The 57,671-nt window shown below is 36.4% G+C and carries 51 protein-coding genes and 1 pseudogene (1 of these 52 running past the window's edge); 2 read left to right on the forward strand and 50 right to left on the reverse strand.

The window, feature by feature from the left end:
• Positions 1-135: 135 nt before the first annotated feature.
• The 35 genes from ACO6FI_RS06600 to ACO6FI_RS06770 all read right to left on the reverse strand — a co-directional run bounded on the left by ACO6FI_RS06600 (position 136) and on the right by ACO6FI_RS06770 (position 40,491).
• The gene (locus ACO6FI_RS06600; protein ID WP_485456659.1) at positions 136-1,689 is read right to left on the reverse strand and encodes an ABC-F family ATP-binding cassette domain-containing protein; all 1,554 of its coding nucleotides are present in this window, start codon (positions 1,687-1,689) and stop codon (positions 136-138) included.
• Complete coding sequence (locus tag ACO6FI_RS06605) at positions 1,686-1,880, reverse strand: DUF951 domain-containing protein (protein WP_009447375.1); 195 nt, start codon at positions 1,878-1,880, stop codon at positions 1,686-1,688. Before ACO6FI_RS06605 ends, ACO6FI_RS06600 begins: the two co-directional genes overlap by 4 nt.
• Positions 1,877-2,716 carry a pyridoxamine kinase gene (locus ACO6FI_RS06610; RefSeq protein ID WP_485456660.1) on the reverse strand — a complete coding sequence of 280 codons (840 nt, stop codon included), beginning with the start codon at positions 2,714-2,716 and terminating at the stop codon, positions 1,877-1,879. Before ACO6FI_RS06610 ends, ACO6FI_RS06605 begins: the two co-directional genes overlap by 4 nt.
• 45 nt (positions 2,717-2,761) lie before the next feature.
• Entirely contained in the window at positions 2,762-3,352 is a 591-nt protein-coding gene (locus tag ACO6FI_RS06615; protein WP_485456661.1) for a sugar O-acetyltransferase, read from the reverse strand.
• 12 nt (positions 3,353-3,364) lie between these two features.
• A complete protein-coding gene (locus tag ACO6FI_RS06620; protein WP_485456662.1) occupies positions 3,365-3,727 on the reverse strand; it encodes a hypothetical protein in 363 nt (120 codons plus the stop codon).
• A 4-nt stretch (positions 3,728-3,731) separates the two neighbouring features.
• A complete protein-coding gene (gene rpiB, locus ACO6FI_RS06625) occupies positions 3,732-4,181 on the reverse strand; it encodes a ribose 5-phosphate isomerase B (protein WP_485456663.1) in 450 nt (149 codons plus the stop codon).
• A 9-nt stretch (positions 4,182-4,190) separates the two neighbouring features.
• The gene (rsmI, locus tag ACO6FI_RS06630) at positions 4,191-5,039 is read right to left on the reverse strand and encodes a 16S rRNA (cytidine(1402)-2'-O)-methyltransferase (protein WP_485456664.1); all 849 of its coding nucleotides are present in this window, start codon (positions 5,037-5,039) and stop codon (positions 4,191-4,193) included.
• Positions 5,029-5,772, reverse strand: a complete 744-nt coding sequence (locus tag ACO6FI_RS06635) for a tRNA1(Val) (adenine(37)-N6)-methyltransferase (protein ID WP_485456665.1) — start codon at positions 5,770-5,772, stop codon at positions 5,029-5,031. Before ACO6FI_RS06635 ends, rsmI begins: the two co-directional genes overlap by 11 nt.
• A 3-nt stretch (positions 5,773-5,775) precedes the next feature.
• Positions 5,776-6,585: a PSP1 domain-containing protein gene (locus tag ACO6FI_RS06640; RefSeq protein ID WP_485456666.1), complete on the reverse strand. Its 810-nt coding sequence runs from the start codon at positions 6,583-6,585 to the stop codon at positions 5,776-5,778.
• A gap of 9 nt (positions 6,586-6,594) precedes the next feature.
• Complete coding sequence (locus tag ACO6FI_RS06645; RefSeq protein WP_485456667.1) at positions 6,595-7,569, reverse strand: DNA polymerase III subunit; 975 nt, start codon at positions 7,567-7,569, stop codon at positions 6,595-6,597.
• Position 7,570: 1 nt separating this feature from the next.
• Entirely contained in the window at positions 7,571-8,152 is a 582-nt protein-coding gene (locus tag ACO6FI_RS06650) for a guanylate kinase (protein WP_485456668.1), read from the reverse strand.
• Positions 8,153-8,158: 6 nt separating this feature from the next.
• Complete coding sequence (locus ACO6FI_RS06655) at positions 8,159-9,517, reverse strand: aminotransferase class I/II-fold pyridoxal phosphate-dependent enzyme (RefSeq protein ID WP_485456669.1); 1,359 nt, start codon at positions 9,515-9,517, stop codon at positions 8,159-8,161.
• Positions 9,510-12,506, reverse strand: coding sequence for a glycoside hydrolase family 3 N-terminal domain-containing protein (locus tag ACO6FI_RS06660; protein ID WP_485456670.1), 2,997 nt, complete (start codon positions 12,504-12,506; stop codon positions 9,510-9,512). Before ACO6FI_RS06660 ends, ACO6FI_RS06655 begins: the two co-directional genes overlap by 8 nt.
• 18 nt (positions 12,507-12,524) lie before the next feature.
• Positions 12,525-13,034, reverse strand: a complete 510-nt coding sequence (locus ACO6FI_RS06665; RefSeq protein ID WP_485456723.1) for a GtrA domain-containing protein — start codon at positions 13,032-13,034, stop codon at positions 12,525-12,527.
• A gap of 8 nt (positions 13,035-13,042) precedes the next feature.
• Positions 13,043-15,646, reverse strand: coding sequence for a beta-glucosidase (locus ACO6FI_RS06670; RefSeq protein ID WP_485456671.1), 2,604 nt, complete (start codon positions 15,644-15,646; stop codon positions 13,043-13,045).
• A 176-nt stretch (positions 15,647-15,822) separates the two neighbouring features.
• Positions 15,823-16,359 (reverse strand): ribosome hibernation-promoting factor, HPF/YfiA family, encoded by a 537-nt coding sequence (gene hpf, locus ACO6FI_RS06675; protein WP_485456672.1) that lies wholly within the window; start codon positions 16,357-16,359, stop codon positions 15,823-15,825.
• Positions 16,360-16,784: 425 nt separating this feature from the next.
• Positions 16,785-17,990 carry a Wadjet anti-phage system protein JetD domain-containing protein gene (locus ACO6FI_RS06680; RefSeq protein ID WP_485456673.1) on the reverse strand — a complete coding sequence of 402 codons (1,206 nt, stop codon included), beginning with the start codon at positions 17,988-17,990 and terminating at the stop codon, positions 16,785-16,787.
• On the reverse strand, positions 17,977-21,189 hold the full coding sequence (locus ACO6FI_RS06685; RefSeq protein ID WP_485456674.1) for an ATP-binding protein: 3,213 nt from the start codon (positions 21,187-21,189) through the stop codon (positions 17,977-17,979). The genes ACO6FI_RS06680 and ACO6FI_RS06685 overlap by 14 nt, the downstream gene beginning before the upstream one ends.
• 115 nt (positions 21,190-21,304) lie before the next feature.
• The gene (locus ACO6FI_RS06690) at positions 21,305-21,880 is read right to left on the reverse strand and encodes a DUF4194 domain-containing protein (protein WP_485456675.1); all 576 of its coding nucleotides are present in this window, start codon (positions 21,878-21,880) and stop codon (positions 21,305-21,307) included.
• Entirely contained in the window at positions 21,880-23,286 is a 1,407-nt protein-coding gene (locus tag ACO6FI_RS06695) for a Wadjet anti-phage system protein JetA family protein (RefSeq protein ID WP_485456676.1), read from the reverse strand. The genes ACO6FI_RS06690 and ACO6FI_RS06695 overlap by 1 nt, the downstream gene beginning before the upstream one ends.
• Positions 23,287-23,295: 9 nt before the next feature.
• Positions 23,296-24,117, reverse strand: coding sequence for a pyridoxamine kinase (locus ACO6FI_RS06700; RefSeq protein ID WP_485456677.1), 822 nt, complete (start codon positions 24,115-24,117; stop codon positions 23,296-23,298).
• Between the two features lie 62 nt (positions 24,118-24,179).
• The gene (locus tag ACO6FI_RS06705) at positions 24,180-25,352 is read right to left on the reverse strand and encodes a ComEC/Rec2 family competence protein (RefSeq protein WP_485456678.1); all 1,173 of its coding nucleotides are present in this window, start codon (positions 25,350-25,352) and stop codon (positions 24,180-24,182) included.
• 78 nt (positions 25,353-25,430) lie between these two features.
• A complete protein-coding gene (locus tag ACO6FI_RS06710) occupies positions 25,431-26,774 on the reverse strand; it encodes a CAP domain-containing protein (protein WP_485456679.1) in 1,344 nt (447 codons plus the stop codon).
• A 144-nt stretch (positions 26,775-26,918) separates the two neighbouring features.
• Positions 26,919-28,106, reverse strand: coding sequence for an oxygen-binding di-iron domain-containing protein (locus ACO6FI_RS06715; protein ID WP_008753735.1), 1,188 nt, complete (start codon positions 28,104-28,106; stop codon positions 26,919-26,921).
• A 168-nt stretch (positions 28,107-28,274) separates the two neighbouring features.
• Complete coding sequence (locus tag ACO6FI_RS06720; protein ID WP_008753743.1) at positions 28,275-29,705, reverse strand: glycoside hydrolase family 32 protein; 1,431 nt, start codon at positions 29,703-29,705, stop codon at positions 28,275-28,277.
• A 1-nt stretch (position 29,706) separates the two neighbouring features.
• Positions 29,707-30,702, reverse strand: a complete 996-nt coding sequence (locus ACO6FI_RS06725; protein ID WP_008753721.1) for a LacI family DNA-binding transcriptional regulator — start codon at positions 30,700-30,702, stop codon at positions 29,707-29,709.
• A 31-nt stretch (positions 30,703-30,733) separates the two neighbouring features.
• On the reverse strand, positions 30,734-31,579 hold the full coding sequence (locus tag ACO6FI_RS06730; protein WP_008753725.1) for a carbohydrate ABC transporter permease: 846 nt from the start codon (positions 31,577-31,579) through the stop codon (positions 30,734-30,736).
• A gap of 8 nt (positions 31,580-31,587) precedes the next feature.
• On the reverse strand, positions 31,588-32,487 hold the full coding sequence (locus ACO6FI_RS06735; protein WP_485456680.1) for a carbohydrate ABC transporter permease: 900 nt from the start codon (positions 32,485-32,487) through the stop codon (positions 31,588-31,590).
• Between the two features lie 65 nt (positions 32,488-32,552).
• Positions 32,553-33,881, reverse strand: a complete 1,329-nt coding sequence (locus tag ACO6FI_RS06740) for an ABC transporter substrate-binding protein (RefSeq protein WP_485456681.1) — start codon at positions 33,879-33,881, stop codon at positions 32,553-32,555.
• A gap of 465 nt (positions 33,882-34,346) precedes the next feature.
• Positions 34,347-34,973: a lactate utilization protein gene (locus ACO6FI_RS06745; RefSeq protein WP_485456682.1), complete on the reverse strand. Its 627-nt coding sequence runs from the start codon at positions 34,971-34,973 to the stop codon at positions 34,347-34,349.
• A gap of 165 nt (positions 34,974-35,138) precedes the next feature.
• Positions 35,139-36,794 carry a SulP family inorganic anion transporter gene (locus tag ACO6FI_RS06750; RefSeq protein WP_485456683.1) on the reverse strand — a complete coding sequence of 552 codons (1,656 nt, stop codon included), beginning with the start codon at positions 36,792-36,794 and terminating at the stop codon, positions 35,139-35,141.
• Between the two features lie 109 nt (positions 36,795-36,903).
• Positions 36,904-37,653, reverse strand: a complete 750-nt coding sequence (locus tag ACO6FI_RS06755) for a TraX family protein (RefSeq protein ID WP_485456684.1) — start codon at positions 37,651-37,653, stop codon at positions 36,904-36,906.
• A gap of 255 nt (positions 37,654-37,908) precedes the next feature.
• Complete coding sequence (locus ACO6FI_RS06760; protein WP_485456685.1) at positions 37,909-38,115, reverse strand: EFR1 family ferrodoxin; 207 nt, start codon at positions 38,113-38,115, stop codon at positions 37,909-37,911.
• Between the two features lie 48 nt (positions 38,116-38,163).
• The gene (locus ACO6FI_RS06765) at positions 38,164-39,471 is read right to left on the reverse strand and encodes an ATP-binding protein (RefSeq protein ID WP_485456686.1); all 1,308 of its coding nucleotides are present in this window, start codon (positions 39,469-39,471) and stop codon (positions 38,164-38,166) included.
• Between the two features lie 186 nt (positions 39,472-39,657).
• Positions 39,658-40,491 carry a Rossmann-like domain-containing protein gene (locus ACO6FI_RS06770; protein ID WP_485456687.1) on the reverse strand — a complete coding sequence of 278 codons (834 nt, stop codon included), beginning with the start codon at positions 40,489-40,491 and terminating at the stop codon, positions 39,658-39,660.
• A gap of 197 nt (positions 40,492-40,688) precedes the next feature.
• Here ACO6FI_RS06770 and ACO6FI_RS06775 point away from each other — a divergent pair, with 197 nt between their 5' ends.
• Positions 40,689-41,711 (forward strand): hypothetical protein, encoded by a 1,023-nt coding sequence (locus ACO6FI_RS06775; RefSeq protein WP_485456688.1) that lies wholly within the window; start codon positions 40,689-40,691, stop codon positions 41,709-41,711.
• Positions 41,712-41,751: 40 nt separating this feature from the next.
• Here the strand turns inward: ACO6FI_RS06775 and ACO6FI_RS06780 are convergent.
• A pseudogene (locus ACO6FI_RS06780) lies at positions 41,752-42,186 on the reverse strand (hypothetical protein).
• A gap of 246 nt (positions 42,187-42,432) precedes the next feature.
• On the opposite strand from ACO6FI_RS06780, the gene ACO6FI_RS06785 reads away from it, so the two are divergent.
• Positions 42,433-44,106 (forward strand): hypothetical protein, encoded by a 1,674-nt coding sequence (locus tag ACO6FI_RS06785; RefSeq protein WP_485456689.1) that lies wholly within the window; start codon positions 42,433-42,435, stop codon positions 44,104-44,106.
• A gap of 88 nt (positions 44,107-44,194) precedes the next feature.
• On the opposite strand, the gene ACO6FI_RS06790 is transcribed toward ACO6FI_RS06785, so the two are convergent.
• The 14 genes from ACO6FI_RS06790 to ACO6FI_RS06855 all read right to left on the reverse strand — a co-directional run.
• Positions 44,195-44,626 carry a hypothetical protein gene (locus ACO6FI_RS06790; protein ID WP_485456690.1) on the reverse strand — a complete coding sequence of 144 codons (432 nt, stop codon included), beginning with the start codon at positions 44,624-44,626 and terminating at the stop codon, positions 44,195-44,197.
• Positions 44,627-44,652: 26 nt separating this feature from the next.
• The gene (locus tag ACO6FI_RS06795; protein WP_485456691.1) at positions 44,653-46,041 is read right to left on the reverse strand and encodes an aldehyde dehydrogenase; all 1,389 of its coding nucleotides are present in this window, start codon (positions 46,039-46,041) and stop codon (positions 44,653-44,655) included.
• 24 nt (positions 46,042-46,065) lie between these two features.
• On the reverse strand, positions 46,066-46,407 hold the full coding sequence (locus ACO6FI_RS06800; protein ID WP_485456692.1) for a hypothetical protein: 342 nt from the start codon (positions 46,405-46,407) through the stop codon (positions 46,066-46,068).
• Between the two features lie 50 nt (positions 46,408-46,457).
• Positions 46,458-46,991, reverse strand: coding sequence for a hypothetical protein (locus ACO6FI_RS06805; protein WP_485456693.1), 534 nt, complete (start codon positions 46,989-46,991; stop codon positions 46,458-46,460).
• A complete protein-coding gene (locus ACO6FI_RS06810) occupies positions 46,991-49,285 on the reverse strand; it encodes a DEAD/DEAH box helicase family protein (RefSeq protein ID WP_485456694.1) in 2,295 nt (764 codons plus the stop codon). Before ACO6FI_RS06810 ends, ACO6FI_RS06805 begins: the two co-directional genes overlap by 1 nt.
• 140 nt (positions 49,286-49,425) lie before the next feature.
• On the reverse strand, positions 49,426-49,809 hold the full coding sequence (locus ACO6FI_RS06815; RefSeq protein WP_485456695.1) for a hypothetical protein: 384 nt from the start codon (positions 49,807-49,809) through the stop codon (positions 49,426-49,428).
• Between the two features lie 119 nt (positions 49,810-49,928).
• Positions 49,929-50,108 (reverse strand): DUF6440 family protein, encoded by a 180-nt coding sequence (locus tag ACO6FI_RS06820; RefSeq protein WP_485456696.1) that lies wholly within the window; start codon positions 50,106-50,108, stop codon positions 49,929-49,931.
• Between the two features lie 104 nt (positions 50,109-50,212).
• A complete protein-coding gene (locus ACO6FI_RS06825; RefSeq protein ID WP_485456697.1) occupies positions 50,213-51,592 on the reverse strand; it encodes an ABC transporter ATP-binding protein in 1,380 nt (459 codons plus the stop codon).
• Positions 51,580-52,272: an energy-coupling factor transporter transmembrane component T gene (locus ACO6FI_RS06830; RefSeq protein WP_485456698.1), complete on the reverse strand. Its 693-nt coding sequence runs from the start codon at positions 52,270-52,272 to the stop codon at positions 51,580-51,582. Before ACO6FI_RS06830 ends, ACO6FI_RS06825 begins: the two co-directional genes overlap by 13 nt.
• Positions 52,272-52,853, reverse strand: a complete 582-nt coding sequence (locus tag ACO6FI_RS06835) for an MptD family putative ECF transporter S component (RefSeq protein WP_485456699.1) — start codon at positions 52,851-52,853, stop codon at positions 52,272-52,274. Before ACO6FI_RS06835 ends, ACO6FI_RS06830 begins: the two co-directional genes overlap by 1 nt.
• Before the next feature lie 9 nt (positions 52,854-52,862).
• On the reverse strand, positions 52,863-54,584 hold the full coding sequence (locus ACO6FI_RS06840; protein ID WP_485456700.1) for an ABC transporter ATP-binding protein: 1,722 nt from the start codon (positions 54,582-54,584) through the stop codon (positions 52,863-52,865).
• On the reverse strand, positions 54,568-56,322 hold the full coding sequence (locus ACO6FI_RS06845; protein ID WP_485456701.1) for an ABC transporter ATP-binding protein: 1,755 nt from the start codon (positions 56,320-56,322) through the stop codon (positions 54,568-54,570). Before ACO6FI_RS06845 ends, ACO6FI_RS06840 begins: the two co-directional genes overlap by 17 nt.
• On the reverse strand, positions 56,309-56,917 hold the full coding sequence (locus ACO6FI_RS06850; protein WP_034214792.1) for a TetR/AcrR family transcriptional regulator: 609 nt from the start codon (positions 56,915-56,917) through the stop codon (positions 56,309-56,311). Before ACO6FI_RS06850 ends, ACO6FI_RS06845 begins: the two co-directional genes overlap by 14 nt.
• A 301-nt stretch (positions 56,918-57,218) precedes the next feature.
• A protein-coding gene (locus ACO6FI_RS06855; RefSeq protein WP_485456702.1) for a hypothetical protein crosses the window boundary here: on the reverse strand, positions 57,219-57,671 show its 3' portion. 54 nt of this gene lie beyond the right edge of the window; the window shows 453 of its 507 coding nt (coding positions 55-507); the start codon falls outside the window, past its right edge; it ends in the stop codon at positions 57,219-57,221.

Raw genomic sequence — 57,671 nt, forward strand, 5'->3', positions numbered from 1 at the left:
TTTTGTGGGGCTTATAAAATAATTATTTTAGGACATAATCATTTATGCTTGACACCTTTCTCTTCCATTTTCTAAAACTTTTTTGTAATTTTTTAGATAAAAAGGAATAGCGAAACGATATCCCTTAAAACCTCATTATACCCTCAACGACCATTCCCTACAATCTATACTTCTCGTTATAAAATCCTCATAGAAATCAGGTTCATGGCAAATCAAAAGTATACTTCCCTTATACGCTTTCAACGCTCTTTTCAGCTCTTCTTTTGCATCCACATCCAAATGGTTAGTAGGCTCATCCAAAAACAGTACATTAGTGGCTCTGTTTATAATCTTGCAAAGTCTTACCTTAGCCTGCTCTCCGCCTGAAAGCACTCTAAAAAGGCTCTCTATATGCTTTGTCGTCAGACCGCATTTTGCCAGAGCCGATCTGACTTCATACTGGCTAAAGCCCGGAAACTCACTCCAAAGCTCCTCTATGCAGGTATTCTTTGACTTATTGTCACTCTCCTGCTCAAAATATCCTATCTCAAGATAATCTCCAAGAACAGTCTTGCCGGAAATTGCAGTTGTAAGCCCTAATATACTCTTTAAAAGAGTGGACTTGCCGATACCGTTTGCACCGAACATAGCTATCTTTTCTCCTCTTTCCATCCTTACATTTATAGGTTTTGAAAGCGGTGTATCATAGCCTATTACAAGATCTGTTGTTTCAAATATAGTCTTACCCGGAGTTCTTGCTTCTTTAAAGTTAAACTCCGGCTTCGGTTTTTCTGCCACAAACTCTATTATATCCATCTTATCAAGCTTTTTTTGTCTGCTCATAGCCATATTTCTGGTGGCAACTCTTGCTTTATTTCTGGCAACAAAATCAGCCAACTCTTCTCTTTCCTTTTGCTGACGATTGTAGGCAGCCTCAAGCTGTTTTTTCTTTACCTCATATACCTCAAGGAACTTGTCGTAGTCTCCCACATATCTGTTCAACTCCTGATTTTCCATATGGTATATGATATTTACCACCGAATTGAGGAAAGGTATATCATGTGAGATAAGTACAAATGCGTTCTCATAGTCCTGTAAATATCTTTTCAACCACTCTATATGTTCGGCATCTAAATAGTTTGTAGGCTCGTCCAGAAGTAAAATATCAGGTTTTTGAAGTAAAAGCTTAGCCAAAAGGATCTTTGTCCTCTGTCCTCCGCTAAGTTCCGTCACATCCCTGTCAAGTCCTATATCGCTAAGTCCCAGTGCATTTGCAACCTCTTCCACCTTTGCGTCTATAGTATAGAAATCATGTGCCATCAAAAGTTCCTGAATAGTGCCAAGTTCCTCCATAAGCTCATCCATCACACTTTCATCAGCCATTGTAAGCATATCGCAGATTTCATTCATCCTTTTTTCCATATCAAAAAGATGATCAAATGCCTGCTTTAGGGCATCTCTGATACTGATACCCTCTTGCAACACGGAATGCTGGTCAAGGTATCCTATCTGAACATTCTTTGCCCACTCTATTTTGCCCTCATCCGGCATAAGCTTACCGGTCACCACGCTCATAAATGTAGACTTACCCTCTCCGTTGGCACCTACAAGTCCTATATGCTCACCTTTCAGCATTCTGAAGGAAACATTGTCAAAAATAGCTCTATCACCAAAACCATGGCTCAAATTTTCCACATTCAAAATACTCATTGTATATCTTTTCCTTTTTCTTGTGATTTAATGCTTTTTTCTATACTCTTTCTTGCAATCATCATCTGATGATTACAACCAACGCATTTCAGTCGCAAATCCTGTCCGATTCTAAGTACTTCCCACTCATATGAGCCACAGGGATGTGGCTTTTTCAATGTAAGTATATCCCCTACATCAATTTTTATCATTTATCCAACTCTCTCACAAGCACAGGTATAGCTTTCTCAAACTTTACGCCATACCAGTGGCTGTCGTCATCTATTGTCTTTAATATAGCCTCTGAAACAAATTTTGCAGCTATCTCTACAGCCTCTCTCATAGTCTTACCCTTCATAAGACTTCCTGTAAATGCCGCAGCATAGCAATCACCTGTACCATGTGCATCTTTCTTTATTCTGTCAATATAGAATATCTCCATATTGTCATTCTCGCCCTCATATACGGCAATTCCAAGCTTACCCTCCATGTTCTTGATACCCTTTAATATTACATTCTTTGCACCAAGCTCTCTAAGTTTATGAATAATACTCATTATATATTCACCGCTTTGATTTTCAAGGATTATATCACTGTCAGTTAGAAGGGCTGCCTCTGTCATATTCGGCAATATTATATCAGCTGCTGCAATCAGAGTTTTCATTTCTTTGACAAATGCATCATCAAAGCCTGTATATAGCTTACCATTGTCTGCCATAGCAGGATCAACTATTTTTTTACCCTCAGGCTTAAGTAGATTATTAAACAGTTCTTTTACTATATCGATCTGCCTCTTACTTCCAAGATAACCTGTATATATTGCATCAAAGCTGATATTCTCTTTTAACCAATGTTCCATAATATTCGGCAAATCCTCAGTCAAATCTCTGAAAGTAAATACACTAAATCCGCCGGTATGTGTTGATAAAATTGCAGACGGCATTATAGCTGTCTCCACACCACAAGCTGAAAGAATAGGTAGTGCCACTGTTATAGAGCACTGTCCAAAACATGAGATGTCCTGTACTGTTAATACTTTTTTATCCATAAATCTCCTTTGAATAAAATCATTATATAAGCATTATAAAATTATTTATACACTATATCCCGTCTTATCCGCTTCCGTTATCTTGCGAATCACTTTACATGGCACTCCTGCCGCAATTACATTTGCAGGAATATCCTTTGTTATCACACTTCCCGAACCTATAATTGTATTATCTCCTATTGTTACGCCTTGATTTATATTTACACCTGCCCCAATCCAAACATTATTACCTATCCTTAAAGGCTTTGCATAGCAGGCTCCATGAGTACGCTCCCACATATCTGTTGCATGGTTGGAAGTATATATTCCGACTCTTGGACCGAACAGCACATTGTCACCAATCTCAATTCCCCCGCCGTCCAGCATAATGCAATCAAAATTTGCATAAAAATTATTGCCTATTGAAATATTATATCCGAATTCACATCTGAAATTAGGTTCAAAGTGAACACCTTTACCGATACACTTTAAAAGTCTTCTAAGTATAGCTTCCCTTACTTCCGACGGTTTTCCAAAACTTGCATTATACTCATCAGTCAAAAATACTGTATTTTCACGTGCTTTAACCAACTCATCAGTCAAATCATTATACATATTACCGTCTAATATAAACTGCTTCTGCTCATCAAGATTCATACTACATTTACCTCACTTTTTAAATTCTTCCATTTCCTCAAGTGCAATATCAATTATTGCCTGCTTTTCTTCAGTTTTTAACCTATAAACCGTCTCTTTATCTTTCCAGTTTTTTATTACTTCTTCCACATTCGGACGCTCTTCATCTTCATCATAAATATCCGGATCTGAAAGATTTGCAATACTCTCACGCAAAATCAAAAGTTCAAAATGATAACTCTTTGTCTTTTTATTCTTAGGAAAGACTTCATTCAACCTGTTTTCTTCCCAACTCTTTTGCTCTTCACCGAACGGATACAGCTTTTTATAATATCTGTCCATTTTTTTCTTTTTCTGCTTTGCAGTTTCAAAATTGAACCAATCCGCTATTCCCATATCTTTACCTTGAGTACTTTTCTTCTATTTCAGTGATGATATCAAGTCTGTTTTGATGTCTGCCGCCCTCATACTCTGTAGCAAGGAATGTGTCCACAATCATCTTTGCCATCTCCGAGCCTACCACTCTGGCGCCGAATGCGATAATCTGAGCATTGTTATGAAGTGCCGCCATTTTTGCCGAATAAGGCTCCGAACATACCGCCGCTCTGATTCCCGGCACCTTGTTCGCCGCCAAAGAAATACCGATACCTGTGCCGCAGATAAGTACTCCCTTGTCAAGCTTTCCTGCCGCTATTGCCTCAGCCACATCTCTTCCCGGTACAGGGTAATCACATTTTTCACCTTCTTTTGCACCGAACTCAAACACCTCATGACCGGCTTTTTTCAGATGCTCTATTATAACCTCTCTAAGCTCCACAGCCGCATGGTCATTTCCTACTCCGATTCTCATATTATCTCCTTACTCTCCCAGAAGTTCTTTATAAACTTCCCTTTTTTGTATTCCTCTATCCTTTGCTACAGCCTTCATAGCATCTTTTTTATCAAGCCCTTCCGATATATATTTATCGAAATGCTCCTTTATACTGATTTCTTCAAAGGATTTTTGTCTTTCACTTCTTTTTTCAAGAAGACTTTTTCCCTCTATTACCAGTACATACTCACCTCTGACTGCAACCCTACCCAACTCATAGTCTGCTATTATATTGCTTAAGTTTCCTCTAAGCACCTCTTCATGAAGCTTTGTAAGTTCTCTTACTATAGAAATTTTCCTGTCCCCAAGGTACTCAAAAATTTCCTTTAATGTCTTTATCAGCCTGTGAGGCGCCTCATAGAGTATTATTGTTCTGCTCTCATCCGAAAACTCGGTTAGTATCTGCTTTTTTTCATTTTTATCGCTTGGTAAAAAACCTTCAAACGAAAATCTTCTTGAACTGATACCGCTTATTGCAAGCGCGGATACCACGGCACTTGCTCCGGGTATAACGGTAACACAAAGCCCCTCTTTGTATGCAATATCCACAAGTTCATATCCCGGATCCGATATCGCAGGCATACCGGCGTCCGACACAAATGCAATATTCTTACCTGTCTTTACCTTCTCACACAGTTCATAAGCCTTATCTATCTTGTTGTACTCATGATACGATGTCAAAGGCGCCTTTATGTCAAAATGATTCAAAAGCCTTATTGTATTTCTTGTATCTTCACAGGCAATAATATCCACATTTTTCAGAGTGTCTATTGCCCTTATACTCATATCCGAAAGATTGCCGATAGGTGTAGCCACCAAATATATCTTACCTGCCATATATTTTTAACACCTCATCCGTATAAACATTTTTATCCTTATATACCACCAAAGGATGTTCCACATCCATCCAGACTCCCGATCCCTTTGCCCCCTCTATCAACACAAGATTTGCCTTACTTTCAATATAAGGATGAATAAATCTTATCCTTTTAGGTTCAATCCTGTTTTGCCTCATTGATGCAAATATTTCAGAAAGTCTGCTGGGTCTGTGTATCATAAAAAACTTTCCGCTCTCTTTTAACAGCTTACTTGCAATATTTATTACAGTCTCAAGATCTGTAAGTAACTCATGTCTTGCAATTGCCATCGGCAAATCCGGATTTTTTATAGCTGTCGTATCCTTCATATACGGAGGATTTACACAGACACTGTCCACACTGCAATTATTTATATATTTTAATGCATTTGAAATATCGTCATTTATAATATCTATCTTTTCATCAAGCTTATTATAGCTTACACTCCGACTTGCCATATCTGCAATATTGCTTTGTATTTCAATTCCTGTTATCTTTTTTGCCTCGGTCTTTACGCTCAAAAGTATAGGAACTATACCGCTTCCTGTACAAAGGTCCACAACATGACCGTTTTTCTTTACTTTTACAAAATTTGATAAAAGTACGGCATCTATCCCGAAACAAAACTTATCCGGGTCCTGTATAAGGTAAAGCCCGTTGCACTGCAAATCATCAAGCCTCTCTCCACATTCTTCTCTTAATAATTCACCCATGTCTTAAGCTTGTATCCTTATCTCACTTAGTGAATATTCTTCTATTTCCTTTGCATCCTCAGACTTGGTTACAAGCACCTTCACAGTCTGTCTAAGTACACTTGTGGAAACTACCACTCCGGATTCTCCAAGAGGAGTATATACACTTACCCCTTCTCTCGGCATCTTTCCGTTCAAATATTCATAAGTCTCCGCCTCATTTTTTAAGCAACACATCAGCCTGCCGCATACTCCGCTTATCTTTGCAGGATTCAGTGAAAGACTCTGCTCCTTTGCCATCTTTATAGATACAGGCACAAAATCTGAAAGGTAGCTGTGACAACAAAGTGCTCTGCCGCATGACCCCATTCCGCCTACCATCTTTGTCTCATCTCTTACACCTACTTGTCTGAGTTCTATCCTCACTCTGAAAATAGAAGCCAGTATCTTTACAAGCTCTCTAAAGTCCACTCTGCACTCGGCCGTAAAATAAAACAGTACCTTTGCATTGTCAAATGTATACTCGGCCGAAATAAGCTTCATAGGCAAATCAAGCTCTATTATCTTTGCCTTACATATATCAAAAGCTTCCTTTTCCTTTTTCAGATTCTCCTCAAATCTGACAACATCCTCTATATCCGCCTTTTTAATAATCTTCTTTATGGGATTAGTATAGTTTTCACTGAGTTCTCTTGGCCCCAATATTACTCTGCCGCATTCCACACCTCTGTCGGTCTCAGCTATAACCCTGTCGTTTACATCTATATCAATATCATCAGGATCATAGTAGCAGATTTTCCCCACTTCCCTAAACCTAACGCCGATTATCTTCATCATTCTCTCCTATTTTCTAAGTCCGATAAAAAGCAATTCCATAACCGTGTCCCCACTTACATTGGAATTCAGTCTAATCTCCGTCTCATCTATCAAGTCTATTATACTATTTATCTTTTGCAGTGTATATTCCCTTGAAAGCCTAAAAATAATGCTTTCTTCTCTTATAAATATAAGATTTTCCTTCTTCTTGGTAAGCTTTATGATACAAATATCTCTATACCAAAGCCTGAGAAAATTTATAAAATCTTTGAAACCGCCGGTTCTTTTCTTCAGTTCTTCAATAAAGATAAGTATATCATTTATACCCGCCTCACAAACCTTCTTTAAAAACTCTACATTTTTTTCATATATTGAGGCGAAGTCCTCCGACTCCGCCATAGCCTTTGCAACTCCCGGCGCACCGTTTGAGTAAGATGCCACTACGGCGGCCATTTCCTCACTTGAGCCGTTTTCACAAAGCCACCTTTTTATCCTGTCATTGCTTACAGGGCTTAACAAAAGTTTTAAGCACCTGCTCCTTATAGTCTCAAGCAGCAGACTCATATTTCTTACCAAATGCAAGATAACAACATACTCCGGTGGCTCCTCTATAGTCTTTAAAAGTGCATTCTGTGCTCCGACAGTCATCTTATCCGCTTCATCTATAACATATATTTTATATTTTCCGTGGTAAGGTCTTATGGCCACATCGGATACAACACTCTCTCTGATTCTGTCTATTCCTATACTCTCCTTGCCCTCCGCATCCATATAAAAAAAATCAGGATACACATTTGCCAGAAACTGCCTGCAGGCCGGACATTTCCCGCACCCGACATGGCCATTTTCACATATAAGCCTCATGGCAAACTCTCTTGCAATTTTTTCTTTACCTATCCCTTTATCTCCTGCCAGGATATAAGCATGTGAAACCGTATTTTTTATTATTGATTCTTTCAGATGATTTCTCACCTTCTCATTTCCAAGAATAAATTCACTCATCTTATATGATTCCCATATCTTTTTTTATTTCCAAGATACATTTATTCAAATCTTCATTCAAATATCTCTTGGTAATACCTGCAGCCTCAAGCCTTGCATCCGAGAAATCTTCGCTGTCCGCCAAAAATCTCCTGCAAAGCTCCGCATAATTAGGTTTTTCCTCCATCATCTCTCTGTTCACAGCCCTCTGAAGTCTTATACCGTCACCAAGCTCTATATAGATAGGCACAACATTTTCGGCACCGAAATACTCTCTTATCTTTTTATAAGATTCAAGCGTACCTATTATAAGATAGTTCTTACTCTCAAGATGCACGGAACCGTCGTCAATAGTGGCATAAGTCCACCTCCCCTGAACGGTATTATATGTTCTCATCTCTATAAGCTTGCCCTGTCTTCTGTACTCTTCTATAACAGGCTCGTCTACAAAGTGATAGCTTACGCCTTCTACATCTTCACTCCTCTTAGGTCTGGTAGTATATGTTATAATCTTTTTTGTCCTGGGACATTCGTCGTGAAGCCTGTTAAAGATTGTATCTTTACCCGAAGCACTCTTTCCCATAACATAATAAATTTTTCCCATTGTATTTTATAAGTCCAATCCGTAGACTTTTTTTCCCTTTTTAATATATTCATCCAAGACATCAAAATGTCTTTTCTCCATTATCTCTCCCTTTTTTAATACCGGAACTCCGGGAGGATATATGTAGATATTTTCCTTGGCAACCGTTCCCAGATACTTTTTATCAAGACCTGCCAAAGGCTTTTTTTCCATATATAAGAAGTTATTGTCAATATCTTTTAAAGCATTATAAAGTTTATCAAAATCATCCTTACCGTCACAAAGTGTGCTGTAAGCCAAAACATAATCAAGCTTGCTCATCTCTGTCTCAATATTGTAAGAGTCTCTCAGTATCTGCGCCAATGTAACTCCGTCAAACATATCGCAACAGATTACAAGCTTGGTAAAATCATATCCAAGTTTCTTCTTATCTTCCCACAAACGTATATGTTTTAATTTTTTCACAACACGTCTGAATTCAAATAAATTATTCAGATAATCTTTGATTTCTTCATCGCTGTTTGCCATATACCTTATACAGGCGTCAATACTTGCCATAAGTATATATGAAGGTGAACTGGTCTCAAATATGTGCAGCGACTCTTCCATATATTTTTCACTCACGATTTCGGAGTTTATATGACAGAGTGCGGTCTGTGTAAGTGACGGCAATGTTTTATGAAGACTTTGCACCACAATATCTGCACCCAAATCAAGTGCAGACACACAAAATTTATTTTTACTTTTGCCGTAATCAATATTATTTATATAATTAAGGTGACCGCCATGTGCCTCATCCACTATAAGAGGTATGTCATTCTCATGCAGAAGTTTTGCAATCTTTTCTATATCTGATACCACTCCCTCATAAGTCGGTGAAGTTATCACTGCAGCCACTATATTTTTTTCTCTATTAACTCTTAAGATACTTTTTAATGCCTTGATATCACAGCTTTCTGCGATATCAAGTTCATTATAATAAACATCTAAATATATAGGTGTCAAATCAAGCAGTTCAATAGCGTTGTATACACTAAAATGTGCATTCGGTGCCACTGCTATATATGACTTTTCATTTTTATAATTTCCTGTGCAAGCACAAGCCCTTATACTTGAAAGTATACCACAGCTTGAGCCGTTTATTAAGTAGTATGTTTTATCACTTTTGTATACATGCTTTGCAAACTCCATAGAGTCTCTTATGATGCCTGTAGCATCATGCAAATTGTCGGTGCCTTCCACTTCCGTCAAATCCATCTTATAAATGTCCGTCATCATCTCTTCTATTGCTTTAGGCACTTTTCTTTTATGCCCCGGCATATGCATAGGCAATATACCGGAGCTGACATATTCTTTTAATTTATATGCTAAACAATCTTTATTCATTTTCTGTATTTTTATCTTCCACTATTTTATCTGATTTTGCCTCTGAGGCATCACCGTCTGCAACTTCCGCTACAGGACTTACTCTGTCTTCTCTTCTTTCAAGCTCCTTTCTGAACTTGAAGTTTTTCCATGTTTTCATAAGAATTAGTACAACAGCTGCCGCACAAATAATATCTACTATAATAGTGGCAATCTGCCATCCCATTAACCCCAAGTTTAAGTTCTCAGGTGCATATGCTCTGCTGTTTACCGTAGTATAAAGTATATTATGTGACGCTTTTCTGAGTGCGAGTGTTGCTGTGGCGCTCTTATCCTTTACGTAGTTGAAACCTGCATCAATAGCTGTAAGGCAGAAGTCCGTACCGTTTCTTGTAGCTCTGTTTGCATCCAAATATCCGTATCCGCCGGCACCGAAGTAGTCTGTCAAAACCATTCCTCTAAATCCCCACTCATCTCTGAGAATCTTATTTAACACATTATCCGATGCATACGCCGGAGTGGTTCCGTAGTGGTTGAAAGCCGCCATCACAGCCTTGGCATTCGCTTCCTTTACACAGATTTCAAAAGGACGAAGATATACTTCTCTTACCGTCTGCTCATCCGCCCATGTCATAAGCTGGTATGTTCTGTTGGTCTCCTGATCATTTAACGCAAAGTGCTTGATATAAGCATATACTCCGTTGTCAGCAGCGCCCTTTACAGCCTCTGCCGCAATCTTTCCCGAAAGTATCGGATCCTCTGAGTAGTACTCGAAGTTTCTTCCTGCAAAAGCGCTTCTGTGGGTGTTCATAGCAGGTGCATACCAACCTGATACCTGCATCTCATTTGCCATCTTTCCTATACTGTCACCGAATGAATGTGCAAGCTCGGTATTGAAGGTATTTGCAAGCATTATAGTCGCAGGCAAACCTATTGAACCCTTCTTTGTGAAGTTGTTGTTTATAGATGAAGGTCCGTCACAGTCTACTGTCTGTACCTTTCCTATTCTGCCGATGGCTACTGTCTGATATCCTCCAAGCGCTACAAGCTTTGACATATCGTTAAAGGTCATCTCGTCAAGCAGAGCATCCCACTTAGGGTCGTCATATTCAAGTCCTCGAAGGTCCTTTAGCTTAAGCTTATTGTTTGCACCTGTTGTAGGCATCTTATCGGACTCCACGTCAAACTTTGAAGCATCGTAATTGCTGTTATTTAAGAATGCAGCCTTTTTATCCTCAGGTAATGTAAAATCTGTAGGAGCCTTTGTGGCTTCTTCAAGGTTTGCAAACTTGTCCTTTCTTGAAAGTACGGTGAAGTTTCCTCTCATATCGTCAAGCTTGTTTGTTGCAACTTCATTGTCGCTGCTTCTCTTATTTTCACTATTGTATACAATATCCTTTTCAATCGGGAATGTTCTTGTGTCAAGGATATTATGTGAATCCTCCTGAAGGCTTATCTCATATGTTCCGGCCTCAAGCACATACGCTTTTTTATCCTTCTCATCATATGATGCCATATCCTCCAAATTGAAGGTAACTTTTACAGTCTCACTTTCTCCAGGCCCTAACAGCTTTGTCTTTCCGAATCCGACAAGATTTGTACTCGACTTTTCGATTCCTCCGTTTTTATAAGGCGGATTATAATAAATCTCCACCACATCTTTTCCGGCAACATTTCCCGTATTGGTTACAAGTACATCAATACTTATCTTACCGTCATTTGCAACAATCTCACCCATCTCCTTTGTGAAATTGGTATATGAGAGTCCGTAGCCGAAAGGATACTGCACATAACCTGCATAGTTGATAGCGTTTTCCTTGGCTGCAGTCTCATAGAATTTGTATCCTACATAGATGCCCTCGGCATAGTTTACAAAGCTCGGTTTATGCTTTGTACCTCTGTCATCTGTAGAAAACTCGTCCATATTTGTATACTGAAAATCTCCGAAGTTATTGTAGCTTGGGCTCTTCTTCAAATCATATACAAATATATCGCTTGTCTTACCTGAAGGATTTATCTCACCGTCCAAGATCTTTCCAAGTGCGTTAAATCCTGTCTGTCCCGGTCCCGGGCACCAAACCACACTTGAAATATTCTCATAATCATTTACAAATCCAAGCTCCATAGGATTTGCGGAATTGATAATAACCACAATATCCTTGAATGTCTTATTTACCGCATCAAGCATTGCAGCTTCTCTATTTGAAAGCTGTAAGTAGCTCTTGTTTGCATCAAGGTCATCTTTTTGGTCACTGTATCTAAGTCCCTTTGAACCGAATGTACCTCCGTCAGTAAAGTTGTCCTCGGTATTCGGGTCAAGGCTCTTCGGAAGGTCTGCACCCTCACCGCCCGATCTTGCGATAACCACTACAGCCTTATCCGAATACTTTCTGGCATTTTCAAAAACATTCGCTTCTTTGTACTGATCGATTGAAGGCTCAGGTATTGTCCAGTCCTGACCCCACATTCCTACTGTAGGTCTCTTTGCTCTGAAATCGGTATAGAACTTAACCAAGTCCTCATTTACCTCAAATCCGGCATTCTTGATACCGTCAATCAGTGAAACTGTAGGGAATGAGTCGTTGAGTCCGCCTGAACCTGTACCGCCGTAAAGCGGGTTTGTAGACGACCATCCGAACAGATTGAGCTTTGTACCTTTCTTTAGCGGCAGTGCCGAATCATTCTTTAAAAGTACAATTCCTTCTCCTGCGATGTCCTCTCCCAAAGTCTTTGCTTCATCAAGTGACTTATCAGTTATAACGCCTCTTCCCGTTGCCAATGTAATCATGGTCTTTAGCGGACCGTTCAACATCATATTGACACTGATAACCGTACCTACCATAAAAAGAATCCAGGCAGCCGACCTTGATAACTTTTTAAAGGCAAGTTCTCTGTTCCTTGTAATAAACATAACTACAAGCGCACACACCAAAAGTGTCACTATAGCTATGAGCTGTGGAGCAATCGACTTTATCACACTTACCACATCCGCCATATTGATAGCTAACATAATATTCCTCCGATATATTTATTTTTTCTCCGGCATCACTATAAATTTCATTGCAGGGTAGCTGATAACCACCTGTACTATGATATTAAGCGCATTTGCCAGCGTAGGTACAAGACTTGCACTCACCCCTATATCCCTAAAAAACTTTTGTGAATATGCAGGCAGTGCCGCGGAAACTATAACCAAAACTACGGCGAGAATTATATACTTGGGTATTGCATCCTTAAAAGCCGCATTTGACTTAAACACAAACTGCTTTTGCACAAAGAAGTTTACAGTCTGTGCAAGTGCGGTAGCTGCAAGGAAGCTTAAAAAACCTGCCGTTCCAAGATTTTGCTCAATATTGTCCGCATAGTTAAATATAAAAAACTTAAAAGGTATAAGATGCCATCCAAGACCTGTAAAAGCGGATGTGGCTATCCACATCACGATAAAATTTACTATCGTTGCCACATTTGAGAGTATATTAAACTTGATAAACTCCCATATGTTCGGATGGCTGTCTATCCATTCCTTTAAAAACATCATAAATCTTCTCAATCTTCTCTTTGTAAGAATTCTTTTTTGTATTTTTTATTTGCCTTTTTGTTTTTAAAATATCCGGATATTATTCCGAATATTCCCTTAAAGAAATGTCCGTTTACCAAAAGCACAATGGAATCCACCATCTCCATACTTACCTGTCCGTTACTCATCTTTCCTATAGCCCTGAAAGGCATATTGAACTGAAATAAAGTATTAAGGTCGGGCACGCCTGCTTCCAATGATTTTTTCAATCTCTTATCCAGTATTCTGTAGGCAAATCTTGCAATAAAACTCTTTGCATAATACATTTGACAAAGTGCGTCATTGATACCCAGTTCACCGCTCCAATGACCGTCCGGTATATCTCTTCCAAGCAAAACCTTATACTCGGAATCGTCGACTCTTTTTATATCACCGCTGTAGTATGAAGGAAGCTCTTTTTTATTGTACGGGAAAACCTTTGCATTTCCGTTTACCTTAAGTGTGGTCTGCAATCTGATATCCTCACAGCTGCTGCCGATATATATATCATACTCACCGCTTTCCACCTCAAAAGCATTCGTCATTATATTATAAAACCTGAAAGACTTGTCATCAAAACTTATAGTGACTTTTTTCTTCTCACCGGGAGACAGTGCTACCTTTTTAAATCCCTTTAACTCATACTTAGCTCTGAAGATATTTGAGTTTTTCAAACCTATATAAAGCTGTGCGACTTCCTCACCTGTCACCTTTCCGATATTTTCAATATAGAAGCTTACCTTTTCATCGTCCACCTCTATATCGCTGTACTTAAACTCCGTATAGGAAAGTCCGTATCCGAAAGGATAAAGTACATCCACATTCCTTGTGGTAAAATATCTGTAGCCTACAAAGATACTCTCTCTGTACTCTGAAGTTCTCTCCTTTGAAGGATAATATCTTACATTCGGCTCATCTTCATATCTCTTTACTATGGTCTCGGCAAGTTTTCCGCTTGGACTCAATTTTCCTGTAAGCAGTTCAAATACCGCGCCCATACCTGCCTGTCCGAAAAGATAGCCGTGTAATATAGCCTTTAGATGCTTTTCCCAAGGCATCTCAATACATGAGCCTGCACTTATAATACCTACTATATTTTGGTTCTCATTTGAGAGCTGCTCCATCAAATCTATCTGATTTTTCGGAATTTTAAGATGTGTCCTGTCAAGACCCTCAGACTCGCTTGCCTCATTCAGTCCGAAGAAGTAAAGCACAATATCAGCCTTCCTTGCAAGTGTCATCGCCTCATCGGTCATAACGGCATCATCTTCCTTATCAAGCCTTGAATATCCTCTCGCCGTTCCTATCACTTCCAAATCCGACTCTTCAAGGATTCTTTGTAATGTGTCCACCTTGGTAGGATTTACTTTTGTAATGCCTGCTCCTGCATAAGTAGGATTCATATCCAGTTTATCAAGCCTATCTTCAACCTTCTCTAATCTTGATTCTATCTTGTTTTCAAGTTTTTGCACATTTTTTGAATCAATATTCAACTTCTCAAAGAGTTTCTTTGCATCCTTAACCACAGTTGCGTTTACCATTGAAGAACCTGCGCCCTGATATCTCGGATTGAAGGCAAAATCTCCTATTATGGCAATCTTTTTCTTAGAGTTCAGCGGCAAAATATTGTCCTCATTTTTTAAAAGTACAATACTTTTTTTGGCAGCCTCTTTTGCAAGCGCATGATTGTCCTCAAACATCTTTGCCTTATCTTTCGGCTTTTTCTTATCTTTTGTTGATAAAGCAATCTCTATAAGCTCATCCACTCTGGCATCGATATCGCTTTCCTTTATCTTTCCGACTTTTATAGCATCCAAAAGTTCTCTTGCACTGTCAAGTCCGGGAGCGGGCATCTCCAAACTTGAACCGTTTTTTACACCAAGTGCATGGTCGTTTGAAGCACCCCAGTCTGTGACAACCATACCGTCAAACCCAAGATCCTTTCTTAAAATATCTATCAAAAGATGCTCATTTTCATTGGCGTATACTCCGTTGACCATATTGTAGCTTGTCATTACAGACTTCGGATGTCCTTCTTTGACAGCTATCTCAAACGCTGTGATATATATTTCTCTTAGCGTCCTCTCATCAAGCACCGCATCCATTGCCATTCTTCTAAGTTCCTGCGAGTTTACGGCAAAATGCTTTACACAGGAAGCTATTCCGTTACTTTGAATACCTCTAATCATTGCGGCTGCCAGTTTTCCGCTTAAATACGGGTCTTCGGAATAGTACTCAAAATTTCTTCCACAGAGCGGATTTCTCTTTATATTGATTCCCGGACCCAAAAGTACATTCACATCTTCAGCGGCAGCCTCCGCTCCAAGTCCTTCTCCGACCTTTTCAAGCAGCTTCTCATCCCAGCTGTTTGCAAGTGTGGCGGCAGTCGGAAAGCATGTGGCGGGTACGCTTGCATTAAGCCCTAAATGGTCTCCCTTTCCCGCCTGCTTTCTTACACCCGTAGGACCGTCCGCATGGTGAAGTACATCAACTCCTATGGATGTAAATGACCTTGTATCCCAGGCATTCTTACCTGAGAGGTAGGCACATTTTTCTTCCAATGTCATTTTTTCTATAATATCTCTATGTTTCATTTTCCTCCTTTAAAACAAACTGCCGCTCTTTTAACATCATCGAAAGCACCCTCAAAATCATGGCTTGCTAAACACCTTATGCTTTCACAATCCTGACCTTATTATAATATATATTCAAATTTTTTGATATTATTTTCAAATAAAAAAGGAGTCCGAAGACTCCTAATAATGTGCTTTTATACTTCCGGCTCTATAATACCGTACTTGCCGTCTTTTCTCTTATATACTACACAAATCTCATCGCTTAGCGCATTTCTGAATACATAGAAATCATGTCCCAAAAGCTCCATCTGTAAGCACGCCTCCTCAGGATCCATAGGCTTGATACTGAATCTCTTGGTCTTTACAATCTTTATCTCATCTTCTTCATCCGAATCCGAATAATCTTCTTTTATAAAGAAATCTGAGAAAGATACACTTGACTGCTTCTTATCTACAAGCTTGTTTTTGAACTTCTTTATCTGTCTCTCTATGATATCCTCAACCTTATCTATGCTTACGTACATATCTCCGCTTACTTCTTCGGCTCTGATAAGCCCCTGCTTGGTCGGGATGGTAACTTCTATCTTATGTGCCTCCTTTTGCACACTGAGTGTAATCTTCGCCTCAGTCTCTTCTGTAAAATATTTTCCTAATTTATGAAGCTTCTCCTCTACCGCCTTCTTCAAACCATCAGTTATTTCGATATTTCTTCCAGTAATTGTATAACGCATATGTATAAGCTCCTTTTCTTTTTATTTAGCTATAGTATAGCACTTTTTTACTATAAATTCAATTTAATTTTATAATTGTACTGTCAATTTCATTATTTTTTAGAATTTTTGTGATTTTAGTTAAATTGTTAGCCAATTGTATTTTTGATGAAAAAACTGCACTTTTATATATTTTATCTCATAAACTCTATTATTTATCCACCAAGTCAAAGGTAGTCGATATGGGGATAAAATGTGGATAATGTGGATAAGTCGGTTCATAACCCACAAACAGCCTATTTATAAGCTTTATAGGCACCCAATAACTCACCTTTTTTGTGGATAAAAATGTGGATAATGTGGATAAGTATTTTTAAACACAATTTTTATGCACTTTGCCGTTTTGTACTTATTATAAAAATTCAGACTTGACAGGCAAAACCAACCTAATTTAAAATCTCAACCGCCCTTATGGATTCCTGTTCCACTTTACAATTATGTGAGAGCATAAATTCCAATACTTGCCTATACTCTCCAAGCTTTCCTTTCTTTTTCTCTATCATATTGATATCTGAAGCCGTAAGCTCTTTATATATTTTCGCATCAAAAAACCTCTTTACAGTATCCACCCCCATATTCAAAGGTCTAAAAGGTATTCCTGTTTTTTCTCTGAGATTTTCAAGTATCAAAAATCCGTATACATCTATATCTCCCTCATGCAGATATTCACAGTGCTTATTCTCATCATATATCTTTTTTAATATTACCTGCTTTGATCTGTTGTGATAACCTCCAAGATAAATGTATACGCTGTCTTTCTCATCTTCATCGTGATAGGTGGTCAGGTTTTCCACAGTGATTACAGAATTTGCAATTACCTTTATCTCCTTTATCTTTTCAAGTGCCGAATTTGAGAGTGCAATACCTCCGTTAATTTCCCTTACGTGAATAACCGAATCTTCAAACTTGATTACTATATCACCTTTTATATACACATATGTGGGATTCTCATAGAGGTTGTAGTACTCAAGTATCTTATCTTTTTCCACTACCTCATCCGTATAATCAAAAAGTATACTCTCTACAGTTGATTTAAACTCCCTTTGAAATCTCTTGGAGTCCTTAAACATTGCGGTTGAAAAATTTCTTATATAGCTCTCACGACCAAGCCCAAGTATTGCTTCAAGTATTTTCAGTATGTTAAAAAGTCTTTCTTTGTCATATTTTATATCATATGGCAGCTTTTTATAGTTTGATATAAGCTTACTCCAATCGGATACAATACTGCACAGTACAGGCATATTCTTATCTTTAAATAAATCCAGCACCTCTTTTATTTTCTCACACTGTTTTGGTATATCAATTCTTTTTACTCTCTTATAGCATTCTGAGATATTTTCGACATTTAATTTTACCTTTTCATATTTTCCGCTCTCATCCGCCTTTGATTCAATAAGATTTTCATTTATCAACTTTTCTATTGCTGTATTGATATCCTTATACACATTGTGATTGTACCTGTCCACATATTCAGGGTAGAGCTTTTTTATATCCGCTTGTATCACACGCAAAGAAGAAGGCTCTTTTTTAAAGCCTTCTCTTCTTTCATAAATATCTATCAATCTGTTCAAAATATCCTTAATGTAGTCCATCCTCAATCCTCTCAAACACTCCTATCGCATTCCTGTTTCCGGACTTTACAATAGAATATGTAATATCACAGTACGGCAATATGGCTGTAGCCTTTTCAGCCGTTGCTATCAGAACAAGCTGCAAATTAAGCTTTTTAAACATATTCATCATCGGCTCTATTCTGTCGCTTGTCATATTGTTGAATGCTTCATCAAGCAGTATAAGCCTTATAGAACCTTCCTTGCTCTGCTCATAAATCTGCAAAAGAGATGCACAGATAGCCACATAAAAAGGAGCCTGATTCTCACCTCCGCTTCCTTCCGCGTTGACCTTTGAAAGTCCCACCTCATTTCCCGTCACGGAATTTTTTACAATGATGTCATAGTCCAGATATGTTCTGTAATCCACATACATTCCCATACTTTTGGCACCTGACTTTTGACCTGAAAGATTCTGCCTTGCATGTTCCTCAACGTCAATCATAATTCTTTGCATAAAGTCATCAATCTGACTTTCAAATACTCCAGACTTGTTACTCTCTGCAATAAGCATAAGCATTTCATTGTCTCTGTCAATCTGCATATTATCCTTGTCCATGATAATATCATAGAACATTCCAAGCTCCCTGTCCTTACTCTTGTCAATTCCGAATCTGTAGCTTTCTTCACCGTACTCGAGATTTTCCATAACACGATTTATCTGCTTAAACTGCTGCCTTGCCCTTGAGATGTCATCCTTCATTCTGAACAATACTTCTTTGCGGAACCTGTCTTTACACCTTATCTGTGCATTTACAAGTTCGCTCTTATGTCTTTCAAGCTCTATATTCTGCAATGTGAGAAACTCCTGCATATACCTGTTCGCTCCTCCAAGCCCTGTAGCATAATCACAGGTATATGTCGCCATGTATCTTTGTTGCAGCGGTATAAGTTCCTGATTTAAGTAGTTGTTAAACGCAATATTGTCCTGAATTACACGATTTGAAAAATTGTAGGCAATGACTGAAGCCTTCTTTGACTTTCTTTCATTTTGATACTTCTTCTCAACGTCATTTATAAACTCCGGATACTCCTCCACACTTTTCTCGTATATATCCTGCAAATTTGAAAGGTTCGCTTCAAGCTCCTCAAGCAAATTTTTTGCCCTGTTTATATCGGAGTTAAGGTTTTGCTTTTTTGCCTTGTTATCCGTTATCTCATCTCTTACGGCATTTAAGTTCTTCTTACACTCCTTCACTCTGTCATACATAGCAAGCAGAATAGGATTTTTCTTAAACTCCTCTATCTTCTTTGCTATGTCTTCTATCTTATCCGAAAGTACTTTTGACTTTGACTTTGATTCACAGTAGTTTTCAAGCTTTCCGAAGTTGTCACCCGCTCTGAACTTTGTATATCCGTTATAAATAGAGTCAAAATTTTTCTTTTCTTCTCCAAGTTTTGTAAGTTCTTTTTTGACGCCTGCAAACTCTTCTTTTGCGCTTTTTAATTGCTTTGCTATGGCATCAACACCTATGAAATGTTCTTTTTTTGCCATCCTCTGTAAGCAGAAGTTTTGGAATCTGAGTCTGTCTCTTGTTACGCTCTTTGAAAAATTCTCCAAATCGTCTGACGACTCACAGCAAATGACATTTTTCATAACATATCTTGCATATGCCTTTGCATAGATATTTTCAGAATCAATCTTATCTCCAAGATAAACCTCATTCAAAGACTTGTACTCAGGCTCCTTTATCTTTCTTGTATCTATAAGACCTATTCCCTTAACTTTATCTCCCAGAGATACAAAGACCTTTTTTGCTGCAAGATAATTTTCAGGTTCAACAATAATATTAAACCTCTGAGTATTCAAATAGCTCTCAAGAGCATCCTGCCAGCTGTTATCCGTCATATATAAAAGTTCACAAAGCAGCTTGGCATCCGCTCTTTTACTTTGCTCGCTCAAGAAAGCATTTATCTTATCTCTTACAAATACCGCTTCATCAGGATAACACATAACACCTGATTCCAAACTCTTTATCTTTTTTGAAAGTATATCACTTTCCTCATTAAGCTCTGCAATATCATTTCTTATCTTTGCATCACGATTTTTGATTTCTTCTTCAATGTCCGCAAAAAGCTTTGCACTGTTTTTAATTTCCCTTATCCTGTCATCCGTTTCAGTATTTTCATCTTTTATACATTCGGCTACCTTGACATAAAATCCTGTCTTATTCAGCCTGTCTGCAAGCAAAAACAGCTTTTTAAGTACATCATCAAATATACCTGCTTCCAATATAAGTTTCTCATTCTCAAGCTTATTGTTCTTATTTTCACTTTCAAGTGAGAGCATTTCCTTATTTTCCACATTTTCTTCCGCCGCTCTTTGTGCTTCATATAAAAGAGAGGATGCCTGATTCTCACTCTCTGAAAGTTCAAGTAATCTCTTATCAAGCATCTCAATACTTTTATTCCATTCCTCTATAAGATACTTTTTCTCATTTGTCTCTTCGATATTTTCCTGGAGATTTGCATAAGCGACCAGACTCTCATTTATTTTGACTTTGCCAAGGAGTTCTTTTGCCGACTTTATTCTTTCATTTATCTCTTTTAAAAGTTCCTCTCTGTCACTTGCCTCCTGCAGTACCTCCTGCAATCTCTCAAGTTCAAGCATATCCTTTTGCAAAAACTCTATATTCACTTCAGGCTCAGGCAAAATATATGTATAGATAAACTCTCTGATATCCTTTATATCATCAAGTCCCGTGCCCATGTGGAAAACCTCATTAAACTTCTTTCCGATAGGTGAGTTTGCCTCACCTATACCCAGCACTCTGCAAATCCTTCTCTTTGCATCCGACTGATTGGATGCCCTGTCCATACCCTTATTCTCAAGTTTGAAGGCATCTCTTGAAGTAGGTCTCTTGGCATCATTTTTCTTTGTAAAAAAAGGAATGTCCTCAAGAACAAATCCCGGTTTTGTAATGTACCAGTCCTGATATACCCCCTTTAAATCCTGCCTTGGAGTCTCGGATTCTATACGGGCAATTATTACAAAGTTCTTTTTTATAGCCTCATCCAAAAACTCTATCCCTATATATGAAACCGTATGTCCCGGACGAAGATATGAATCCTCCGCCCTTTGCTTTTGATGTACCGAACCTAAAAGAGTTCTTCCGCTCTTTTTATTTCCCGCCGTATTGAAATCCTTATTTGTAGTAAGACAATACCTTACGGCATCCATTATTGTAGTCTTTCCTACAGCGTTCACCCCCAAAAGGTAGGTGATATTTTTGAAATCTATTATATCTCATCCTGAAAATTATGCCAATTTATCAGATGAAGCCTCGTCATTCTAATCATTCTTCATCTCCGTCTTCGCTGTTTTCATACTGTGTCAAAAGCTTGGCTGTCTCCTCATAGGCCTTATTTATATTTACATCCGGCATGGCAAGCATCACCGAAGGGTAAATCTGTATCTTTGCATCCATATCCAAAAGTCTGTCCTCAACCTTTAAAAGATTGTATCTTTTTATATTCCTTAAAGACTCTTCCAACAATACTCTGTCAAATTTTCTCGGTAGATTGAGCTTCTCATATTCATTTTTTATCTCTTCAACTGTCGCAAACACTCTGTCTTCGCTTGTGGATAAACTTTCTCTTTTCTCTACATACAAAAGTCTGAGTATAAGCAAAATAATACTCTCATATTTTTTTAATATAATTCTGCCGCTACCGTGATTATTGATAAGCTGAATAACCCTCAAGTTCCTGTGAACTACCAAAGTATATCCTATAGGTAAAAAAATCTGTCTGAAACTTTCTTCATGATTTATAACATAGTAGTACTTCTCTCTTGTAGTATCCACAGTTCCCATCAAAAAACAATTATTCAACAGGTAATTGGCTATCTCTTCTTTTATATCAACCGCCATTATCTTCTTTCCTCAACAATAAAATCTTTGAACCTTACACCGTTTATTTCCACCACATTGTCCTTCAATCTTATATCGTATTCTCTTTCAGATGTCTTTGAATATGTATACAGTCCTATAATCTTTGTAAATGTATCAGGGTCCTTTTCAAATACCGAACTTATCTGCACGGCATGATTTCCTGCAAGAATATCCCTCGCAAACCTGTTTACATTCTCAGATGTCAAAGCATTCTTTATATACTCCATCATCTTTTTGTTTTTCTCTTCCACAAGCTCCATATCCGGCTCTTCCAATATACTCATAAGTTCAATAGGTGTCGGCTTCCTTTTCCTCACAGGAGATGCAATAGAAGTGCTGTCAAAAAAGTTTTGACAAAATATCTGAAAGATTTCACTTCCTACAGTATCATCGTCTTTGTATCCGTCTTCCTTTGAATCTATGGTACTTGCATAAAACCTCAGTATATTATTGATTTTACTCTTACTGCTTCCGTCAGACAGCAGCAAAAACTGTGCTTTTTGTACGGCTCTTGTCCTGTAAATTATATGTCTGTCGTCAATAGCCCTCATAAGACCTTCCATCTCTTCAATGTCCATTCGAACCTTCGTTATCAGTTCTCTTATCTTAACTTCAGCCTCATCTTTTTCTACACGTTCCGTATCCATACAGTCAAGCACCAGTGCGTCAAACAGGCTGTCTTCACATTTATCAATGCTTTCATACAGACTTGACCTGTAATAAAACAGATTGTCATTTGTCTTAAACCTATGGTATGAGCCCACAACTATCTTCTCTTCATATTTTTCAAAAAATTCCAATATCTCCTGCGGACTCTTACCCATAGTCAACTCATTTATATGATCTTCTATTGAAGCCGACAAGGTTCTAAGCGCCTGATTCAGATTGTCAAAGTCTTCCGACGCCTCTTTTAATACGCCTTCATACGGACTTCCCTGCTCGGATATATGTTCAAACATTGAATATATTTTGAAAAGCTTACCCTTATATGTAACAATCGTCGGACTGACAACCTCTTTAAATGACTTAAGTATAGGCACAACCTTATACTGTATAGCCAGCTTGTCCTCGTCCTCATATTCACCGGGTTTTTCCAATAGCCAGCCTGTATCTCTAAGCCTTCTGATAAGAGTACCTGCCACTACTCGCATATCCGAGATATTTCCGCTGATATCTACCTGCTCTTCAATATCAAGTTCCACACTCTCTCCCAAGCCCAGAAGATATTCCTCCGCCATATCAAAGACGGTGCTTTTTTCTATAGAATACATCGGCATTCTCTTACATTTATCCCAAATCAAAGCCAGTATATCGGCATATTTTCTTTTATTAGTTCCGGTCAGCGGTCTGAAAAGATTATCATCTATCTCATCAAAAATATTCATATATTAAATCTATACCAGATAAAGATACTGTTCCACCGGTATGCCGCGATATTTGTCCGCATTTTTTATATTAGCATTTATCATATCCCTTACTACTTTTATAGCGTGTGAAGTCGCATCAAAAAGTGATTTACCTCCCAATATATCTCCCACCAATATCGCTGAGAATATATCTCCTGTTCCCGGGAATCTGACATCTATCTCATCATATTCAATATAGGCAATCTTATCTGTATCGGCGTCATAACATAGGCAGTATTTTTTATCCTCAAAAGGCACGGATGTAATAACCGCCGAAGATTGATTTTTCCCTATAAGTTTTCTCAACATAACCTCATTTTCTTCTTTAGAAAATCCCTCTTTTTTGTATTCCATACCTGTAAGCAGGCAGCACTCTGTAAAATTCGGTTTTATAAGATTTGCAAACTTAAGAAGTCTCTTTCTGTTTTCTACAGCATTCTTTGCAATACCGTTATAGAGTCTGCCGTCATCTCCCATTATAGGGTCAACAAATATAAAAGTACCTTTTTGACTTTGCTTGTCACAAAAATTCGCCAAAATATCGGCCTCTTCATCAGATGCGATAAATCCTATCGCTATAGACTCAAATGAAAAATTCAGCTCATTCCATACATTGACAGTCTTTTCAATATAATCCTTAGTATCAAGTATCTCAAACTTTCCGTAGTCAAGAGTGTTGGATACAAGTGCTGTAGGAAGTGTAAATATCTCAAATCCCATATGTGACATTATCGGCATCATGGCTGAAAGCGCCACCTTTCCGTAACCTGCAAGATCGTTAACCAGTAAAATTTGTTTATTTCCGCTCATTATTGTAGTCTCCGTATTTTTATATTATTTATTGCATTATATCATATATCCGCCTAAGATATCTAAGGATTGCATATCTTACACGGTTCATAACCTCTTTTTATAAGCTCATCCCTTGTAGTCTTTACTTCTTCCTTGTTCTTATCCTTTATCTTAGGTACCGATTTACAGTCCGGATAGTGAAACTTAAGTGAGTTGTTATTAAGTATATAGGTCATTTCAAGACTGTTTCCCGGCTCAGTTGTTTTATCTTCCGCCATATTCCTTTGAGGCACCGTATCGGCTTTATTTTTTACAACATCCTTTGTACCTGCATTTTCATAACCCGACTTCCATGTATCTGAAGGACTTACATTCCATGACAGTTTCACTCCGTCAGAACTTACCACTATACTTCCCTGTTCATCAGTCCTGTAAACCTTTGCGCCAAGCTTTTTGAACTCATCCAGCACTTCCCTGTGCGGATGTCCGTAAGTATTACCCTTACCGCAGCTTATCACCACATACTCAGGTGATATTTTCTTTAACCAATCACTGCTTGATGATGTATTGCTTCCATGGTGCCCGGCGTGATACACATCCGCTTTTAAATCAACCCCGGAATCCGCTATTTCCTGCTCCTCCTCACTCTCTGCATCTCCTGAAAGTAAAAATGAAGTATCTTTATACTTTACCTTAACAACAATAGAATTATTGTTGTTACTCTCAGCCTTACTTATCGGCCCAAGTACTGTAAAGTCGGCACTTCCCAGGGAAAATTTTTCTCCTACTTTAGGTACACTAATCTTATAATTTCTATAATTTATAGCATCAATTAATTCTTCATATTCCCTACTGTCACTTTTTTTATCAGGCAAAAAGATATTTTCACAGTCAAATTTTGTGATTATAACATCCATACCTCCTATATGGTCCGCATCGGGATGCGTTCCGATAATATATTTAAGTTTTAATACCCCGGCCTTTTTAAGATAAAGCTGCACGGCAGTACCCTTTGTATTATCTCCTGCATCTATAAGCATCCACTCGCCGTCACAACCTATAAGCGTGGCATCTCCCTGTCCCACATCTATAAAATGCATGGAAAACTTCGATGTTTTAATATCCGCTACAGTCTCAGTCATTGAGACTTCGGTATTTGATACTGCCACCTTGTCTCTACATCCTATAAAGGTAAAGACAATACATATCAGAAAACATAAAAATAAAACTTTAAATCCTTTATGCTTTTTCATTTCACTCCTTATGAAAATAAGGCTGCCAAATTGACAGCCTCATTGTATTATTAACCGTTTTTTAAAGTACCTGTCTCATTACGGATGAAGTACCTGATAATTTGCCACATCATAATATCCTGCCGGATCCGCAGCACTTCCAAACCATACATGTGCATACTTTCCTTCTATCGCAACACCCATGGTCTTTAAATCGGACCAATTTCCCTGTGTTGTCATTACGGCATTATGTCCTGATGAATTCTTCCACAGATCAAGCGCATCCTCAGGAGTTATATTGCCGCTATACCATGAAGAAATCTCATATCCGTTTCCGGTATATGAAGTCAACTCTCTCGGCTTACTCCACATATTTGCCGCATATTGGTGATCCGATGTATATACCACCGGTGTCCAGCTGCCGTGGTTTGACCAGCTGTGCAGATTACCCTGCATACCTCTTGAATCTCTCTGATTTTCAGGTGTATAGGTATTTGAATCCGATACATGAGTTCTTGCAACAATTGTAAGTGACTTTGAGAATGAAAGCTTTTGCAGTCCCTGACTCTCTCTGTAAGCATTGATAATATAGTACAGTTTAGCTTCCTTTTCACTCACTCCCATTGCCTTTAGAGCGTCAATAACTCTTGTCTCCTCACTTGAAACCTGTGTAACGGTATTTGCCGCACTGTTTGAAGCATTAGGAGTAACCACTGTGTTTGGAGTATTATTATTACCTGTATTTGCCACATTATTGTTTTGTGTATTTACAGAAGTATTTCCGATATTTGTACTTGTGTTTGCATTGTTATTATTTGATGTATTCGGAGTAACTACCTGATGATTACCGCCTGAAGTATTTGCATTTGTATTGCTTCCCGCATTGCCTGTATTTGTGCTTACCGAACCTGATGAACTTCCCGAACTTCCGCTACTTGAACTTCCGCCTGAGCTTCCACTACCAGCTGAACTTCCGCTTGAGCTTCCGCCGCTTGATGAGCCTCCTGAACTTCCGCCTGATCCTCCTGAACTTCTTCTACCTGAGCTTCTGCCTCCGCCTGAACCGCTGCTTCTGCCGCCTGAGCTTGTGCCCGATCTCTTACTTATATTTACAGTCCTTCTGATGCCCTCTACCCACTTACCGTTTGCATCTACATAGTAGCCGTCAGGGGTGGATGTACTTACAAGCATAGCACCGTCAGCACCTACATAGTAGTTTCCTACCCAACGGTTCTCAAGCATATAACCGATATTGTCAAAATAATACCATTTATTATTTATAAACCTCCATTGATTGGTAGGATAGGAACCGTCGGCTTCTTCATACCACCATCCCTTATCATTCTTCTTCCACTGTGCATCTGCCGCCATGACAGGTACCGCCAAAAGAGCGGAAACTGCTGCAACTGAAACAGAACATAATACTTTCTTAAATAGATTCATAATCACCTCCAAAATTACTGACTGATTTTAATATCATTATGTATCATTCTAACATCTTTGTATCACCATGTTCAAGCACAATAAACTGTTTCTGCTCTTTATGATATTCTTATAATTTTAAATTATTAAAGATAAAACTGTTATTTATTTTAACAAACTGTCAACCAACACCTCAATACGTTCATTGTCCTCTTCCTTAGGATTCCAAAGCGGTTTAACTTCCTCATCTATCACATTAAAACCTGCCGATTTCAGCTGTTCCTTAAGCACCTTTACACACTCGCCCGACCAGCCGTAGCAACCGAATGCGGCAGCCTTTTTATTCTTAAACTTAAGTTGTCTTAAAAACTCAAGCCAGCCTGCCACACTGCTGAGTACACCACAGCCTACAGTCGGAGAACCTACAGCAACAGCCTTTGATTTAAATACTTCAGTCATTACCTCATTCTTATCGGACTTTGAGATATTAAATACTTTGACTGTTGTATCAGGGCTCTTTATATGAATACTGTCTGCAATCTTATGTGCGATCTTTGCCGTACCTTCCCACATTGTATCATAAACCACCGTAACCTGATTTTCCTGATAAGCCTTAGCCCACTGTGCATACTTTTCTACAATCTGAAGCGGATTTTCTCTCCAGATAGCTCCATGAGAAGGTGCAATCATATCAAATTGCAGATTAAATCCTGCAATCTCCTCAAGTTTCTTTTGCAGTATCGGTGCAAAAGGATTCAATATATTTGCAAAGTATTTCATTGCCTCTTTCCAAAGCAGGCACTGATCCGCCTTATCATTAAAAAGCTCCTCAACCGCATAGTGCTGTCCGAAGGCATCATTTGAAAACAGGATATTGTCACCTGTCATATATGTAGCCATACTGTCAGGCCAATGCAGCATACGCATCTCTACAAATACAAGTTTCTTTCCGTTTCCTATATCTATAGAGTCTCCTGTCTTTACCACATGGAAATCCCAACCGCGCTTACCGTACTGACCTTCTATACTCTTGACTGCATTAGCTGTGCAATAAATAGGAGTATTGGGAATCTCTTCCATAAGAGCTGTCAAAGAACCTGAATGATCACACTCACCATGATTTGCCACAATAAAATCGATCTTATTTAAGTCAATTTCTTTCTTTAAGTTTTCCACAAAATCAAAACGATGCGGTGTCCATACTGTATCAATTAAAACTGTCTTCTCTTCTTCAATCAAGTATGCATTTTGGCTGGAGCCGTTTATTATAGAATAATCATCACCATGGAAACTCTCAAGCTCCCAATCCAAATATCCAACCCAACTGACATTTCCTTTTACATGCTTTCTCATAATATTCCTTTCCTGGCCTTAATATAAAAGCTACCTAAAAACAAACAGACATATCATCTGTAAACAATATTTTCTATACTTTCAGTATAGCACCCCTAACTTTAATTTCCGTGATATTTGATACATAATAGAAATGCATACAAGAAAAATCCGGTATGCATCTTAAAATCACTCTATTTCATTTTTACTTACATCAATCTTTAACTTACCGTCTGCTAAGAATCTGATCTCATTTGCATCAAGCGGTGTATAGATTCTTGATGTCAGAACCTCTTTTCCTTTATTTACAAAAATCTCGATACTGAATCTGTCTACAAGGACGCTCAAAGACAATTGTCCGTCACAAATATCAATATCTATCTTTCTCTCATCTATTGCATCTTTACAAAGACCTGAAAATCTCCTTGAAAACTTCAAAGTTTTCTTTTTCATATTTATCTTTATAAATGAATTATATTCATCATTGGCCGCCAAAAATAAAGTCAACTTATCGGCATCAATATTTTCAATATCAAAGTCAAATCTTGCTGTTCGTGAGTTCAAATCATTATCAATATACTCTTTATTCCTGTTTAAAATAAAGCTTGTATGATATTTATTTTTATAATGACTTTCAAGCTCTCCTGCCGGCATCTGATAAATATCATTACCCTCTAACTTAAGCTCTCTGGGAAAGGTTGTCTGTCCGCACCACTTTGCCCCGTCTAAAGTCAAATCATTGCTCCAGTCATGAAGCCATGCAACAGACAAAGTCCTACCGCCTGCATATAGACTTTGCGGTGCATAAAAATCAAAGCCGAAGTCAAAAGTCTTTCCCCTGCCGTTCGGTATAAACTTATAACTGCTCTTATCATAAGTTCCGACAAAATATATTACCTGATGTCCGTTAAAATACTTTCTCTTCCTTGCCTGCATCCCCATTACAGAAATAACCAATACATACTTATTGCCAAGCTTAAAGAAATCAGGGCATTCCCACATCTTGCCGTACTTTCCGTCATTTTCAAACAGTATTCCTACATACTTCCATTCAAGTAAATCCTTTGACTCAAATAAAAGTATACTTCCAAAACCTCTGTCATTTTTTGCACTTGCTATACAGTAGTATACATTATCTTCTTTCCATATCTTGGGATCTCTAAAGTCAACTCCGCCAAAACCTTTAGGTAATTTATCTATACCGATAACAGGTTTATCAGAAACGGCTTTGTAGTTTACTCCGTCCCCTATCTCTACAGTCTGTTCCTCTTTATCATTACTATGGACTGTGTACACAAGTATATGCTTATCATTATCTGTTATTGCCGTGCCTGAAAAGCACTGCCCCTTTATCTCATCATCAGGTGCCAATGCTACCGGCAATCTGTCCCAGTTCACAAAATCTCTTGTCTTTGCATGACCCCAATGCATAGGCCCCCATTTTATATCATAAGGATTATATTGATAGAACAGATGATATTCACCGTTAAAATATGAAAAACCGTTGGGGTCATTCATCCAACCTATATCCGGCGTAAAATGATACACCGGTCTGTCACTATCCTTTATTTTTGATTTGTTCTTACTAAAATATTCATCTGCCTTTTCTTTGTTATTCATATCAATCTTCTTTCTTATCTGTAGTCATTCCCTGTCTGAAATATATATCAAGTACTTTTGTATTTCTGTCCACTCTTTCTCCATTGATAATAGCATGCAAACTGTCCACTGCCACCTTTGCCAATTTATCAATGGGCTGAACTATAGCACTAAGACTTGGGTATGCCGTATTCAGCACAAAGGTTCCGTCATATGCCACTATTTTCAAATCCTGTGGAACTCTCTTGCCAAGACTCAGTGCCTTTTTCATATAAAGCAGTGCATGAGTATCGGTTGCAAATACACCGTCTACATTCGGATACAGTCTAAAAGCATCATCTATATTTTCTTCAACATACTCGTAGTCAAATCTGTCCATAAGCGGCTTATACTCTCTACATATAATTCCGGTCTTTTTTATCTCCTTTGCAAAAGCTGTATGTCTCTTTATAAACGGATAATTCTTAGTAGTCGCATCTGTGAATTGCAGCACTTCTTTGCAACCGCTCTCTATCAATGACTTTGCGGCCAGCTTTCCGCCTTCTTCATGGTTTACAGTCACCACCAAAATATCATCATTTAACTTAGGAGTATCAAATCCTACTATAGGTCCCCTTATCTTCTTGTAGCTGCTGTAATCAAGTGTATGAGTTCCGGTGATTATTCCGTCCACCATATTTCTTTCAAGCATTTCAAGGTACGCTTCTTCATTTGTAGCTTCTCCGATAGTATTACAAAGCATTGTCTTATAGCCATACTTTCTAAGTCTGCTTTCCACTTCACTACAAAGTGTGGCATAATACGGATTTCCGATTGCCGGAGTGATTACCGCCACAATATTTGTCCTGTTCCTAAAAAGATTTCTGGCAAGCTCATTCGGCTTATAATTTAACTCCGCTATAACATCTTCTACTTTTTTTCTGGTCTTATCTGAGACATAACCGCTGTCATTAATTACTCTGGAGACTGTTCCGACTCCTACACCTGCCCTCTTTGCAACCTCCTGTATACTTGACATAACTCCTCCATCTACATATTCTTAATAAAATTTAACCCTTTATTCCTGTAGATGCAATACCCTCTACATAGAATTTTTGCATGAATATGTACATTATAATCATAGGAATGGATGCGAGTGTCAATACCGCCATAATAACACCGTAATGTATAGGGCTTACTCCGACAAATATCTGTACCGCAAGCTGTACGGTTCTTTTTTCCTCTCCTGTAGTAATAAGGAAAGGCCACATAAAGTCATTCCATCTGGATACAAAGTCAAGTATAAATACCGTTGCAAACACTGTCTTTGATATCGGCATAACAATACTGAAATATGTTCTGACAGGTCCGCATCCGTCCACCTTTGCAGCTTCTATAAGTTCATCCGGTATACTGATAAAGTATGAATAAAACATATATATGGAAAAGCAATTCATCATAAAAGGAATTGTAAGACCCATCATTGTATTTACCCAACCTAATTGAGCCATCTCAATATACATAGGAAGTATGATAGCTTCGACCGGCATTGACATAAGTGCTATTACAAGCGTAAGACTTATGCCTCTAAATCTATACTTTAACTTTGCAAGTGCATAACCGAACATAGAGCCAAGTACTAAATCACCTAAAAGTACTATTCCTATATAGAGTAAGGTATTTTTTAGTATTGTAAATACCTTTAATCTTTGGAACACCTCAACATAATTTTGTAAGGTAAAGTGAGCAGGTATAAATGTGGTAAGTGAGTTCAGATTTGAAAAAATCTCAAGCTCAGGCTTAAATGATGAAGCAAGCATCCATAGAAGCGGAGATACAAATATAAGACCCACTATAATATTGCCAAGATAAAATATAACATTTCCAAGCACTTTATTTATCTTTTTATTATTCATATTCCCTCCTAATTTGTCCTGCTTATTCTTTTAACTACAATTGACAATGTAACAACTATAATAAAGAAAACTGTAGCTATACTACAGGCATATCCGAAATTACCCTTTTGAAAACCTTGCTCATAAATATAGAAAACAAGTGTTTTTGTGGCGTTTCTGGGTCCGCCCTTAGTCATAATATATGGCTGTGTAAACAGCTTCATAGCCTGTATAAGTGTAATCATAAGTACATATTTTATAGTGTTGACAAGTCCCGGCAAAGTAACATAGATTAGCTTGGCAAACCAGTCTGCACCGTCCACACTTGCAGCCTCATACTGCTCACCCGGTATTGCATTTAAACCTGCAATAAAAATCATCATCTGATATCCTGCACCCTGCCAGGCCGACATAAATATAATGGAATTCATAGCAGTCTTGGGATTATTCAAAAAGTCAATCGGTTGCAATCCGATACCCTTTAAAAATGCATTAATAAGTCCGGTGTTTGCATTTGAGTTATAAAGTATTGTCCAAAGTACTGCAATGATTACCATTGATGTTATCTGTGGGCTGTAATAAAGTGTTCTGAATACCGCAACCCCTTTTTTCTTACTTGATACCATAAGTGCGAGAATTAATGCCAATATACACTGCACCGGCACTACAATAACCGTAAAATATATTGTATTTTTCAGTGCTACATAGAAGTTTGCATCTTTGAACAGCTTTACATAGTTATTAAAGGCGTTAAATTTTATATTGTCAGGACGCACTACCTGATATGTAAAGAATGAATAATAAACAGTATATATAATCGGAATTATCAAAAAAGCAATCAAGAGAATGAGTGCGGGTGATGACATTATAAAGCCTGCAATATTATCGCCATATTCTCTTTTACCTTTTTTACTTAGCTTTGCCTCCATATTACTTCCTTTCTACAAAAGGCTTGGCATCCCGCCAAGCCTTCTAAAACTACAATATTATACAATTATTTCTTATAGTACATTTCATAGTTCTCATCAAAGTTCTTTGCTACATTGTCAAGCTCATCTTTTGCATTTGAGCCTGAGAAGATATTTAACATTGCTGTTGAAAAATCTGTTGAAAGCACTGAATATGACGGTGTTCTCGGTCTTGATACACCTGTATTTTGTAACTGCCACTTCATAAGAGCTCTTGCACCGCTGTCCCAACCTTCCATCTTATCATAAGATGATGTTCTTGATGCAGGTTTTGCAACTGCACTTGCATAAGATGCTATATTGTCGCTGTTCATTGCCCACTGAAGGAACTTACCCGCAGCATCAGGATTCTTTGAATCCTTTGTAATAGCGGCAGCCCAGTCTCCTGTAGGAGATGCAGCCTTTCCGTCATCTGCTACAGGGAAGTATGAAACACCCCAGTTAAGATTTGACTTCTCAAGATCTGCTATATTCCATGAACCCCCAAGCAGTGTGGCTGCTTTACCGTTTAAAAATTCATCCTTTACAGGGTCAAGGTTTGCATAGCCGTTCTTGATAAACTCATTGAGATACTCCGCTGTCTTAACACTTGCATCTGAATTTATATATCCGTCAGCCTTAGAACCGTCATCACTTACAAACTGTGCTCCGCCTTCTGTAAAGAACTGACCAAGTGCATAGATAATACCCTCGCCCTTATCCATAATGATATTGGTTCCGACATAGTCGGCTGTTGTAAGCTTTTTTGCATTGTCAAGGAACTGACTCCATGTCCATGCCTGCTTTATATCTGTATCTGAAGGATATGGTATACCTGCCTTGTCAAGGTAGTCCTTGTTGTAGAAAAGTGCTACCGACGACTCTGTAGGTGCTATTGCGTAAAGCTTGCCGTCATATGTATCGGCCTGTACTGTACTTGGCATAAAATCCTTCAAATCATCTGCCGAAAAATAACTGTCAAGCGGTACTGTAATACCGTTTGCCGCATAGTATGAAACCATAGGTCCGTCTACATACAATATATCAGGAAGATTTCCTGATGTGGTAGCTGTAGTAATCTTATTCTCATAAGCATACGCATCAGCTCTGTCAATAGCCTCTCTCTTAACCTGAATATCAGGATTTTCTTTATTCCACTGATCAATCTTCTCTGTCCACCATGCTTCAATAGCTGCCGTATCTGTAGGGCTCCATATGGTCACATTGGCAACACCATCAGCACTCTTTGATTCGGAAGCTTGAGTACTTCCTTCACTGCCTGTATCCGCCTGCTTCGTTGCACCGGCATTATTTCCACATGCCGCCAGCATACTTCCAAGTGCTAAAACACTTAAAGTTCTAAAAACTCTCTTCATCAATACTACCTCCTCAGTATTTATTGCTGCTAAATTAACACAACATTGTTCTCTCACAAACCTACCGCATAACTACCAATTTATTCAATTTTTATTTTGAAATATTGGCAAAATTATTATACCGTTTCTTTATGGAACGCGTTCCATATCTGATAATTGTATTTTATCATATACAACTAAAATGTCAATATATTATTTAAAATATCTTTTTGTTATTTTTTTATCAATTTCTACTAAAATATAAAATCATCTTTTTTACCTCTTTACTGTATTATAAACATATAAAAGTCTCCATTCCGCCGCTGTCCGCTTGCAGCACAAACAGTAATGAAAAGTGTTTTTCACACTAATCTTTCCTACTATAACACAACCTAAAATACAACCTGAAATTTCCCAATTTAAAAATCCATATCACTTTTAAATGATATGGATCTCAATATCTAAATCATATTCATTCTTATAAATCTAAAATCCCAGAAAATCATTTACCAAGATTACATGTATTCTGTCCTTGTGGCGTGAATATCTGGTAATTAAAAACTGACAGCAAATGGTATCAGGAGATTTACAATCCGAGCATTTCCCTGTTATCTTACAAGGAGTGTTTATATCAAATCTTTGTGTATTGGCAACCGCCGCCACATTTCTGGCACGTTTCATCGCACTGTCCATATCTGAGCATATCTTATTTATACCTACTATAAAAACCACTTTTTTAGGTCCTTGTGCAATACATGAAACACGGTTTGCATTTCCGTCAATATTCACAATTACACCGTCATCAGTCATGGCATTCGCACTTGAAAGAAATATATCGGCATCATAAGCTGCAAGCAATGCCTCTCTAGGCTCCATCTTTGCCCTGTCCATGTAATTGTATTTTCCCTGTTCAAGTGCCGAAATCAAGCCTATTTCATTTGCACTCATACAGCCTCCCATAGCGATACTGCTGTTTTCAGGGATAAGTTCAAGTGCAATCTTTAATGCATCTTCCTTATCCTTTGCATAATACCCCGTCATATTTCTGGATTTTAAACCTTTAATTACGGTAGCCGCCAACAATTCATTTCTTTTTTTTAAGTTCTCGTTCATATTGTTCTCCTCTACATCAGTACTGCTTGGTCAATTATTATTTGAGCATTGACCTAATATATCATTTAAATTATACATCCTTTTTTATAAATCATAAACCTTTATACCTGTATTCAGAGCAAATATCTACCTGTTTGAAACATAAATTTTAAGCAAAACCTCTCATTAACAGATTCTGCTTATTTTTAAGCTCTCTGCCCTTTCAAGTGCTTTATCTATATTTTCACAGCAGTTTTCTCTTCCGACTTTTTCAATAAAACCTGCCTTTTCCATAACCTTCATAGGCTGTTCATTCACATGTGAGAGTATCAGGTTTATACCTCTTTTTTTACAGAGCTTAAGTAATTCTTCCAAAGCTTCCAGGCCTGAAATATCCATTGCCGGAACATTTCTCATACGCAATACCAGTACATTCTTACCTTCTTCATGAGGTATATTCATCAAATCCTTTGCAGCTCCAAAGAACAATGCTCCAAAAATTTCATATACCAATGTATTCTTCGGTACAAGCTTTAAATCATTATCTTCACCGGATTTATCTACCCATTGGCGCACATTTGCAATATCAGACATACGCTTTAAAAATAAAAATGCCGCAAGTATCATACCGAATTTTATTGCCATTACAAGGTCAAATAATACAGTTAAAAATAATGTTATCAAAAGAACTGCTATATCGCTTTTGGGTGCGGTCTTTATTATATTAACTACACTTCTCCAACCGCTCATATTATAACCTACCATAATAAGAATAGCCGCCAGACAGCTCATGGGAATAAGTGATGCATACGGCATAAGAAAAACCAATATCAAAACCAAAGTAACGGCATGAATCATACCTGCCACCGGTGTGCGTCCACCGTTTTTTACATTGGCGGCGGTTCTTGCAATAGCACCTGTTGCAGGAATACCGCCAAATAATGCTGACATTATATTTCCTATTCCCTGACCGATAAGCTCTGCATTGGGGCTATGATGACCGCCAATCATACTGTCTGAAACCACACAGGATAAAAGCGATTCTATAGCTGCCAATATAGCTATAGTAAATGCCGGAGAAATCATTTTAGAAATCAAAGAAAGGGATATCTCCGGTACTGTAAATGTTGGAAGCCCCGATTTTATTGTGTATAAATCTCCTATTGTTTTTACCGGAAGTTTTGCAAAACCTACTATGACTGTAGTAACAATAATTGCCACCAATGAACCGGGTATTTTTTTAGATACCCTCGGCCAAAATATCTGAATCAGCAGAGCAAGCATACCAATCATCAATGTTTCTAAAGATAGTGTATGAAAGTTTTCACCCAATGCAATCATTTTTTCTATAAACTCAGCCGGAACCGCTCCCATCTCCAATCCAAAGAAATCTTTTATTTGTCCTGCTACTATACTTACCGCAATACCGAATGTAAAACCGACAGTTATTGTTTTCGGTATAAACTTTATAAAATCACCAAGTCGCAAAACTCCCATAATAATGAGCATAATACCTGCCATAATTGTTGCAACTGTAAGTCCGGCCATACCGAACTGTGCCACTATTCCATAGATTATTACAACAAATGCCGCCGTCGGACCTCCGATTTGAACTCTGCTTCCGCCGAGAAATGAGATGAAAAATCCTGCAACCACTGCGGTATAAAGCCCCTGTTCGGGATTTACTCCGGATGCAATAGCAAGCGTTATGGATAAAGGCATAGCAATAATTGCTACTATGATTCCTGAAATCAAATCTTTCACAAACTGCTCACTGTTATAATTCTTTAATGCTGTAAAAATTTTCGGCTTAATATAATTAAAATCCACATTTCCTCCCATATATTCTTTTGAAATTTTGCATACATGCACTGAATATACCGGAAATTATAATAGCACAGTGAAATTAAAAACTCCATCTTTAAGCCTATAATGCGGATATATTTTTATATTAAAGTATATTTCCAAGTATTGCTATTATCCAAAGATGCACCGGATAAAATATATAAAAGAACCATTTTCCCCCCTTTCTTCCTTCCTCATTATTATAAAGAAATATAAAAGGAATCACCATAAAGGTCATCCAGTCCGAATTTACACAGAACATATCAATTCCCTGTGAACACAATTCCAAACCTCCATAAAAGAAAAACATTAATACGCTGTATAATCCGATAAAAACAGCCTGCTTTAACTTGCTGCCATGGAAAAAATATGCAACTATAATAAAAGGAATAAGTTGCATTCCACCTTCAAGTGTCATTCCCCTGCCGATAGGAAGAGGCACAATACTTATAGCAAGAGAAATAACTGTTACAAAAATTGCCAAAATATTAAATAAGATTTTTTTCTTTTGGCTGTCTTCTTTTGCCATATCAAAGAACCATATAATTGTAAATCCTAATGCCAAGGTCAAAAATATATTGTCACTAATTCCCCCTTCCTTCCAAATCAAATATGATAACTCATTTCCAATCTGCATAAATACTGCAAATATCCAAAGTCTCATACAATATTTCTTTTTTGACCCGGTATGAAAAAAGCCGTCCACCATCAACCATGCAAATAAAGGTGCTACAAATCTTGTAAGCAGATGTGCTACACTGCCAATCACTGCCGAAAATCTAAAGTATGCATTATCAAGTACCATAAATACCAATGCTATATCTTTTAACTGTTTTCTGTTAAGTCCAATTTTCATATTGTTTATCTTCCTTTCCTACTGACAAAAAATTCAGTTTGTCTAAATCTTTTTATTTGTATACGCCAATAATACAGGAAAGTTAGATTTTGAAAAATCTATAAACATAACAAAAAGTGACATTTCTGTCACTTTCAGTATGGTTTTTTTATATTTAAAACAGCTTTATTTTCTTTCAGAAACTTTATCTTTATTTTTCTTAAGATAAATCTCCAATGCTTTATTATCCTCAAATATTTTATATGAAATCCTACATTATATTTTAGTATCCGGATTCTTATATTGTCCGTGTTTGTTGCTTCTTCCACTGCCATAACTTATTGCAAACTTCGGACATCTATGTAGACAGCCTAAGCACATCTCACATTCTTCATCTTTCCATACCGGGTGATCACCTTCCATAATTATCGCTCCGACAGGACATTTTTTCTCACATAATTTACATCCTATACATAAATCCATTCTTCAAAATTTTCTTGTTTATAGCTCATATTTTTACTCTCCTCATTTCTATTTATCTACGTATTCTCTGATTTTATAAATATTATACAAAGGAATATTTGTCATCCGGTCCTGCTCACGATAATCTGACATAGATGTACGAACAGCATACTTTGGATGATACTTTTCACAAAAGGCTTTAAGACTCTTTGCTCTCAAATTCTCTTCCGCTTTCACCTCTAGAGGAATTATAGATGTTTTGCCTTGAATCATAAAATCTATCTCTCCGCTTGAATTAGATGTTGAATAATAATAAGGCTCTATACCTTCCGATGCAATAAGTTGCTGCAAAACATATTGCTCTGTCAATGCTCCCTTAAATCCGGTGAAAATTCTGTTACCGTCAATAATCACTTTAGCATCCAAATCTGTCATAGCTATCAACATACCGATATCAAGCAGATACACTTTAAATGCATCAAGGTCAATATACGCTTTCAATGGAAGCGCTACTTTTCCTACTCTTTGTACCTTATGGATCAACCCACAATCTAAAAGCCACTGTAATGCAAGTTCAAAGTCCTTTGCTCTTGAACCCTTTCTAACTTGTCCATAGATATATTTTTTATTTTCTTTTGCCAACTGCATTGGAATAGAATTCCACACAAGATTTAATCTTGGAACAAGTGAAACTTCAGCATGCTTTGAAAAGTCTTGTTGATAATAATTCAAAAGGTTTTTCTGTATTTCTCTCACTTGTTTAAAATCTTTACTGTCAACATAAGTCTTAACCACCTCAGGCATTCCACCTACATAGTAGTATTCACGTAATCTATCTATATATTTAGTCTTAAACATTGTTATCATATCTGTATCATCACTTTGGAGTACATTTGCAAAACGTTCTTCACCTAAAGCATATAAAAACTCAAGAAAGGTCAATGGGTAAAGATCCATAAAGTCAACCTTGCCTACAGGAAATGATGTTCCTTTATGAAGAGCTACACCTAATAATGAACCTGCTGCTACTATTGCATACTCCGGTGCATTCTCACAAAAGTATTTCAATGAAGATAGAGCCTGTGGTACCTCTTGTACTTCATCAAATATCAATAAAGTATTTTTTGCATCAATAGAAACTCCTGTTTCTATACTGATTGCCAATAAAATCCTGTCTATATTGATATCGCCCTCAAATACCTGATCCAACCTTTTATTATTATCAAAATTTACATAAGCAACTTTTTCAAAATATGTTCTTCCGAACTCCTTCATCAGCCAGGTTTTTCCAACCTGTCTTGCCCCTCTGATAATCAAAGGCTTTCTATTTTGTTTATCCTTCCATTCTATAAGTTTTTCAAGTGCAAAACGCTTCATAAGGTTACCTCCCAAAATACTTCTCTAAAAAAATACTCTTTTTTATATATTAGAGGTTTAAAAGTATTTCGTCAACATTTTTAAGACCGTAAAAATGTAATTTATTGCACTTTTAAGGCATTAAAAATGTAATTTGTCACACTTTTAAGGCCGTAAAATCGTTTTCTGCTTATAAATCTAAATTTTTTATATTCCCTGCTTATTGTAGATTACTATTCTTTCGGCACTCTTGCCGAAGAAATGATAACCTGAGCCGCCCTCACTTATAACATCAAGCAGCTCATCAGGTTTTGTCACCAAGATACCGCCCATTACAGTCACTCCTCTTTTAAAAAATGCATCGGGTATCATACCCGCTGTAGGACCTGTAACCAAAATATCGGCACCGGACTTACACATAGCCAGTAAATCAGGTAATGTATCATTAAGTATAGTAACACCTGTAATAACATCAAGGTCGGAATCCGGCAGATACACATTCGCATCCTTTGCAGGTGCAAAATGCTCCAATTCCTTGCCCTTTAGAGTACGTGAGTCCATCTCCAGAACTTTAAAATCTGCATCTGCCGCAAGTAGCTTTTTAAGCATCGGTACCAAAGCACCTATTACAACACTTTTTTTACCCTGAGGAACCTCCATCACATCAAAAGAATCTACATCTATCTCTATTTTATACTCCAAGTTCTTATTTTCTTCCCAGTAAAAAGCCGAAAGTGCATTAAGTGTTGCAATAGCCAGTGTCTTTCTGAGAATATTTGCATGTGAAAGATCGTCCAAATAGCTCTTTACACTCCTTCCGCCAAGTTTACCTGATAAAGGCATAGCCTTTGCGGAGCTTGGACAGCATACAGCCTCCGGAATCTCCTTAACAGGTGTAAAACAAAGCCCTCCATAACCTGTACTTAATTTTACTCCTGAAAAGAACAGTCCGAACACCGCTCTTTCAACTACCATTTTATCCAGTCTCTCTCCAAAATACTCTTTTAAAATATCGGCACTTTCCTGTAATAATATATTCATACTTTATTTCCTTTCTGCCTTAACCTAGTTGGCAAATACCCATGTGATTAATTATAGATGCAATACTTTCCACATTGACTATCTATTCTAACCTAATTTTATATACTATTCCTTTACATCTACAATATCAATATATAAAGTGATATAATAATACCCAGGTTTATAATATTTTTAAATAATCAAAGGAGATGAATGTAATGGGATTTTTTATATCTACATTGGGCTTTGGCGCGTTTTCACTGCTATGCTTTATTTTAGCTGTTTTTATATACTTTAGACTACTTATAGCTGTTTGTACTTTTAAGAAGCTCCCTAAATGGATATATGCCTTAGGTCATATACAGATTACAAGAAGGTCTGTTCAATTTGACGATATTACAGATAAACCCGCACTTATAGAGGCGAGCGTTTTTATGCTGTGTATTATTTTAGTTAATATAATAGTTACCGGTGTGAATTATTTCAAATTACACAATATTGGAAAAGCAATTTTTTCCTGTTTACAAATGCAGTTTGCTATAATTATAGCTGCGATAATACTTTCCGTAATTACCAGACCGCTTATACATTTTTTTATACCCTCATACCGTACGAAATATTCTTACTCAACTACCAATGCGTTGGATGTCCTTATGTTTTTCGCCTCATTTGCATTCACTTTTTTTATATCTATAGCAGGTATTCCGGCAAAGCCTGTAAATGTGCAGATAGCAGGAACTAATGTGATTATCGGAACAACAAAGGTATCCGTTCTTCTTGATAACGGCTTTACCTTTAAAGGAAAAAATGCAGACAGTGAGATTATAAATACTCGAAGCGACCACTTTTACTATGGAGAATATTTGGAATTATATCTTGGTGATAAGTCTTTCGGTCATGTATGTGTCACACCTACATGGAAGGATTCGGATGAACTCAAAAACTGTACTGTAACATCCTTTAAGGTTACACCTGATGATACGGATTTATCTGCTGTAAAGATTAACAATGTAGCGCTGTCGAATTTAGATCTTAACGACTTTGAAAATAAAAATTTGGTAGATATTTTTTCACTGCATCCGACAGATTATGATGAGATGAAAGGTCCTTATTATTTTGTACTTACATTGCAAACTCATGACTATTCTCTGTGGAAGCGCTATAGTATAGAAGCTGATTTTAACTCTGATAACAGTCTTTCATACTACAATGTTATGGCACAGCATACTATATGGGAATAAAAACGGAAAGCTTAAACGGCTTTCCTATTTTTATATAAGATTATCTGATATTCATATTTTCCATACAGTTTTTTAGTATAGTGCTGATATAATCCCCTTTTTTCCTATTGATACATGCAGTCGCATATGTCATTGGAGCTTTGTATACTTCTCCTATGTAATCAGGACTTGTCAAAACAGGCATAGAATAGTATGCATTCTTTTTATTTTTCAAATCTATAAACCATTCTCCGCCTATATGTTTCCTGAAAGTTTCTCCTATGTATACTGTCAAATAGTCTAAGGTCTTAGTATCATTTATCAAATCCTTTATCTAACTGTAATTAGTGAGGATCCAATTTTCAATCTCGTCAAGTGACTCTATGCTGTAGTCAAGTTTTAAATTGTTTTCTTTAGCAAATGTATCTGTAAAGTACTCCATTTTAAAGTCTATAAGTATAATCCATTCTTCAAAGTTTTCCTTAGTATAAGCCATTTTTTATATCCAACTTTCTTAGTTTATATAAATATTCTCCAACCCAATCAATGCTCTACAATTAAATATTTATTTGTATTTAGTATAATCATACATAGATGTAAATACAATATATTTTTTATATATCAAGTTAAAGTAAATATAATTTATAAATTCAAAACATTTAAGTATATTTAGTTAAATTTTAAATAGATTTTTGTACATATATATAGTAAAATTAAATCAAAATTTATGGAGGTGAAATTTATGTCAAAAAAACTCACGTCAAAACTTCCCGTTATTTTCTGTTTTTTAGCCATATGTCTCTTGGCTATATTTGCATCGGCCTGCTCATCAGGTAAAAAGCCTGCAGAAGTACAACAAGAGAATACAGACTCAGATAATAATGTTGGTCCGGACATATCCAATTCTGATAAAAGTGGTAATAAAAACACATCCGATTCCAATAAGTTTTCTCTTTATTTAAAGGGAGATAATTTGTATATGGCTCGCTATAATAACTCTGAAATTATAGACTTGGGACCTTGTACAACCAACGGAAGTGTTATGGAAAAGTTTTCTATAAATGGATATAACAAAAAATTAGATCAATTTTGTTCATTTTCAGATTATGACGGTGAAACCTATACTCTATATATATCAACGTCTAAAGCACCCACAAAGCGAACCAAGGTAGCTGACAAAGTCACAGTACATTCAGCCTTAAAAAACGGTGATATACTCTATATTTCAAATAAAGAGCTGTTTTTGTATAAAGGTGGTAAAGCGGTTAGCCTATTTAAAGAAGATGGCGAAGAGGAAATAAAATACATTATTTCTAAGTCCCAGGATAAGCTTTTAATTGTTCCGGGTGAGCGCAATTATGGCAAAGAGAAATTGATGAATGTATATTTAATCGATATATATACAGGTAATAACACAGTATATTCAAATTTTAATATAAATTCTTTCGATTATTCTTTTGAACTTGATTCAATATGCTATTTTAAGGATAATACAATATACAAGTTGGAAGACGGAAACTCAAAGGAAATAGTAAAAGGTATTAAAGAACCATATAATAGCGTTTCTTATTCTTCTGATACAGTCATCTATGCGTCAAAAGCTGATGAACCAACATCCCTCTATAGATTTGACTTTAACGGTAATGAGGAATTAGTCAGTGATTCATTTGAAAAATTTGTAGAATTTAATATGAAAGAAAATTTTCTGGCATATATCGAAAAAAACTCTGAAGGCAAAATCATTCTAAAAGTAGTACAAAATGGTGAAACACTGGGAGAGTATGAAGATATAGAAGATAATGACAACATATACAGACTCAAAGAATCACACCCTTCTAAATCAAAATATTGGTATTTTTTCTCTGAAGAAAATAAGAAGCTTTGGAAAGTCGCTTTAGAAGGAAGTAAAAAGGGGGAAATTGAACTTGTAAATGATAATGTAACTGATTTTTTAGATTTTGCTTATTCACAAGACTCTAAAGCGGAAAATGATGATTTGTTGTATAAAGCAAAAATCAAAGGGAATGACTACTATTCTTTATTCCTGGATAAAAATATTATCAATGAAAATGTAGGCAAGTATTATTCACCGGCACATTTAGAAAATAACGGTACTGAGAGTTATATTATATATGCTGACACACTCTCTCAAGCTTCATATAAAGATCATAATTATACCTATCATATTTTGGAAAACGGCAAAGATACTATAGTTGCTGAAAATGTAAAGGATTATAACGGATCCCTTCCGGAAAATGAAAAATTCGACAAAACCTATTTTTTAACGGATTATGACGAAAGCAAAGGAGCAGGTGTTTTGAAGCAATATTTAAACGGAAAGCTTAAAGATATAGACAGTGATGTAAAGGGCTTTGTAAAAAATAATACAAGTTCATTTAGCACTATATTCAGATAATAAAGATATAAATACTACCGGAGTCGCACGCAACCCATGTGGATCACGTAAGGCTCCGGCAGTAATATATCTTCTAAAGTATTATACCCTACTTTCCCATGTCTTCCAAACAGTTTTTCAGTATAGTACTTATATAATTGCCCTTTTTCCTATGAATACATGCAGTTGCAAATGTCATCGGTGCTATATAGCTCTCTCCTATGTAATCAGGACTTGTCAAAACCGGCATGGAATAGTATGCATTCTTTTTATTTTTTAAATCTATAAACCACTCTCCACCTATATGTTTCCTGAAAGTCTCACCTATGTATACCGTCAAATAGTCTAAAGTCTTAGTATCATTTATCAAATCCTTTATTTCACTGTAATTAGTGAGGATCCAATTTTCAATCTCGTCCAGTGACTCTACACTGTAGTCCAGTTTTAAATTGTTTTCTTTTGCAAATGTATCTGTAAAATACTCCATTTTAGAGTCTATAAGAATAATCCATTCTTCAAAGTTTTCCTTGGTATAAGCCATAATTTATCTCCGATTTTCTGATTTTTTCAATCATTAAATGATTCCAATATTTTTTTCAACACTCTAAATTTTAGTTGGTTAAAAGGCGCATACCTAATCGGCAAATCAATCTTTGTTTCACTCCAAACAATACTCTTTTTATGGCTGAATGTATCGAATCCGAACTTTCCATGATATGAACCCGTTCCGCTACTTCCTACTCCTCCAAACGGCATATAATGACTTGATACTTGCAGTATAACATCATTTATGCATCCGCCACCGTAAGAAATACTCTTTATAATATGCTTTGCCGTATCTTTATCCCTTGTAAATACATAGCATGCCAAAGGCTTCTCATGCTCTTTTATTATCCTTATTACCTTATTTATATCGTCATATTCTATGATTGGAAGCAGTGGCCCGAATATCTCTTCTTTCATAATTTCATGGTCAAAATCCACATTCGGCAAAATAGTAGGCTCAATCCTCTTAACTACATCATCACCTCTGCCACCTATTATACTATCCTCTGATTTTATCAAATTCATCAGTCTTTTATAATGGTACTCATTTATTATTCTCGGATAAGTATCATTATTTAATGCATTAGGATATCTTCTCTTTATTTCTTTTTGCAGATACTTTATAAATCTGTCCTTAACACTGCTATGTATTAACACATAATCAACGGATACACAGGTCTGCCCGGCATTAAGCAGTTTCCCCCACAGTACTCGCCTTGCAGCAAGTTTAATATCGGCTGTCTCATCTATAATACAAGGACTCTTTCCACCAAGCTCCAAGGAAACCGGTATAAGGTTATTACTTGCCACATTCATTACAATCTTCCCTACTCTTTGACTTCCTGTAAAGAATATATAATCATATCTTTGATGTAGAAGTTCATCATAATCTATATCTTCATCCACACAGAAAATATAGTTTGAACCGAAGGCTTTATTTATAATGTTTTTAATAACTTTTGAGGTATAAACACTCTCTTTTGAGCATTTTATAATGGCTGTATTTCCTGCCGCTATTGCCGCTATAAGAGGTGCTACCGCCAAATTGAAGGGGTAATTCCAAGGTGATATAATAAGCACTACTCCATATGGCTCAGAGCAGACATAATTCTTTGACGGAAATGTAGATATAGCACCTTTTACCCTCTGCGGCCTGCTCCACTTTCTTACACTTTTTAAAGCCTCATTTATTTCGGCATAAACCATTGCAAGTTCACTCATATATGCCTCAGCCTTAGACTTTAAAAGATCTTTATATAAAGCGGAAAGGATTGCTGCCTCATTGTCTCTGATTACCTCCTTTAACCTTTGCAACATCTTTATCCTGTATTTGACCGACTTAGTTGCATTTGTGTTAAAGAAATCTCTTTGTTTATTTATAATTTCTTTTAATTCTACTTTTTTCTCCATAATGTAACTCACCATCCTTCCACATTATAAAATAGATTTAATCGTGTTGAACACCTGCTTGGAGAATTTTGACTCAAAAATTTCTTCAGAAAGCACCAAAGTCACTCTATTTTCCTTTGATGAATATCCGCTGTTAAAAATCAATAAAAACGGCCCTTCTCCGGACAGTTCATCTATATAAAAACCCTTTTCGTCCATCAACTGAAACATTTCCTCATCTCGAGAAACAAAAATATCCGTTGTTTCATCTTCATTATCAATGACAATATATGGATCTTCCCAAAACGTAACACTTTCTTTTATTTTTTCTATAAAAGCATCCTTATCTTTATCCGTATATAAGATGTAGTCAATACCTGTAATCATTTTTTCACCTGCTTATTATAAACTTGTGACTGTTTTATTATCTTAATACACTAACTTATTACCTTAAACATCAATATTTCATCAAGGTCTACTGTTTCTATATCACAACTACCTCTTCCATAAATAGTCACTTCAAGATGATAAAATATCAAACAATGCTTTATATACTGGAGTATTAGTGGTGACTTGCGCTTATATCCATATTTGTTTAGTAATTCTCTAAAACCTATGCATACAAATTTGATTCCGCCATATAATATTTTTATACGACAACTTTTAAAGAAAATATCAAAATCAGAAAAATAACCGCTTAATTGATCTAATTGCAATGTTCTATCCGAATGCTTCAAATCCCTCTGTATGGCAGCAAGTTCTTCATCAATTGCATCCTTATCCAATATATAATGACTCCATTGATATATATCTAACAGAAATTTTCTCTTATTATCTCTGTACTGTTCGGAAAGTAAGCTCTTTTCATTTTCCCATATTGAATCAAGAATTTTACTTTCCTCTCTACAGCCAAGTTTTAAATCCTGTAAGATAAATGCAATATCGATTGCCGAATAAAACAATCCATACATTATTTGTCACTCTTCCTATAATTGCAACTGCGACAAAGAATTTGTAAATTCTCTAAAACAGATTTACCGCCATTATTCATAGCAATAATATGATCCACATGGAAAGGAACTCTGGATCTGTCTGTAAATCCACAGCAGGCACAACGATAATTACCGGCTTCATCAGTATACTTTTTAAAAGTTTCATCTCTTAAATATTTTTCATAATTAGGATCAATCTCACGAATTTTATGGAGCGGTAAATCTTCCAGCTCCTTAGAACCGTACTCTACTTGTTTTCCTTTCCCACCAACATATATTTCAATATCTGATAATTTCATCAATTCAATATCCAGTTGCTTTGAAAAGTATATCTTTCTGCCAAAGAACAATCTAAGCATATTGTCGTCTCCGGAATTCCAAAGCTCATCAATGTATTCAGCTTTTTTACGCACCCCCATGTCTTCATCCCAAATATGCTGTGCAATCTTTGATATATCCAGCTTATTTCTATCCACCTCTTCAAATGTATAGAATCTTGGTGCTTCCTCATATTGAGCATAGTATTTTATGATATTTATAACATCTCTGCTCTCATATGGCGGAATCATTTCACCGCAGAAGAATGAATCCCTGCACTGTGCCTCCATTTCATCAAGCTGTTCTTTTGTCAGATACTCCTCTGTTACATCAAATGACTTGAATAATGACGGAAGTGAATCCATAAGATTCTTATAAGCTTCCTGTGTGCTGTCATATACCATTACCTGATATGAATGATCCATTCCGTTTTCTTCCAGATAATTAAATGCGTACATTCCGATAGGAATTCTTTTTTCAAAAGCAACTCTTTCCAAATCTATTGTATCAACCGAATTATCAAGTATTCTTGCAAACTCCTCAATCTTTGAGATTGCAATCAGTTGAATATCTCTTTTTATGCGCTCGGAATCATCACTATCCTGAAAATCATTATCTCCTGCAAATAAACTCTCCGGATTTACCCATGCAATATGCTCATTCCAATGGTCTATAAATGAAACTATATATGCACTTGAGGTACCACCTGCTACCGTTCCTCGCAATGCTCTACCCACCATCTGTGTCATCAAAATAGATGAAACTGTAGGTCTTGCTAAAAATACTGTTTTTGTCTTTGGCAAATCCACACCTTCAGTCAATATATTTACATTAACAAGTACCTGCAATTCTCCGTTTCTGTAGGCTTCAAGTTTTCTCTCATTATCCTCTCTGCTTACGGTCACTCCTGTAACACCGTCTCTGATATCGGATACAACAAAATCAGACTTAATTCCCGCTTTATTAAAAAGTGCACTAAGCTGAATAGCATGTATTACATTGACCGCAAATACAATTGTCTGACCATATTCATCCTGTTTTTCTTTATATGTTTCAACAATCAGTTTATTACGTGCGGCACTCTCCGCCATCTGACTCGCAATACCCTCCGGCAAGTTATCAAGGTATTGAATCCTTTCCCATGACTCAAGACCCAAAGAATCTCCATAATTTTCTTCAGTAAAGTAGCTTTCAAAAATAGGCTTTGAAAGAATCTGCCTGTTTATAAGTTCTTTTAGTCCTATTTGATATGTTATTCCTATGTCTCCACGTACAACCTGACCATTGCTGACACCGTCAGAATAGATTTTACCTAAAAGTCCCTGCTCCTCCTCAGCAGTACGAAACGGTGTTGCAGTCAGACCTATTAACTTTAAATTCGGAACTTTTTCTTTTACATAGTTGATAACTTTTCTATAGGTTTTTGCAGTTGAATGATGCGCTTCATCCACAACCAAGTACAGCTCCTTTTCTCCTTCAAGCCACTTATCAAGTCTTTCAATATTTCTTCCTATACTGTCCTTACTTATAATCAATAAATTATCATCAGATTTGATATCTATTGTTCTGTCATGACTTGATGCACCTGACACAATTCTGAATCTGAAAGAAGAAATATGTGGTACAACTTCCGTATAAGCAAACTTTTGAAATGACTCAGCAGCCTGATCAAGCAACATCTGTCGATGTGCAATCCAAAGAATTTTCTTTTTCTTATCAATAGCATTTTTTAAAAGCCACATAGAAGCTGTATAAGTTTTTCCGCCTCCTGTCGGCAAAACTACCAAAGTACTGTAAGATTCTTCTTTATTAATCTTATCAAGTGCTTCCATAGCCTTTTTTTGATGCTCATAAGGGCTTCTTATATTCGTTCCGTTCTTAGGTAAAATATCACCGAAAGATTTCACCTCCACAAAAGTTTTCAAATCATTTACAGAGCCTGTTTCCATTCCCATTACCTCCATTATAAATTTATTAATTTAATCTTATCTATATATTAATCGGTATTCCTATCATACTTTATATATCTGAATTTCTCAACTGTAAACCTATACGTAATATGATATATATCCGGTATGTTTTAACCATAATGCCCCTACTCTATTATCTCCAAAATATCCTCTATATCTACTCCCTCACTTAATACAATAGTTTTATTATATCCCTCATCACATAATAAAACTTCCTTTTCATAAGGGAAGTAGCTTCTGAGCCATATGATATATTTTGCATAATCATAGAGCCTGTTTTCAGAGTTAAAATAATCTATCACCAAAACACTCCGGTCTCTATTTATCCAAAGTTCAAACTCGCATTCATCCCCATAATATTCAAAGTGAACATTATATTTGCAGTTTTCATCGCTTTTAACTTCTACACTGACTCCTGAAAATCTTTGTTTAATGTCATTATTAAACTTCTCCAAATCAAAACCGGTATTTTCTTTATCAGTCACATAAATAAAATATGAAACAGCCATATTTCTCCCCATAAAATATTAAATATCCTAAACCATATTATATTAAGTATACATCCAACAGCCTAAAGTTTGAAGTAAAAAAACTGTAGTAGAAGCTATCCTTCCGCTACAGTTTTTATTTATAAATCTTCTTTACCGTTATGTGTTATTACAGGCTTTCCGTCTTTATCAAGTAAAGCTGTCAGACCTCCTGCATATCCGTTTGTTTTAAACAAATAGTTTACACCTGTCTCCGTATCAACCCAGACTTCAAGTATTTCAATTACTCCCTGTCTGTAAACTTTCTTGAAACGATCCATAAAGTATCCTCCGATGTTTTTTTTGATTATATCATATATTAAACTACAGTTTTTAAAGTTTTTCAAAGTTTTGTTTAATAATAAATGATTCTAATACTTTAATTTTAGGATTCTGGGGTCTTAAATTCTTCAAGGCAAAGTATACTGTCTGCGGTTTCATTTAAAAATTCGACATCGTGGGAAACAATAAATATAATATTATCTTCAGTACTCATCTCCTTTATCAGCTTTGAAATTCTTATCATATTCTTATAATCCATACCGCTTGTGGGCTCATCAAAAAATATAAATCTTGAGTTTTTACATAGAACTGAAGCAATGGCTACTCTTTGTTTTTGTCCACCTGAAAGGCTCATAGGATGTCTGTCCTTTAATTCTGTAAGCTCAAGACCATATAGGACCTTATCTAATCTATCCTGTGACAAATCCTTAACCCCAAGTTTTATTTCTTCCTCTACAGAATCTGTGAAAAGCTGATGATTTACATCCTGCATAACCAATGATGAATTTTTCAGTCTTTCTTTTTTGTTCAGAGTTTTCCCGTTAAATATTATCTCATTCTTTCCCTTATCATCAAGGCCTGTCATTACTCTTATAAATGTAGACTTACCGCAGCCGTTTTTTCCGGTAATACCGTAAATATTTCCAAGACCAAATGAAATGTCTTCTATCTTTAACCCGGAACCCTCTTTAAATTTGTACTCGAGTTTTTTAATATTTAAATCATTTCCAACCGGCTTATTTTGTGCTTTCAATACTGTTTTTATTGCAGAACGAAGTCCAAGTTGCTTTTCAGAGTTTAAAAGCTCATCTTTTGTAAGCTCCTTAAAAAGCTCTCCCTTTCTGACAAGAATAATTCGATCTGCCAAATCCGTCAAATAATAAATTCTATGCTCTGCAATGATAAGTGTTATACCCTTATTCTTTAGTATCTGCAGCATTTCTTTTAATATATCAATATATTTATCATCAAGATTTGATGAAGGTTCATCCAGTACTATTATCTTACAACCGGAAATATAGCAGGCCGCCACACAAAGAATCTGCTTTTCACCGCCCGAGAGTTCAAATATACTACGCCCCAGTAGATGCCTTATAGGAAAGAGCTTCAGCATATCTTCCATACGGTTTTCCATTTCCTGTTTACTTAGTCCAATATTTTCAAGATAAAATAAAAGCTCAAGTGTTGTATCAACATTAAAAAAATGTGTCTTGGGATTTTGGAAAACACTTGATATCAACAGTGATATTTCATACAGCTCCATTCCCTTTAATTCTCTATTGTCAACCTTTATAGTTCCGCTGATTTTGGCATTTTCATATTCAAAAGCCAATCCGTTTATAGAATTTATAATAGAGGATTTTCCGCTTCCGCTCTCTCCGGTAAGCAATATGCATTCACCGTCTGCCACAGTTAAGTTTATACAGTCAAGAATCATTTTGTCCTGTTCATAAAACAGTGATAAATTTTCTAATGTGAGCATATAATTCCTCCTGCTACTATAACACTGATTGTTACGGCATAAATAAAATCTATCAAATGTATTCTCACGCTTACATACCTTGTTTTCTTTATAGGATTGGCAATACATCTTGTTTCTGCAGCTTTTGAAATATCGTCAGCTATATTTGACGAAATAATAAGCAGCGGAACTGCTACATACTCAAGATATTTAACAGGATTTTTTGTTTCTATTCCTCTTATTCTCATTGACATTTTAATACTGTTTTTCTCCTCTACAAAAGACGGAAAGAATCTGAACATCACCGCAATAGGGATGGAAACCTCCTTAGGTATTTTTATGGCATCCATTGATGAAATAATACTTCCTACATCAGAAGTCTTGATCATAAATTTACCTGCCGCAAATGGAAGATAAAACATACGACATAGGGCAAACAATGAAAGCATCATCAGTATAAAGATGGGAAACTTTTCCAAATCGCTGAAATCAGGTACGAAAAACAGCACACCAAACCAAAGTATATTTTTTATAGCATCCTTTTTAAATCCGTTTATAAAATACATAGCGGAAATTACAATTACAACTGCCCATTCTAAATAGTGATTTATAGAATTTAATACGGTAACCCCCAATAATGCAACCACAAAAAATTTGGTTATAGGATTCGGATTAAATCTGTTGTCTTTGATGTAATACATCAAACTATACCTGCCTTTATAAAATGCTTTTTCAGTAATATTTTTCCGATATTTGCTCCTATAAGTCCTCCGATTATAGCACCAAGATAAACCAAAGCCATATGCTGATAAGTAATAAGTTTTATCAAAATATCTACATACTCCTTGCCCATCATCATAGATAATTCAATGTATTTCTCCCTTGCCCATAACATTTGCATAAGTGAACCGCAAATCCAAGTATTAAATATTGCAAACGAAAGCATATTGTATTTAAATGAATTATAATGACCGATTCTTCTTATCAACTCGGCTATAATCATTACTGCAAATGCATGAAGTATAATGACATATGTATGTCCCCCAACAAACATAATAAGAGGTGACAGCATTCCGAAAATAAACAATGCCCAAGGTTTTTGTACCTTCGCCATAAATAACATAACAACAGTTCCGCTAACAATTCCCAGTATTGTAGGATATATGAGAAATAAAATCGGAATAACTCCAATCATTCCAACGGCAAAGGTAACTACAATATATATGACTACAAACACACCTATAGTAACCAGATCCTTTATTTTCAGCTTTTTCTCTTTCATATCTTCCCCTTAATAATTAAATGCTTCGGCTAATTTTGTCTTTTCAATCAAGTTTTTATATACCTTTGAATCTTTTATAAGCTTATCATGATTTCCTTCTGTCTCAACAACTCCCTCATCTATTACCACGATCTTATTCACATTTTCTATTGATTTTAATCTGTGTGAGATAATAATAACCGTTTTGTCCTTGATAAGCTTATTTAAGCTGTCCTGTATCTTCTTTTCATTGTCCACATCAAGGCTTGCCGATATCTCATCCAATATCAAAACAGGTGCATCCTTTAGAAATGCTCTTGCAATAGATATTCTTTGTCTTTCTCCGCCTGATAATTCCGCACCGTTTTCGCCAATCAGAGTATTAAATCCGTCCGGCAATTTTTCAATAAAATCCATACAGTTTGCAAGCACTGCCGCTTTCTTTACTTCCTCATCGGTTGCACTCTCCCTGCCCAGACGAATATTTTCCATAATGCTTGTGTTAAATAAGGTCACATCCTGAAATACTATTGAGACATTCTTAAACAATGATTCTGTAGATATATTTTTGATATCCTTTCCGTCTATTAAGATACTTCCGGTATCATAGTCATACAGCCTTGATATAAGTCTTAATACGGAAGTTTTACCGGAACCTGATATACCTACCAAAGCTGTAACCTCACCCTGCTTTGCCGTAAAACTCACATCTTTTAATACCTTTGCATCTTCATTATAGGAAAATGAAACATTTTTAAATTCGATATTGTATCTTGAAAGGTCTGTATCTTCACCCTCTTGAAGCACTGCATTTTTTATCTCCTTTATTCTTACAATTGCAGGTTCAATATAGGACATTTCAGTCATTCCTTCCCTTGAAACATCAAAAAGTTCTTTTACCTTTATTGCTCCTATCAGGTATCCTATCAGATATAAGAGGCTGATCTCATTATGAATAAGTAACTGTATTCCGACAGCCAATACTACTGCAAGGCTTATATATGAAAGTGATGAAGAAATTCCCACAGCCAACATCGGAAGAACCTCTACTTTAAGATGAATCCTCTCGCTCTCCTCCATCTTTTTATACAGGTTTTTCTTCACCTTATCGGATTGATTAAAGCTGCTTATCTCCTGTTGTAGCTCTATTGTTTCTTGAAAAAGCTCTGAATTATTTCTTAGCACATTAAAGTATCTACTATACTCTGAAACTTCCTTTTGCTTTGCCAAAGGATTGATCATAAAGCTTAAAAGAGTGGGAATAATTGCCGCAAGTCCAAGCTTCCAGTTTCCAATAAGCATAATAAGGCCCATCAGAGGGAAGAACAACCACATAGCCACAACCTTGGGTATAGAATGGCTCATAGAATGCTCTACCCTTTCCACATCAGACATTATCGTTTGTGAAAGGTCAGAGAGATCGTGCTTTGAAAAATATGCCAGCGGAAGCTGTGCCAGATTCTCTGCTATTCCCTTTCTCAAATTTGCCGATTCTTTATAGGTGGAATTATAAAGGCTTACATATTCCTCTGATAATAAAATATACATAAATATCAGAGTAAGTATTGCCATAACAATATACTGCAAGGTGCTTGATACATTTCCCAAGACCAACTGATTAATAAGTCCCATCAAAATAAACATCGGACCAAGGTTTATACAATATGTCAAAAAACAATATATCGTTGCTTTTGTAAGATTTTTTGCACCCTGTTCCGAGAGAGCATATCTTTTCTTATAATAGTTTTTCATTTGACACCCTCCAATCATTTGCAGTTTCGTAAAGGCTGAGGAGTCTGCTGTATAACCCTCCGGTTTTTACTAATGAATCATTATCTCCTCGCTCTATTACATTTCCCTTTTCCAAAACTATTATTTCATCTACATTTCTGATACTTGTCATTCTATGGGCAATCATTATAACAGTCTTATCCTGCATTAAATTTTTAAATGCTTTTTGTAATTCATATTCATTATCTGCATCAATTGCCGCACTCGCTTCATCCATAATTACAATAGGTGAATTTTTCAAAATAGCCCTTGCAATAGCGATCCTTTGTTTTTCACCTCCTGAAAGATACACACCCTTTGAACCTATAATTGTATTTTCCCTGTCTTTAAACTTTTCAATAATTTCATCACAACCTGCAAGACTGAGAGCCTCCATTACTTTATCTCTGCCTGCATTTTCATCAGCCAATGCTACATTATCGTATATTGATTTTTTAAACAGTTTGCTGTCTTGAAATACAAACGAGATATTCCTTATGATTGCCTCCTTTGTATATTCCGAAAGAGGATATCCACCTATTTTTATTGCCCCCTTATCAACCTTATAAAATCCTGACAAAAGCTTTGCAACAGTTGACTTTCCTGAACCTGAATGCCCTACTAAGGCATAAGTTTTTTTCTCTTCTAATGAAAATGATAAGTTTTCCAGAACCTTTTTATCCCCATATGAAAAGCTCACATTTTCAAATTCAATATTGAAATTGTCAAAATGATCTCTGTTTCCATATGTGAGTTTATCCTCCTGCATCTTTTCATATAATTCTTCCAAACTGTCAATGGCAAAATTTGCATTATAGATATTCATGCTTGCCCACATTATTTTCATAAAAGAGACCATTATTACACCGCTTAAGAAAAAGATCATAATAAGCTCTACAGCCATAAATTTAGGATCTTTTATACCGGTCAAAAAGAAGCTGAGCGGAATGCTGATAATTGCGATCAATCCCAAAAATATCAGCTGATATATTACATAAGGTGTTTTACAAGACAGAGAATAATCATAAGCATATTTTGAATACTCCATAATAGAATCATGCAAAGCCTTAAAGGATTTAAGTTTTGAACCGAATATCTTTATTACCTGTATGCCTCTGATATACTCCACAGTTTCAGAACTCAGTTTGTCAAGTGAAGTCTGATAAAGCTTCATAAAATCTTTATTGCCCATCATTCCCATCAATATAAGTCCACTTACAACAGATAAAACTATAATAACTATTCCCACTCTAAGACTTATGGCAAATGCCAGTATAAATGCAAAAATCGGTACCAAAAATGCCTGTGAATTATCCGGCAACATATGAGCTACCGCCATATGTGTTTTTGCCGCATTATCATCTATAGTTTTTCTGATATATCCTGAGGAATGCAGATCAAAAAATCGAAAGCTTGCATCGGTAAGACCTTCAATTCCTCTTTTCCTCAAGTTTGTTTCAAGTCTGAATGCCAGCTTATGTGAAACAATACCGGATACCAAATACATTATTGCACTTATAGTTAAACAGATAACTATCCTTGTCGAATAATATCCTGCATTTTCATAATTTCCCTTTACTACCGCTTCTTTTAGAAGTAGAAATATATAATAATACCCATAAACCACCAGGAATACCGAAATACTCGATAATAAAATTGACATATATCCGATATGTTTTTCATTCGGCACATATCTGAATAATTTCTTATAAACTCCCATCAGTTTTCTCCTTTACTTGTTCAAATAAGTAAGTAAATATTGCTTCCAAATGCTGTCTGTTCTTTTTGAAATTTTCTCTTGCATCCAGTACATCAGAAGCCATTATCAGAGCATTCATAAAATCGGTAACAAACTGAAACATTTGTGGATCAAACAACCATCCTGAGTCATCACTCCATATCGCTTTAAATCTTTCCTTTGTCTGTTCCTGAAGCTCTTCCATAATATTATTCAGTTCGGGATTTCTTTTTTTCTCTATCAAAAACTCAACATAAAGAGGCATTAAAGGATTGTTGTCTATGACTTTATCAACCAACTGTTTTGCCATAAACTTACTCTCACCACCCTTTTCACATTCAGCCAAATGCTCTTTAATGATATTGTTTCTGTAATCAATCCCGCCTATCATAATGTCTTTAAAGATTTCTGTTACGTTCCCATAGTAGTGATATACTCCTCCTTTTGATAAAGTTGTTCCCGCGATGATGTCTTCCATAGTTGCCTTTCCTAAGCCCTTTGCGGCAATTACTTTTGCGGCTGAATCCATAATTTCTTTTTTTCTTTCAGCCTCACTAAGCCTCTTCGCAGCAGCCATATTGTATACCTCCTCTTTATCGACGTTATCGTCGGTAAGATTATTATATCATAGTTAGGATTTGCTAACAAGTGGTTATTTGAACTACTTCACTGTCACTTCAAAGTCAACTTCAATATCACTTCAAACAAACTTCAATTTACTTTGAAGTAATTTAAACTTAGCCCGACTTACTGTTATACATAAAAAATCAGCCCGGGGATTCACCCCGGACTGACTGTAAGTATATAAAAACCGATTTGATTTACTGTTCTTATGGTATCTCTTATCAAATTATTAAATTGTTTATGCAACTCTAAATTTATCTTCCTAAAAAGCCAACAAACAAAGCTTGAATTGTAGCTATAATTGGTACAAGAAAAAATGGAACTAATAAAAAATGTTCTCGAATTGCCAAATGTTTCATCCAATTATTAAACTCATAATCTTTGTGTCCCTCTGTTCCCGGAATAACTATCTTTTCTTTATATTTTCCTTGAAATAAGAGACAATCCAATAACAAAAAATCTCCTATATTTAATATACTCCACTGAATGTATCCCATCCAAAATATATTCCAAAAGCCAACGACTCCTGAATGTAAAATACTTATTGTTGAATAAATAAAACAAACTCCCACAATAATGATAGTAAGTGTAATGTTTATCTTTTTCTCTTGCTTTGTCATTTGTTTCGGAGCTGTTTTCTGGATAGCCTTTGGATAAGAATCCAAAAAGAATCTTGGATTAATAAGTACCAAAGAAGCCACTGCACC

The sequence above is a fragment of the Lachnoanaerobaculum sp. genome (assembly GCF_057250505.1).

Bases quoted from the DNA above. Each gene is read 5' to 3' on its own strand.
- rsmI (WP_485456664.1), bottom strand. From the start codon at position 5,039: ATGGCAGGTAAGATATATTTGGTGGCTACACCTATCGGCAATCTTTCG.
- ACO6FI_RS06660 (WP_485456670.1), bottom strand. From the start codon at position 12,506: ATGTTAGCTATCAATATGGCGGATGTGGTAAGTGTGATAAAGTCGATT.
- ACO6FI_RS06830 (WP_485456698.1), bottom strand. From the start codon at position 52,272: ATGTATTACATCAAAGACAACAGATTTAATCCGAATCCTATAACCAAA.
- ACO6FI_RS06750 (WP_485456683.1), bottom strand. From the start codon at position 36,794: ATGGGAGGAAATGTGGATTTTAATTATATTAAGCCGAAAATTTTTACA.
- ACO6FI_RS06735 (WP_485456680.1), bottom strand. From the start codon at position 32,487: ATGGAGGCAAAGCTAAGTAAAAAAGGTAAAAGAGAATATGGCGATAAT.
- ACO6FI_RS06640 (WP_485456666.1), bottom strand. From the start codon at position 6,585: ATGAAGATAATCGGCGTTAGGTTTAGGGAAGTGGGGAAAATCTGCTAC.
- ACO6FI_RS06610 (WP_485456660.1), bottom strand. From the start codon at position 2,716: ATGGATAAAAAAGTATTAACAGTACAGGACATCTCATGTTTTGGACAG.
- ACO6FI_RS06615 (WP_485456661.1), bottom strand. From the start codon at position 3,352: ATGAATCTTGATGAGCAGAAGCAGTTTATATTAGACGGTAATATGTAT.
- ACO6FI_RS06600 (WP_485456659.1), bottom strand. From the start codon at position 1,689: ATGAGTATTTTGAATGTGGAAAATTTGAGCCATGGTTTTGGTGATAGA.
- ACO6FI_RS06605 (WP_009447375.1), bottom strand. From the start codon at position 1,880: ATGATAAAAATTGATGTAGGGGATATACTTACATTGAAAAAGCCACAT.
- ACO6FI_RS06840 (WP_485456700.1), bottom strand. From the start codon at position 54,584: ATGAAAAACTATTATAAGAAAAGATATGCTCTCTCGGAACAGGGTGCA.
- ACO6FI_RS06850 (WP_034214792.1), bottom strand. From the start codon at position 56,917: ATGGCTGCTGCGAAGAGGCTTAGTGAGGCTGAAAGAAAAAAAGAAATT.
- ACO6FI_RS06705 (WP_485456678.1), bottom strand. From the start codon at position 25,352: ATGAAAAAGCATAAAGGATTTAAAGTTTTATTTTTATGTTTTCTGATA.
- ACO6FI_RS06770 (WP_485456687.1), bottom strand. From the start codon at position 40,491: ATGAATATATTATTACAGGAAAGTGCCGATATTTTAAAAGAGTATTTT.
- ACO6FI_RS06710 (WP_485456679.1), bottom strand. From the start codon at position 26,774: ATGAATCTATTTAAGAAAGTATTATGTTCTGTTTCAGTTGCAGCAGTT.
- ACO6FI_RS06685 (WP_485456674.1), bottom strand. From the start codon at position 21,189: ATGGATGCCGTAAGGTATTGTCTTACTACAAATAAGGATTTCAATACG.
- ACO6FI_RS06790 (WP_485456690.1), bottom strand. From the start codon at position 44,626: ATGGCTTATACCAAGGAAAACTTTGAAGAATGGATTATTCTTATAGAC.
- ACO6FI_RS06695 (WP_485456676.1), bottom strand. From the start codon at position 23,286: ATGAATATTTTTGATGAGATAGATGATAATCTTTTCAGACCGCTGACC.
- ACO6FI_RS06650 (WP_485456668.1), bottom strand. From the start codon at position 8,152: ATGGGAAAAATTTATTATGTTATGGGAAAGAGTGCTTCGGGTAAAGAT.
- ACO6FI_RS06775 (WP_485456688.1), top strand. From the start codon at position 40,689: ATGGGATTTTTTATATCTACATTGGGCTTTGGCGCGTTTTCACTGCTA.
- ACO6FI_RS06725 (WP_008753721.1), bottom strand. From the start codon at position 30,702: ATGTCAAGTATACAGGAGGTTGCAAAGAGGGCAGGTGTAGGAGTCGGA.
- ACO6FI_RS06690 (WP_485456675.1), bottom strand. From the start codon at position 21,880: ATGGCGGTTGATATAAAAGAAGAGATAGCCAATTACCTGTTGAATAAT.
- ACO6FI_RS06810 (WP_485456694.1), bottom strand. From the start codon at position 49,285: ATGGGAATGGAAACAGGCTCTGTAAATGATTTGAAAACTTTTGTGGAG.
- ACO6FI_RS06785 (WP_485456689.1), top strand. From the start codon at position 42,433: ATGTCAAAAAAACTCACGTCAAAACTTCCCGTTATTTTCTGTTTTTTA.
- ACO6FI_RS06815 (WP_485456695.1), bottom strand. From the start codon at position 49,809: ATGGCTGTTTCATATTTTATTTATGTGACTGATAAAGAAAATACCGGT.
- ACO6FI_RS06760 (WP_485456685.1), bottom strand. From the start codon at position 38,115: ATGGATTTATGTATAGGATGTAAATTATGTGAGAAAAAATGTCCTGTC.
- ACO6FI_RS06645 (WP_485456667.1), bottom strand. From the start codon at position 7,569: ATGAGTGAATTTATTCTTGGAAATGAGAAGGTGAGAAATCATCTGAAA.
- ACO6FI_RS06700 (WP_485456677.1), bottom strand. From the start codon at position 24,117: ATGAGCGGAAATAAACAAATTTTACTGGTTAACGATCTTGCAGGTTAC.
- ACO6FI_RS06715 (WP_008753735.1), bottom strand. From the start codon at position 28,106: ATGAGAAAGCATGTAAAAGGAAATGTCAGTTGGGTTGGATATTTGGAT.
- ACO6FI_RS06805 (WP_485456693.1), bottom strand. From the start codon at position 46,991: ATGTATGGATTGTTTTATTCGGCAATCGATATTGCATTTATCTTACAG.
- hpf (WP_485456672.1), bottom strand. From the start codon at position 16,359: ATGCGTTATACAATTACTGGAAGAAATATCGAAATAACTGATGGTTTG.
- ACO6FI_RS06745 (WP_485456682.1), bottom strand. From the start codon at position 34,973: ATGAACGAGAACTTAAAAAAAAGAAATGAATTGTTGGCGGCTACCGTA.
- ACO6FI_RS06730 (WP_008753725.1), bottom strand. From the start codon at position 31,579: ATGAATAATAAAAAGATAAATAAAGTGCTTGGAAATGTTATATTTTAT.
- ACO6FI_RS06765 (WP_485456686.1), bottom strand. From the start codon at position 39,471: ATGAAGCGTTTTGCACTTGAAAAACTTATAGAATGGAAGGATAAACAA.
- ACO6FI_RS06740 (WP_485456681.1), bottom strand. From the start codon at position 33,881: ATGAAGAGAGTTTTTAGAACTTTAAGTGTTTTAGCACTTGGAAGTATG.
- ACO6FI_RS06795 (WP_485456691.1), bottom strand. From the start codon at position 46,041: ATGGAGAAAAAAGTAGAATTAAAAGAAATTATAAATAAACAAAGAGAT.
- ACO6FI_RS06835 (WP_485456699.1), bottom strand. From the start codon at position 52,853: ATGAAAGAGAAAAAGCTGAAAATAAAGGATCTGGTTACTATAGGTGTG.
- ACO6FI_RS06665 (WP_485456723.1), bottom strand. From the start codon at position 13,034: ATGATGTTTTTAAAGGAATGGATAGACAGCCATCCGAACATATGGGAG.
- ACO6FI_RS06820 (WP_485456696.1), bottom strand. From the start codon at position 50,108: ATGGATCGTTTCAAGAAAGTTTACAGACAGGGAGTAATTGAAATACTT.
- ACO6FI_RS06670 (WP_485456671.1), bottom strand. From the start codon at position 15,646: ATGAAACATAGAGATATTATAGAAAAAATGACATTGGAAGAAAAATGT.
- ACO6FI_RS06680 (WP_485456673.1), bottom strand. From the start codon at position 17,990: ATGGACTACATTAAGGATATTTTGAACAGATTGATAGATATTTATGAA.
- ACO6FI_RS06845 (WP_485456701.1), bottom strand. From the start codon at position 56,322: ATGGGAGTTTATAAGAAATTATTCAGATATGTGCCGAATGAAAAACAT.
- ACO6FI_RS06655 (WP_485456669.1), bottom strand. From the start codon at position 9,517: ATGAATAAAGATTGTTTAGCATATAAATTAAAAGAATATGTCAGCTCC.
- rpiB (WP_485456663.1), bottom strand. From the start codon at position 4,181: ATGAGAATCGGAGTAGGAAATGACCATGCGGCTGTGGAGCTTAGAGAG.
- ACO6FI_RS06825 (WP_485456697.1), bottom strand. From the start codon at position 51,592: ATGCTCACATTAGAAAATTTATCACTGTTTTATGAACAGGACAAAATG.
- ACO6FI_RS06720 (WP_008753743.1), bottom strand. From the start codon at position 29,705: ATGAATAACAAAGAAAAGGCAGATGAATATTTTAGTAAGAACAAATCA.
- ACO6FI_RS06635 (WP_485456665.1), bottom strand. From the start codon at position 5,772: ATGGGTGAATTATTAAGAGAAGAATGTGGAGAGAGGCTTGATGATTTG.
- ACO6FI_RS06755 (WP_485456684.1), bottom strand. From the start codon at position 37,653: ATGAAAATTGGACTTAACAGAAAACAGTTAAAAGATATAGCATTGGTA.
- ACO6FI_RS06620 (WP_485456662.1), bottom strand. From the start codon at position 3,727: ATGGGAATAGCGGATTGGTTCAATTTTGAAACTGCAAAGCAGAAAAAG.
- ACO6FI_RS06800 (WP_485456692.1), bottom strand. From the start codon at position 46,407: ATGATTACAGGTATTGACTACATCTTATATACGGATAAAGATAAGGAT.